Source organism: Aeromonas popoffii (assembly GCF_000820025.1).
Lineage (GTDB): Bacteria > Pseudomonadota > Gammaproteobacteria > Enterobacterales > Aeromonadaceae > Aeromonas > Aeromonas popoffii.
The window spans coordinates 1-55,877 of sequence record NZ_CDBI01000079.1; the positions used below are offsets into that span (position 1 = coordinate 1).

The 55,877-nt window shown below is 57.8% G+C and carries 58 protein-coding genes and 3 pseudogenes (1 of these 61 running past the window's edge); 36 read left to right on the top strand and 25 right to left on the bottom strand.

Translation table 11 applies throughout. From position 1 onward, the window contains the following. Positions 1-271: pseudogene (locus BN1129_RS16775) on the bottom strand (IS1-like element transposase); the annotation flags it as partial. 95 nt (positions 272-366) lie between these two features. Here BN1129_RS16775 and BN1129_RS23545 point away from each other — a divergent pair. Continuing rightward, on the top strand, positions 367-849 hold the full coding sequence (locus tag BN1129_RS23545; RefSeq protein WP_157013448.1) for a hypothetical protein: 483 nt from the start codon (positions 367-369) through the stop codon (positions 847-849). Between the two features lie 195 nt (positions 850-1,044). On the opposite strand, the gene BN1129_RS16785 is transcribed toward BN1129_RS23545, so the two are convergent. Next, complete coding sequence (locus BN1129_RS16785; protein ID WP_042038061.1) at positions 1,045-1,929, bottom strand: LysR family transcriptional regulator; 885 nt, start codon at positions 1,927-1,929, stop codon at positions 1,045-1,047. Positions 1,930-2,038: 109 nt separating this feature from the next. Between BN1129_RS16785 and budA the strand changes: the two genes are divergently transcribed. Next, entirely contained in the window at positions 2,039-2,818 is a 780-nt protein-coding gene (gene budA, locus BN1129_RS16790; protein ID WP_042038062.1) for an acetolactate decarboxylase, read from the top strand. A 28-nt stretch (positions 2,819-2,846) separates the two neighbouring features. Then, positions 2,847-4,517 (top strand): acetolactate synthase AlsS, encoded by a 1,671-nt coding sequence (gene alsS / locus BN1129_RS16795; RefSeq protein WP_042038064.1) that lies wholly within the window; start codon positions 2,847-2,849, stop codon positions 4,515-4,517. A 109-nt stretch (positions 4,518-4,626) separates the two neighbouring features. On the opposite strand, the gene BN1129_RS16800 is transcribed toward alsS, so the two are convergent. Both BN1129_RS16800 and BN1129_RS16805 read right to left on the bottom strand, forming a co-directional pair. Then, positions 4,627-5,202 (bottom strand): DJ-1 family glyoxalase III, encoded by a 576-nt coding sequence (locus BN1129_RS16800; protein WP_042038066.1) that lies wholly within the window; start codon positions 5,200-5,202, stop codon positions 4,627-4,629. A 35-nt stretch (positions 5,203-5,237) separates the two neighbouring features. Beyond that, positions 5,238-6,170, bottom strand: coding sequence for a ketopantoate reductase family protein (locus BN1129_RS16805; RefSeq protein ID WP_042038067.1), 933 nt, complete (start codon positions 6,168-6,170; stop codon positions 5,238-5,240). A gap of 200 nt (positions 6,171-6,370) precedes the next feature. On the opposite strand from BN1129_RS16805, the gene BN1129_RS16810 reads away from it, so the two are divergent. After that, positions 6,371-6,853 carry a YajQ family cyclic di-GMP-binding protein gene (locus BN1129_RS16810; protein WP_005311958.1) on the top strand — a complete coding sequence of 161 codons (483 nt, stop codon included), beginning with the start codon at positions 6,371-6,373 and terminating at the stop codon, positions 6,851-6,853. Between the two features lie 132 nt (positions 6,854-6,985). Here the strand turns inward: BN1129_RS16810 and BN1129_RS16815 are convergent, their stop codons facing one another. From BN1129_RS16815 to BN1129_RS16840, 6 genes are all read right to left on the bottom strand, one after another. After that, the gene (locus BN1129_RS16815; RefSeq protein WP_042038069.1) at positions 6,986-7,828 is read right to left on the bottom strand and encodes a nucleoside-specific channel-forming Tsx family protein; all 843 of its coding nucleotides are present in this window, start codon (positions 7,826-7,828) and stop codon (positions 6,986-6,988) included. Between the two features lie 156 nt (positions 7,829-7,984). Beyond that, on the bottom strand, positions 7,985-9,364 hold the full coding sequence (locus BN1129_RS16820) for an AmpG family muropeptide MFS transporter (RefSeq protein WP_042038070.1): 1,380 nt from the start codon (positions 9,362-9,364) through the stop codon (positions 7,985-7,987). A gap of 85 nt (positions 9,365-9,449) precedes the next feature. Then, positions 9,450-9,779 carry a hypothetical protein gene (locus BN1129_RS16825; protein ID WP_042038071.1) on the bottom strand — a complete coding sequence of 110 codons (330 nt, stop codon included), beginning with the start codon at positions 9,777-9,779 and terminating at the stop codon, positions 9,450-9,452. 116 nt (positions 9,780-9,895) lie between these two features. Further along, positions 9,896-10,447: a peptidylprolyl isomerase gene (locus BN1129_RS16830; RefSeq protein WP_042038074.1), complete on the bottom strand. Its 552-nt coding sequence runs from the start codon at positions 10,445-10,447 to the stop codon at positions 9,896-9,898. Positions 10,448-10,461: 14 nt separating this feature from the next. Beyond that, positions 10,462-11,034 (bottom strand): YajG family lipoprotein, encoded by a 573-nt coding sequence (locus tag BN1129_RS16835; RefSeq protein WP_042038075.1) that lies wholly within the window; start codon positions 11,032-11,034, stop codon positions 10,462-10,464. A 30-nt stretch (positions 11,035-11,064) separates the two neighbouring features. After that, positions 11,065-12,201: a methyltransferase gene (locus BN1129_RS16840; RefSeq protein WP_042038076.1), complete on the bottom strand. Its 1,137-nt coding sequence runs from the start codon at positions 12,199-12,201 to the stop codon at positions 11,065-11,067. 206 nt (positions 12,202-12,407) lie between these two features. Between BN1129_RS16840 and BN1129_RS16845 the strand changes: the two genes are divergently transcribed. The 9 genes from BN1129_RS16845 (at position 12,408) to nqrM (ending at position 20,268) form a co-directional block, all read left to right on the top strand. Further along, a complete protein-coding gene (locus BN1129_RS16845) occupies positions 12,408-12,716 on the top strand; it encodes a BolA family protein (RefSeq protein ID WP_042038359.1) in 309 nt (102 codons plus the stop codon). A 439-nt stretch (positions 12,717-13,155) separates the two neighbouring features. Continuing rightward, the gene (locus BN1129_RS16850) at positions 13,156-14,499 is read left to right on the top strand and encodes a Na(+)-translocating NADH-quinone reductase subunit A (RefSeq protein WP_042038078.1); all 1,344 of its coding nucleotides are present in this window, start codon (positions 13,156-13,158) and stop codon (positions 14,497-14,499) included. A 3-nt stretch (positions 14,500-14,502) separates the two neighbouring features. Further along, on the top strand, positions 14,503-15,732 hold the full coding sequence (locus BN1129_RS16855) for an NADH:ubiquinone reductase (Na(+)-transporting) subunit B (protein WP_042038080.1): 1,230 nt from the start codon (positions 14,503-14,505) through the stop codon (positions 15,730-15,732). Beyond that, complete coding sequence (locus BN1129_RS16860; protein ID WP_042038081.1) at positions 15,722-16,510, top strand: Na(+)-translocating NADH-quinone reductase subunit C; 789 nt, start codon at positions 15,722-15,724, stop codon at positions 16,508-16,510. The genes BN1129_RS16855 and BN1129_RS16860 overlap by 11 nt, the downstream gene beginning before the upstream one ends. Continuing rightward, positions 16,503-17,135 carry an NADH:ubiquinone reductase (Na(+)-transporting) subunit D gene (locus BN1129_RS16865; RefSeq protein ID WP_042038082.1) on the top strand — a complete coding sequence of 211 codons (633 nt, stop codon included), beginning with the start codon at positions 16,503-16,505 and terminating at the stop codon, positions 17,133-17,135. The genes BN1129_RS16860 and BN1129_RS16865 overlap by 8 nt, the downstream gene beginning before the upstream one ends. A gap of 3 nt (positions 17,136-17,138) precedes the next feature. Further along, on the top strand, positions 17,139-17,735 hold the full coding sequence (gene nqrE / locus BN1129_RS16870; RefSeq protein WP_042038084.1) for an NADH:ubiquinone reductase (Na(+)-transporting) subunit E: 597 nt from the start codon (positions 17,139-17,141) through the stop codon (positions 17,733-17,735). Positions 17,736-17,767: 32 nt separating this feature from the next. Then, a complete protein-coding gene (nqrF, locus tag BN1129_RS16875) occupies positions 17,768-18,991 on the top strand; it encodes an NADH:ubiquinone reductase (Na(+)-transporting) subunit F (RefSeq protein ID WP_042038085.1) in 1,224 nt (407 codons plus the stop codon). A 3-nt stretch (positions 18,992-18,994) separates the two neighbouring features. Next, positions 18,995-20,032 carry an FAD:protein FMN transferase gene (locus BN1129_RS16880; RefSeq protein WP_042038087.1) on the top strand — a complete coding sequence of 346 codons (1,038 nt, stop codon included), beginning with the start codon at positions 18,995-18,997 and terminating at the stop codon, positions 20,030-20,032. 11 nt (positions 20,033-20,043) lie between these two features. Beyond that, entirely contained in the window at positions 20,044-20,268 is a 225-nt protein-coding gene (gene nqrM, locus BN1129_RS16885) for a (Na+)-NQR maturation NqrM (RefSeq protein WP_042038090.1), read from the top strand. 90 nt (positions 20,269-20,358) lie between these two features. Here the strand turns inward: nqrM and BN1129_RS16890 are convergent, their stop codons facing one another. Beyond that, on the bottom strand, positions 20,359-20,577 hold the full coding sequence (locus BN1129_RS16890) for a hypothetical protein (protein ID WP_042038092.1): 219 nt from the start codon (positions 20,575-20,577) through the stop codon (positions 20,359-20,361). A 132-nt stretch (positions 20,578-20,709) separates the two neighbouring features. On the opposite strand from BN1129_RS16890, the gene dinB reads away from it, so the two are divergent. From dinB to rlmM, 6 genes are all read left to right on the top strand, one after another. Next, a complete protein-coding gene (gene dinB / locus BN1129_RS16895; RefSeq protein WP_042038094.1) occupies positions 20,710-21,762 on the top strand; it encodes a DNA polymerase IV in 1,053 nt (350 codons plus the stop codon). Between the two features lie 66 nt (positions 21,763-21,828). Continuing rightward, positions 21,829-23,970: a methyl-accepting chemotaxis protein gene (locus tag BN1129_RS16900; RefSeq protein ID WP_042038095.1), complete on the top strand. Its 2,142-nt coding sequence runs from the start codon at positions 21,829-21,831 to the stop codon at positions 23,968-23,970. A 283-nt stretch (positions 23,971-24,253) separates the two neighbouring features. Beyond that, positions 24,254-25,183 (top strand): transcriptional regulator GcvA, encoded by a 930-nt coding sequence (locus tag BN1129_RS16905; protein ID WP_042038096.1) that lies wholly within the window; start codon positions 24,254-24,256, stop codon positions 25,181-25,183. 50 nt (positions 25,184-25,233) lie between these two features. Continuing rightward, positions 25,234-25,872 carry an alpha/beta family hydrolase gene (locus BN1129_RS16910; protein WP_042038097.1) on the top strand — a complete coding sequence of 213 codons (639 nt, stop codon included), beginning with the start codon at positions 25,234-25,236 and terminating at the stop codon, positions 25,870-25,872. Positions 25,873-25,904: 32 nt separating this feature from the next. Further along, positions 25,905-26,291, top strand: coding sequence for a DUF423 domain-containing protein (locus BN1129_RS16915; RefSeq protein ID WP_042038099.1), 387 nt, complete (start codon positions 25,905-25,907; stop codon positions 26,289-26,291). Beyond that, positions 26,284-27,378: a 23S rRNA (cytidine(2498)-2'-O)-methyltransferase RlmM gene (rlmM, locus tag BN1129_RS16920; protein WP_042038100.1), complete on the top strand. Its 1,095-nt coding sequence runs from the start codon at positions 26,284-26,286 to the stop codon at positions 27,376-27,378. Before BN1129_RS16915 ends, rlmM begins: the two co-directional genes overlap by 8 nt. Positions 27,379-27,462: 84 nt before the next feature. Here rlmM and BN1129_RS16925 read toward each other — a convergent pair whose 3' ends face one another. The 7 genes from BN1129_RS16925 to queF form a co-directional block, all read right to left on the bottom strand. After that, entirely contained in the window at positions 27,463-27,906 is a 444-nt protein-coding gene (locus BN1129_RS16925; protein WP_042038102.1) for a hypothetical protein, read from the bottom strand. 121 nt (positions 27,907-28,027) lie between these two features. Beyond that, positions 28,028-29,035, bottom strand: a complete 1,008-nt coding sequence (locus BN1129_RS16930) for an isocitrate dehydrogenase (protein WP_042038103.1) — start codon at positions 29,033-29,035, stop codon at positions 28,028-28,030. A 163-nt stretch (positions 29,036-29,198) separates the two neighbouring features. Continuing rightward, a complete protein-coding gene (gene xni / locus BN1129_RS16935) occupies positions 29,199-30,008 on the bottom strand; it encodes a flap endonuclease Xni (RefSeq protein ID WP_042038104.1) in 810 nt (269 codons plus the stop codon). A gap of 138 nt (positions 30,009-30,146) precedes the next feature. Beyond that, entirely contained in the window at positions 30,147-31,502 is a 1,356-nt protein-coding gene (gene ppnN / locus BN1129_RS16940) for a nucleotide 5'-monophosphate nucleosidase PpnN (RefSeq protein WP_042038105.1), read from the bottom strand. Positions 31,503-31,652: 150 nt separating this feature from the next. Further along, complete coding sequence (locus tag BN1129_RS16945; protein WP_042038107.1) at positions 31,653-33,266, bottom strand: GGDEF domain-containing protein; 1,614 nt, start codon at positions 33,264-33,266, stop codon at positions 31,653-31,655. Between the two features lie 91 nt (positions 33,267-33,357). Further along, positions 33,358-35,628, bottom strand: coding sequence for a tetratricopeptide repeat protein (locus BN1129_RS16950; RefSeq protein WP_042038108.1), 2,271 nt, complete (start codon positions 35,626-35,628; stop codon positions 33,358-33,360). Positions 35,629-35,755: 127 nt separating this feature from the next. Beyond that, on the bottom strand, positions 35,756-36,604 hold the full coding sequence (queF, locus tag BN1129_RS16955; RefSeq protein WP_042038110.1) for an NADPH-dependent 7-cyano-7-deazaguanine reductase QueF: 849 nt from the start codon (positions 36,602-36,604) through the stop codon (positions 35,756-35,758). A gap of 167 nt (positions 36,605-36,771) precedes the next feature. Here queF and syd point away from each other — a divergent pair, with 167 nt between their 5' ends. Then, positions 36,772-37,320, top strand: coding sequence for a SecY-interacting protein (gene syd, locus BN1129_RS16960; RefSeq protein WP_042038111.1), 549 nt, complete (start codon positions 36,772-36,774; stop codon positions 37,318-37,320). 88 nt (positions 37,321-37,408) lie between these two features. Here syd and BN1129_RS16965 read toward each other — a convergent pair whose 3' ends face one another. From BN1129_RS16965 to BN1129_RS23555, 7 genes and pseudogenes are all read right to left on the bottom strand, one after another. Continuing rightward, a complete protein-coding gene (locus BN1129_RS16965) occupies positions 37,409-38,194 on the bottom strand; it encodes a Zn-ribbon-containing protein (RefSeq protein WP_042038113.1) in 786 nt (261 codons plus the stop codon). A 5-nt stretch (positions 38,195-38,199) separates the two neighbouring features. Continuing rightward, a complete protein-coding gene (locus BN1129_RS16970; RefSeq protein ID WP_042038114.1) occupies positions 38,200-38,505 on the bottom strand; it encodes a hypothetical protein in 306 nt (101 codons plus the stop codon). Between the two features lie 100 nt (positions 38,506-38,605). Then, the gene (locus BN1129_RS16975; RefSeq protein WP_042038116.1) at positions 38,606-38,842 is read right to left on the bottom strand and encodes a DUF2789 domain-containing protein; all 237 of its coding nucleotides are present in this window, start codon (positions 38,840-38,842) and stop codon (positions 38,606-38,608) included. A 136-nt stretch (positions 38,843-38,978) separates the two neighbouring features. Beyond that, complete coding sequence (locus tag BN1129_RS16980) at positions 38,979-39,278, bottom strand: DUF3301 domain-containing protein (RefSeq protein WP_042038118.1); 300 nt, start codon at positions 39,276-39,278, stop codon at positions 38,979-38,981. 74 nt (positions 39,279-39,352) lie between these two features. Next, positions 39,353-40,381 (bottom strand): DUF3549 family protein, encoded by a 1,029-nt coding sequence (locus BN1129_RS16985; protein ID WP_042038119.1) that lies wholly within the window; start codon positions 40,379-40,381, stop codon positions 39,353-39,355. Between the two features lie 84 nt (positions 40,382-40,465). After that, a pseudogene (locus tag BN1129_RS23550) lies at positions 40,466-40,585 on the bottom strand (IS5/IS1182 family transposase); the annotation flags it as partial. Between the two features lie 29 nt (positions 40,586-40,614). Continuing rightward, complete coding sequence (locus BN1129_RS23555) at positions 40,615-40,758, bottom strand: hypothetical protein (protein ID WP_157013450.1); 144 nt, start codon at positions 40,756-40,758, stop codon at positions 40,615-40,617. A 209-nt stretch (positions 40,759-40,967) separates the two neighbouring features. Here BN1129_RS23555 and BN1129_RS16990 point away from each other — a divergent pair, with 209 nt between their 5' ends. From BN1129_RS16990 to BN1129_RS17055, 16 genes and pseudogenes are all read left to right on the top strand, one after another. Further along, positions 40,968-41,768, top strand: coding sequence for a LuxR family transcriptional regulator (locus BN1129_RS16990; RefSeq protein WP_042038120.1), 801 nt, complete (start codon positions 40,968-40,970; stop codon positions 41,766-41,768). 229 nt (positions 41,769-41,997) lie between these two features. Continuing rightward, positions 41,998-42,516: a type VI secretion system effector Hcp1 gene (hcp1, locus tag BN1129_RS16995; protein WP_042019066.1), complete on the top strand. Its 519-nt coding sequence runs from the start codon at positions 41,998-42,000 to the stop codon at positions 42,514-42,516. 288 nt (positions 42,517-42,804) lie between these two features. Next, positions 42,805-44,715 (top strand): annotated as a pseudogene (locus BN1129_RS17000) (type VI secretion system Vgr family protein); the annotation flags it as partial. Between the two features lie 81 nt (positions 44,716-44,796). Next, a complete protein-coding gene (locus tag BN1129_RS24260) occupies positions 44,797-45,732 on the top strand; it encodes a cytotoxic necrotizing factor Rho-activating domain-containing protein (protein ID WP_280136039.1) in 936 nt (311 codons plus the stop codon). A 9-nt stretch (positions 45,733-45,741) separates the two neighbouring features. Further along, positions 45,742-46,551 (top strand): DUF4123 domain-containing protein, encoded by an 810-nt coding sequence (locus BN1129_RS17005; protein WP_042038122.1) that lies wholly within the window; start codon positions 45,742-45,744, stop codon positions 46,549-46,551. Beyond that, entirely contained in the window at positions 46,551-48,500 is a 1,950-nt protein-coding gene (locus tag BN1129_RS17010) for a T6SS phospholipase effector Tle1-like catalytic domain-containing protein (RefSeq protein ID WP_042038124.1), read from the top strand. Before BN1129_RS17005 ends, BN1129_RS17010 begins: the two co-directional genes overlap by 1 nt. Further along, the gene (locus BN1129_RS17015) at positions 48,500-49,201 is read left to right on the top strand and encodes a DUF2931 family protein (RefSeq protein ID WP_042038126.1); all 702 of its coding nucleotides are present in this window, start codon (positions 48,500-48,502) and stop codon (positions 49,199-49,201) included. The genes BN1129_RS17010 and BN1129_RS17015 overlap by 1 nt, the downstream gene beginning before the upstream one ends. An 8-nt stretch (positions 49,202-49,209) precedes the next feature. Then, the gene (locus BN1129_RS17020) at positions 49,210-49,908 is read left to right on the top strand and encodes a DUF2931 family protein (protein WP_042038127.1); all 699 of its coding nucleotides are present in this window, start codon (positions 49,210-49,212) and stop codon (positions 49,906-49,908) included. A gap of 71 nt (positions 49,909-49,979) precedes the next feature. After that, positions 49,980-50,594, top strand: a complete 615-nt coding sequence (locus tag BN1129_RS17025) for a DUF2931 family protein (RefSeq protein WP_244463073.1) — start codon at positions 49,980-49,982, stop codon at positions 50,592-50,594. Positions 50,595-50,602: 8 nt separating this feature from the next. Further along, complete coding sequence (locus BN1129_RS17030) at positions 50,603-51,301, top strand: DUF2931 family protein (protein WP_042038128.1); 699 nt, start codon at positions 50,603-50,605, stop codon at positions 51,299-51,301. A 26-nt stretch (positions 51,302-51,327) separates the two neighbouring features. After that, a complete protein-coding gene (locus BN1129_RS23895) occupies positions 51,328-51,477 on the top strand; it encodes a hypothetical protein (protein WP_167335291.1) in 150 nt (49 codons plus the stop codon). A gap of 160 nt (positions 51,478-51,637) precedes the next feature. Continuing rightward, complete coding sequence (locus tag BN1129_RS17035; RefSeq protein WP_042038129.1) at positions 51,638-53,005, top strand: tetratricopeptide repeat protein; 1,368 nt, start codon at positions 51,638-51,640, stop codon at positions 53,003-53,005. A 318-nt stretch (positions 53,006-53,323) separates the two neighbouring features. Further along, entirely contained in the window at positions 53,324-53,659 is a 336-nt protein-coding gene (locus tag BN1129_RS17040) for a YqcC family protein (protein ID WP_042038130.1), read from the top strand. A 70-nt stretch (positions 53,660-53,729) separates the two neighbouring features. Then, complete coding sequence (gene truC / locus BN1129_RS17045; protein WP_042038132.1) at positions 53,730-54,470, top strand: tRNA pseudouridine(65) synthase TruC; 741 nt, start codon at positions 53,730-53,732, stop codon at positions 54,468-54,470. Between the two features lie 90 nt (positions 54,471-54,560). Continuing rightward, positions 54,561-55,001 carry a flavodoxin gene (locus BN1129_RS17050; protein ID WP_042038134.1) on the top strand — a complete coding sequence of 147 codons (441 nt, stop codon included), beginning with the start codon at positions 54,561-54,563 and terminating at the stop codon, positions 54,999-55,001. Positions 55,002-55,728: 727 nt separating this feature from the next. Further along, positions 55,729-55,877, top strand: partial view of a maltoporin gene (locus BN1129_RS17055; RefSeq protein WP_042038136.1) — the start only. The gene runs 1,126 nt beyond the window's last position; only the first 149 of its 1,275 coding nucleotides appear in the window; the start codon lies at positions 55,729-55,731; the stop codon falls past the right edge of the window.

Consider the following 55,877-nt stretch of genomic DNA (forward strand, 5'->3'; position numbering starts at 1 on the left):
AGGGCGCGTATGACAGTGTTAATGCCAATTTTGAGGACGCGAGCAGTATCACGAACACCTGAGCCGTTGAACGCCATATCAACAATCTTGTCTTTGACACCAGGCTTGCGGGCTTCATAGGTATAGGTGATCTGAAACACGTGCGGACAGGCGGGGCAACGATAGCGAACATGGCCTGCAGGGGTCTTCCCATGGCGATATACGTGGTCAGAGTTGCAACGAGGGCAGTGAACGGTGATGGATGCCATGAAGCGATGAGTCTCAAAGGCACCCATCATACCAGCTCAACCGATCGGAGGCATTACCAACACTCTTAATGATGCGAGTAAATTTTATTCGTTAGAGTTGACTAACCAGAGGGAAAGGGTGAACGCAGGTGCTAGAAAATATGCAGAATATGCCTATTGGGCGCCCCAGGGTGGCTTTGTAGATATTCCTGTGCACCCTAGAAATGGTGAGCCTAACTATGTATTTACCCCGGATTTTTCAGGGTGTTGTTTAGTGGTAGACAAAATTAACGATACAACACTCAGAGTAAGGCATGTAGAGGGCGGGAAAGAAGAAGTGCAATATAACACTCTTCAGGCATCTGAGATTGGTAATGGAATGGTCGGACACATGCTATACGATGACTACGGAATAATTAATGGGAGTGAAAATAGGTGTGGGTTTGCGTTTATGGTCTATAGCGGAGGGCGCTGGGTCATAAAGTGGCAAGCGAACGTTGGAACCATGAAGTTGGTTAAAAAGAAAGCTACTGGCCTTTTTTCTAAAACAGAATGTGAGACTGCGTTAGTCACGATTCCACCTGAGATTTTTGCAACGGGTAGTCGAGCTATCGAGGTTTAAACAATACTTGGGTGTTATTGCCAAAATCGATGCAGCCCGAGAGTCATACGAGCTGGCTCCCTCTTTGACCTGTTATGCCGATATATATTGAGTACTCAGCCTATATTGGTCGCCGCTGTGTGCATGGACCCAATGTATATTCCAACGTATCCCCCTGTCTGCCCCATGGCGATGGGGGTTATTTTTATGGGCGATTCAATGGTGGCCAGGGATCAGCCCTATCAAGTGTTGCAGGCTCTTCTGACGGGGATGGCGGCGGGTGGCGAGGCTGATGCGGGTGGTGAGCGGTTCCTCGGCGATGGGGTGATAGCTGACGCCGTGAGGATGCAGTTCACTCACCGAACGGGGGATGATGGCGACCCCGAAACCGGCCTGCACCATGCCGACGGTGGAGAGCACCTGCGGGCTTTGGCTGCCGAGACGGGGGCTGAAACCGGCTCGTTGGCAGCGTTGGGTGATGGCATCGTGCAGGCCTGGCCCCAGTTCGCGGGGGAACAGGATGAAGGGGTCCGCTGCCAGGGCCTCGATGGCGATGGCGCCGCTGCCTGCCAGCGCATGGTGTGGGGGGAGGGCTATCAGCATATCTTCCTCATCGATGAGGTGGTGGGTCAGTGACGAGCTGCTGCTGCAGGGCAGACGCAGGATGGCGGCATCCAGCTCCTCACTCATCAGGTCGCGTACCAGGTTGGGCATGCTGTTCTCGATGGGATGCAGGCTCACCTCGGGCCAGGCCTGGCGAAAGTCGTGGATGAGCCGCAGCACACTTGGGTGCAGCACTGTGGAGCCGGCAAACCCCAGGCGCAGTGAGCCGAGCTGACCACGGGCGATGCGCCTGGCCTTCTGCATGGCCTGCTCGGTTTGCGACAATATCCCCTTGGCATCCTGATAGAGGCTCAGCCCCGCCTCGGTCAGCTCCACGCTGCGGGTCAGCCGGTGAAACAGCGGCGTGCCCACCTCCTGTTCTAATTTGCGGATCTGCTGGCTGAGGGGCGGCTGGGCCATGCCCAGCGCCTCGGCCGCCTTGGTAAAGCTCTGCTTCTCTGCCACGGCTACCAGGTAGCGCAGGTAACGAAATTCCATATCTGGTACGTCTCGAAGCTGATGGGTTTGGATATTGGTATCAAGTTGTGATCTTGGTCACTATTGAATCCTGATTTACCAACCTAACAGGATTGGAGGTAAAACCCAAATGGAAACCAATACACAGTGTGACTGTGCCATCGAGATCAGCCAGCAGTTTGCTCGCTGGCAAGCCCGTCAGGGGGGGGGCGAGGTCTATCAGAGCTCCTTGATGAGCGCCCTGCTGGCCGGCGTCTATGAGGGTGAGACCACCATGGCGGATCTGCTGCGCCACGGCGACTTCGGTCTTGGCACCTTCAACCGACTCGACGGCGAGCTGATTGCGTTCGAGCGCCAGATCCATCAACTCAAATCCGACGGTTCGGCCCGTCCGGCTCAGGCTGGCCAGAAAACCCCGTTTGCGGTGATGACCCATTTTCGCCCCTGTCTGGAGCGCCGCTTCGATCACCCCCTCAGCCGCGACGAGATCCATCAATGGATCGATCAACTGGTGGGCACTGACAACGTCTTCGTCGCCTTTCGGCTCGACGGCCTGTTTGAGCAGGCGCAGGTTCGCACCGTGCCCTGCCAGACCCCGCCCTACAAACCCATGCTGGAAGCCATAGAAGCCCAGCCGCTGTTCTCGTTCAGCCAGCAGCGTGGCACCCTGGTGGGCTTTCGCTGCCCACCCTTCGTGCAAGGGATCAACGTGGCCGGTTATCACGAGCACTTCATCACGCAAGATCGCCAGGGGGGCGGCCACATCCTCGATTACGCAATGGGCCACGGTCAGCTGCAGCTGTCTGTGGTTCAGCACCTCAATATAGAACTGCCACGCAATCCGGCCTTTCAGCAGGCCGATCTCAATCCCGCCGATCTGGACCGCGCCATTCGCGCCGCCGAAGGCTAACCCTTTCGCTCAACAAGGAGTCATTGTCATGGAAAATCAACACTGGGGCTGTGGGGCCGAACTGGTTGTGCGCCACCTGGAGGCGCAGGGCGTCAAGCAGGTATTCGGTATTCCGGGGGCCAAGATCGATCGGGTGTTCGATGCGCTGGAAGACTCCCCCATCGACACCATAGTGGTGCGCCATGAGGCGAACGCGGCCTTCATGGCTGCCGCCGTGGGCCGGCTGACCGGCAAGGCCGGGGTGGCATTGGTCACCTCGGGGCCAGGCTGTTCCAACCTAATTACCGGGCTGGCTACCGCCACTTCCGAAGGGGATCCCATGGTGGCACTGGGTGGCGCAGTACGACGGGCCGATGGCCTCAAACTCACTCACCAGAGTCTGGATACTGTCAGCCTGTGCCGCCCTGTCACCAAGTTCTGCGCCCAGGTGGGCACAGGATCTGCCCTCTCTGAGGTCATGGCCAACGCCTTTCGGTCCGCCGAGCTGGGTCGCCCCGGTGCGGCCTTCGTCAGCCTGCCCATGGACATCATCAACGAGCCGACCGATGGCGCCATCCTGGTGCCCAGAGCCATTCCTGAACCCGGTGCCGCCGATACGGCAGGCATAGACAGGGCGTTGAGCCTGCTGGCGCAAGCCCGCAAACCCGTGGTGCTGCTCGGCTTGCTGGCCAGCCGGCCGGAAAACTCTCTCGCGGTGCGCGCCTTTTTGGACAAGAGCGGGTTGCCGGTGACGGGCACCTATCAGGCGGCCGGTGTGGTGGACTCTCACCATTTCGATGACTTCGCCGGTCGGGTGGGGCTGTTCAACAACCAGCCGGGGGACAGGTTGCTGCAGGGGGCAGATCTGGTGATCTGTATCGGTTACAGCCCTATCGAATATGACCCTGTGCTGTGGAACGACACGGGTGAACGGCAACTGTTGCACATCGATGCCCTGCCAGCGGAGATCGACAGCAGCTACTGCCCGGCGGTGGAGCTGGTGGGGTCCATCAGTGCCAATCTGTATTGCTTGACCAAGATGCTGAACAAACCGCTGGCACGGGATCCCGCCATCGCCGCTCTGCTCGGGGAGATCCGCATCCAGCGCCATCAGCTGACCCAGCATGCCCAACATCTGGGTGGCATGCCGATCCATCCGCTACGCATCGTCAAGGAGCTGCAGGACATCATAGGGCAGGACATGACACTGTGTGTGGACATGGGCAGCTTCCACATCTGGATTGCCCGCTACCTCTACAGCTTCCGGGCGCGCCAGGTGCTCATCTCCAACGGTCAGCAGACCATGGGGGTGGCGTTGCCCTGGGCCATAGGCGCCGCCATGGTGCGACCGGGGGAGAAGATCATCTCTGTCTCCGGCGATGGCAGCTTCATGCAGTCGAGCATGGAGCTGGAGACGGCGGTGAGGCTCAAATCCAACATAGTGCACATCATCTGGGTCGATAACGGCTACAACATGGTGGCGATGCAGGAGGAGAAAAAGTACCGCCGTAGCTCGGGGGTGAGCTTCGGGCCCATCAACTTCAAGGCCTATGCCGAGTCCTTCGGGGCGGCCGGGTTTGCAGTCACCAGCGCCGAAGAGTTGCGACCGACCCTGCGCGCCGCTATGGCCGTGGTGGGGCCTGCCGTGGTGGCTATACCGGTGGATTACAGTGACAACCACCTGCTGATGGAGCAGCTCAGACCCGAGTTGCTGAGCTAGCGATCAAAAGGGGGGCAGAGTTGCCCCCCGGCCAATAGCAGAGCGCCCCTTGCCGGTTGGCAAGGGGCGCTCTGTCATGACGCAAGGGTATCCGCGATGGCGGCAGGGGTCATGGCGTGACAGCAGGGGGCATCACCATGGGGCCGGCCACCGCGAGGGCGGCTTCGTCCCCGCGCAGCACCCGCACCAGCGCGAGGGCAAATTCGATGGCGGTGCCTGGCCCCTGGCTGGTAACCAGGCGATATGTCTCATCCGTCACGACCCGCGCCGTGCTGAGCTGGCGAGTGGGCAGCTGGGCCTGAAAGCCCGGGTGGCAGGTCACGCTGGCATCTCCCAGCAAATCATGATGTTGCAGTACCACCACGGGGGCGGCACAAATGGCCGCCCGCCAGCGGCCGAGCGTCGCCTGCTCCCTGAGCAGGTCGATGGCGAGCGGCGTATCACGGATTGCTTCGCTGCCGGGCAAACCGCCCGGCACGACGATGGCCTCGAAGTCACGGCTGGTCAGCTCGTCGATATGATAGTCAGCGACCAGCTGCACCCCGCGGGAGGCGCGGATCTGGCGCAGACCCGCTGGACAACAGGAGGCGAGCAGCACCTCGATGCGGGCGCGCACCAGGGTGTCGACGATGGCGACCGTCTCTATCTCTTCCGAGCCCGGGGCTACCAATACCAATACGGTCATACTGCACTCCTTGATTGCCCGCGCTCTTGCCGGGCTCAGCGCTTCTCTTTGATGGCCTGATAGAGGCCCTGATTGACCGGCACCGCTATGCCGTGTTTGGCGGCGCAGGCCAGCAGGAAGCCGGTGATGGCCTCGATCTCGGTCTCCCTGCCCTGCTCCATGTCCTGGTACATGGAAGAGTAATTGTCGGCGGTGAGCTCCACCACCGTCATGGCGCGGCGCAACAGCTCATCGCTGCTGGTGGGCTGGCCTTCGGCCTGCATCACGTCCGCCACTTCCACGCAGATCTGTTGCAGGACATCGGCGAAGCGGGGGCCGGCCAGTTCACCATTTTTGAGTTTATAGAGCGCGGTCAGCGGATTGATGGCGCAGTTGATGGCGAGTTTTTGCCACTGGCGAGCCAGGATCTGCTCATCCCAACCGGCCTGACCGAGGGCGGCGCCGAGATCGTCCGCCAGGGCGGCATAGGCTTTGGCCGCCTCATTGACCGGGCCGAGCCAGGTTTCACCCTTGCCGGTATGGCGGAACACAAAGTGGCCGCCCTGCATGGCGCCGTGGCTGGTGACACCCGCAATGACAGGGTTATGGGGGAACAGCTGGACCACCTGCTCGGCTATGCCCATGCCATTGTGCAGCAGCACTATGGGTACTCCCGCAGCCAGCTTGCCCACCAGCGGCGTCAGGGCCGACACCACCTGACCGGCCTTGGTCACCACCAGCAGACGCGTGATCTGGCCTGGCTGGCTGATGAAACCGCGCTCGATGGCAATCAGCTGGGTATGGCCCTCCAGTGAGGTGAAGTCGATCCTGGGATGCAGGGTCGAACGGTGACGATCGCGCAGCAAAACGCGGGTAGGTTGACCGCTTTGAGTCAGCAGGGAGGCGAAGACGCCACCCAGGGCGCCGCAGCCCAGCAGTGACCATTGGGGGGAGGAGGGCAGTCGGGAACTGTGTAATCCGCTTGGCATGGAGAGACTCAATCAAGGTAGGGGTTGTATTCCGGTCAACCCCCGCCGGGGATAAGTGAAGATGTCGCGTGGCGGACACTAACAGGTCTCGCCATTCCTGCGCGCAGGGGATTCTAGCAGAGCAACCCCATCGAAATCAGCAAATTTGCCGGTTTTCTGGTAGATTTGCCCCCTTATAGCGCAACATGAGGAGCCCTGACATGCCGTCATTCGATATTGTCTCTGAAGTCAAAATGAACGAGGTGTTGAACGCCGTCGATAACGCCAATCGTGAACTGGCGACCCGTTTCGATTTTCGTGGTGTTGAAGCCAGCTTCGAGCTGAACAAAGAAGAAGTGAAGCTGGAGGCCGATGCCGATTTCCAGCTCAAGCAGATGGTCGAGATCCTGCGCGCAGCCCTGCTCAAGCGCAACATCGAGAACAGCTCAATGGACGTGGGTGATAGCGTTCACTCTGGCAAGCGTTTCCACCTGAACGTCAAGTTCAAGCAGGGGATCGAGAAAGAGATCGCCAAGAAACTGGTGAAGCTGATCAAGGATTCCAAGATCAAGGTGCAGGTCGCCATTCAGGGTGATGAAGTGCGGGTCACCGGCAAGAAGCGTGACGATCTGCAGGAAGCCATGGCGCTGGTACGTGGTGCCGAGCTGGGTCAGCCGATGCAGTTTCAGAATTTCCGCGATTGATAATGGGCGGGAGGGGTCGGCCCTCCCCCCTTGCGCGCTCGCCACGCAGTACGGCCGTAAAGGTTCGATGGCAGAGCCATAAAAAAACCGGAGCAGCTGCTCCGGTTTTTTGTATCTGCATTACCCGTTTGATTAGAACTTGTAGGTAACGGAGAAGTAGTGGCTGAAGCCGGAGCTCTTCCAGGGGGTACCGTCAAACGCGGCAGAGCCGTCTTTGGTGCCGTAGGCATCCATGAAGTACTTCAGGCCATAACCCACTGCGTAGCGATCAGAGTGCCAGTAGATGCCGTGGAAGGTCGCCAGGTTGTCGCTGGTACGGTCGGCACGGCTGTGGGTATCCAGATCGAAGGCATAATCCAGGTAACCTTGATAGGAGACGAAGCTGCCGTTGCTGAAGGTATAGAAAGGCTTGAACCAGTTCATGGCGAACCAGTAACCGTTCCAGTCACCTTCTTCTTCGGTGAAGAACTGGTTTTCAGTGGCGTGACGGGCATACAGGTTCATGCCAACTTTGCCAAACCAAGGCACCATGACATCGGCACCCAGACCGATCATGTTCTCCATCTGGTTGTCACCGATGTTGTTCAGGGAGGCGATGTACACCTCTTGCACCGGGCCGAAGGAGAGATCTTTGCCAGTCAGCGCATCCAGAGACAGACGCGGTGCAAACTTCATGAAGAGGTTCTGACCATCGTGCTTGTCGCTGTGACGGGAGTTGAAGACGTCGAATACGTCGACGTAACCGTACAGATCAAACAGACCTGAACGACCACCAAATTCCATTTCGAAATAGGTGTCGTTGTAGCCATCCTGACCGGCGGTGAAGGGACGCTGGTCGATGGTGTGCATGAGGTTGAACTGCATCCACTTGTAATCATTCTTGTGGATGTCACCACTGTAGTCAGCAGCAAAGGCCGGGGTGGCGGCAGCAGCCAGCAGACCGGCAGCGATAAGAGTCTTGGTAAATTTGGCCATTTTATTGGTCTCTTGTACGTTAGTTGAGGTTTTCCGTAGCCTACCCATAAGGAGCGGGGGGCATTCTAGCCAAATAAATTCATCGGAGAAACAAGAGCCGGGGAACTTTATTTGGAAGTGTGAATCTAATCACCCCCAAATTTACGCAAACGCTTGCTATTTATCCGATTCCGGTGGCAACGGCTTTCCTCGTTTGGCAACCATGATGATCAAGATCAACACAGGGATGCCAAGCAGGCTGGTACCGATAAAGAAGGTACTGTAGCCAAACTGTTCGACGAAATGTCCAGAAAACCCGGCCAGCAGCTTGGGCATCAGCAGCATGACAGAGCTGAACAGGGCGTACTGGGTGGCGGAAAACGCCACGTTGGTCAGGCTCGACAGATAGGTCACGAAGGCGGCTGTTGCTATGCCGGCGCTCAGGTTGTCGACTGAAATGATCAGGGTCAGCAGCTCGAGGTTGTGACCCACTTCATTGAGCAGGGCGAACAGCAGGTTGGTGCTGGCGGTGAGCAGGGCGCCGAGAAACAGGATTCGCAGGGTGCCAAAGCGCATCACCAGCACTCCCCCCAGGGCGGCCCCCACCAACGTCATGATGACGCCATACACCTTGGTGATGGTGGCCACTTCCGTCTTGCTGAACTGCATGTCCACGTAAAAGCTGTTGGACATCACCCCCATTACCACATCCGAGATGCGATAACAGGCGATGAGCCCCAGGATCAGCATGGCCGAGCCGCCGTAACGGCGGAAAAAATCGGCAAACGGACACCAGATGGCCTCGTAGATCCAGGCGCCGGCGCCGGCCAGCGAGGTGGGCCAACCACGGGAGAGCAGCAGCGCCTTACGCGCCGCTTGCTGCTCGTTCTGACCAGCGAGATCGATATCCGGTTCGTGGCAGATCAAGGTGGTGATGACACCGAGTGACATAAGAGCCGCCATCAGCAAATAGGTGAGTCGCCAGCCGTTGTAGTCATAGCCGCTGTTGCTGCCGAACCAGGCGGCCAGCGCCAGCGCCCCTGCGCCGGCCATGATCATTGCCAGCCGGTAACCCGTCATGTAGGAGGCCGCCATGGCCGCCTGCAACCGCTCCGGCGCAGACTCGATGCGATAGGCATCGATGACGATATCCTGCGTCGCGGAGGAAAACGCCACCAGCAGGGCAAACAGGGCGAGTTGGGTGAGCTGGGTCTTGGGATCGCAATAGGCCATGCCTACCAGAGAGAGGGCAATCACTACCTGGGAGAGCAGCATCCAGCTGCGGCGCCGTCCCAGCCAGCGGGCGAGCAGTGGCAGCTGCAGCCGGTCAACCAGCGGCGACCACAGCCACTTGAGGCCATAGGCCAGCGCTACCCAGCTCATGTAGCCGATGTCGGTCAGGCTGACATCGGCCTCGCGCAACCAGAACGAGAGGGTGCCAAAGACCAGCAGCAGAGGCAGGCCGGACGAGAAGCCCATGGCAAACAGTATGAGGACCCGAGTCTCGAGGTAGACGGCGAGCGAATCTCGCCAGCTCGGTGTACGGACAGTGTTCAAATACCTGACTCCTCTGGGAAAATTGCGCCATTTTGTCAGGTTCGGGGGGGATAGCCAAGGCAAGCCGAGCGTGGTGGGTCTCGATTCAGGGGCGTGAACCCATGCAGTGGTGCGGGCAGGGACCCTCGGTGGTCAGATAGTTGGCACACGCCATCAGCTGCAGGCGCAGCCAGACGTCGGCGATGATCTGTTGCTCATCCCACTGATGCAGGCTGTGCAGCAGGTACCAGAACACCCCTTCCTGGTCGGTGGCCGGTTGTTTGTCTGCCGGGATATGGGGCAAGTCTTGCCAGTGAGAGAGGAGCTGCCAGCTCAGATCTTCCAACTGCTGATAGGGGATTTCTCGTGCCAGAAAATGACGAACCGCCTGGGCCAGCGAGACTGTGTGTTGGGCTAGGTAGTCGTTGCAGGTCACCGGAACCTCCTTCTCCTCATGCGGGCCATACCCCGGGGAAATGGGGTAAGGTCAGAGTATAGAAAGGGACGCCGGTGACCCGGGCAAAGACGCGGCGGAATGTGATCCGGCCCGCGTTATTTCTCCGCCAGCAACACCACCTTCTTCAGGATAATGGGGCTGGTGGGCACGTCGTTGGCGCGCAGAATGGAGCTGTAACCCGTCTGCACCTGGGCCAGTTTGTCCAGCACCTCCATGCCCTGCACCACTTGGCCGAATACGGTATAACCGGCGCCAGCACTGGCGTTGAGGTTGTTGTTGTCGGTCAGGTTGAAGTAGAACTGGCGGGTGGCGCTGTCCACGGCCTGGGTGCGGGCCATGGCGATGCTACCACGCTTGTTGGGCAGGCCGCCCTTGGACTCGTTGACCACGGGGTCAAAGGTCGGCAGTTGCTGGAACTGCTGGTTATAGCCGCCCCCTTGCACCACGAAGTCCTGGATCACCCGGTGGAACAGGCTGCCGTCATAGCTGCCGTCCGCCACGTAGCGCAGGAAGTTTTTCACCGTCTGCGGCGCCTGCTTGGAGGCCAGCTCCACCACTATGTTGCCGTGATTGGTCTCCATCCTGACCTTGGGGCCAGCGCAGGCCAGCGGGGTGATCAGCATGACCAGTAACCAGAGTTTTTTCATTTAACTATCCTCGCTCAGTTCGGTTGACCCTTGAGATAACCACGCAGGGCATTGTCCGCCATGATCTGTTGCAGCAAGCTGCCCAGCTGCTGGTTCAGGATGGATTCCAGCTCGGCCATGGTCGGTTCACCCGGACCTTCCTTGCTGGAGGACATGTTGAACTGCTTGGTCAGCTTGCTGCCCTGGAAGTCCGCAATCACCTGCAGGCTGACGCGGGACTTGGTGACATAAGTGAAGGTCTTCTCTTCCACCGTGACAACGGAGCTGGAGATGGCCAGGGTCAGATTGGTGGTACCGCTATTGCCAACGATCAGTCCCTGGCTGCGCAGACCTTCCGCCAGTTTCTCGGCCAGCAGGTTGTTGAGCGGCTGTTCGCTGTTGACCAGCACGACGGCCTTATCTTTCTTCTTGATGGAGAAGACGTAGGCAGCTTCACGCTTGTCGACTCCTTCCAGGGTGATGCGGTTGCCTGAGTAGTACTGCTGATTGGAAGGGACCACCTGCGGGTTGAGCAGCGCGGTTTCCGGCCAGTGAGTCGCGCAACCACCCAGCATCAGGGCGGCCAGCAGCAAGAGTGACTTTTTCATCATGGTTTCCTTTAAAGCGTTTGATGGCAGTTAACGTTTGATGGCTTTCAAAATAACGAATTTGCTGTTCGACGCAACGACCTGTGCGTTGGCAAACAGGCGCTTGAGTTTGTTGTGATAATCCAGATGACGGTTGCCTACTATCCAGAGTTCCCCCCCCTGGGGCAATACCCGGTGGGCATCGCTGAACATCTGCCAGGCGATATGATCGGTGATCGCCTGCAACTGATGGAAGGGCGGGTTGCAGAGGATCCGATCCGCCGAGCCCACCTCCACACCATCGAGACAGTTATTGACCATGAAGCGGGCGCGGGGCAGGGCATCCGGCAGATTGTGTTCGACGTTGAGCCGCGCCGAAGCGACCGCCATATGGGATTCGTCGATAAAGGTCACCTCCACTTCGGCATCCCGCGCCAGCAGCGCCAGCCCCAGCACGCCGTTGCCGCAACCCAGATCGATCACCTTGCGTGCACTGTGCACAGGCAAATTGTCCAGCATGAAACGGGCACCAATATCCAGGCTGGTACGCGAAAACACATTGGCGTGGTTGTGGATGAGCATGTCGGTGCCCTCCAGTGGCCAGACGGTCGGGAAGGGATTGTTCAGGGTGGTGGCCGATGTGCCATCGACGGTGCAATGAATGAGGCGTGCCTTCTTCCAGGCCAGCGACGTGCGGGTTTGTCCCAGGTATTTTTCAAACAGCGCCAGGGTCGAACTGTGAATGTCCTTGGCCTTGCCGGCGGCGAGGATGCGGGTGGCCGGGGTCGCCACCTGACGCAGGGCCAGCAGTTGCTGCTCCAGCAGCGCCTGATATTTGGAGACCTTGATCACCACCAGTGCCGGGGCTGGCGGCAGAGGGGCCAGCGTATCCTGCAGCGTGATGGCATTGGGATCCAGCTGGTTTTCCGCGAGGTTGGCCAGGGTGGCCCGCTCGCTGATGTAGGAGTCGCTCACACAGACAGGAGTATGGTCGTGCAGGTAGGCTGTCAGGGCACCGAAGCCGTCATTCATAATGATGACGGGGCCCGCTTGCGCGAGCGGTGCTTCTGCCAGGGTATTGATCAGATACTCGTCTGCCGCATCCCAGGCCTGCAACGGATCCTGGCTCTGGCGTGGATAGCGATACAGGGTCAGACGACAATGAGCCGTTTCGAGAAGGGTTTGCATAAGCGAAGCGTCCAGATGATTCATAAAACAGGCGCCAGCGGGGCGCAAAGTGGCGCTATTCTAGCGGGGGCGGAGAATTTCACCAGTCCGGCGGCACAGGGCGAGAGGCAAAACCGAGCCCATTTTCCCGTGGCGGACGATTTCGTCATACCACCAACCCTGGCTACAATGGCCGGACATCCATTTTGGGAGTTTTGCTCGTGACCATGCAACAACAGATCGAGGCCAAGTTGGCCGCTGCTTTGTCCCCCAGCCACCTGCAGGTGATCAACGAAAGCTACATGCACAGGGTCGCGCCGGGATCAGAGAGCCATTTCAAGGTAGTGGTGGTGAGCCAGGCTTTTGAGGGTCAACGATTGTTGGCACGCCATCGCCAGGTCAATGGCGTGCTGGCCGACGAGCTGGCGGGTGCCATTCATGCACTGGCGTTGCATACCTATACGGAGCAGGAGTGGCGGCAACGGGAACAGGCACCGACGACCCCGAGTTGCGTCAGCAAGAGTGGTCTGGCCTAAGGCTATTGACGAATTGATTACCCAATCCTCGATTAATTAACAATTGCTAAACGTTTTTTGCGGCGTCGCTAGCCCCTGCTTGTGACGTCGCTCTCCTGCCCAGACATTCAAATTTCTAGTCGATTTTTGAACATAAACGCTATTACCTACTTTGGGGTAATAATGGCCAGTGCGAGGCAAACCCTGAGGTTTAGTGAATAAATCGGCATGATTAAATTTCGATGATTTTGTGATAGAGCGGGGATTTTCCCCATTTTGCATGGCAGTAAACTGGCCATAAGTGCTAAACTCAACTGCTTTTGAATGACCCTGTATGTTGCTGATTTGTTTGTTTCTTCGACATTATTTTGCAACATAAACGGGCTCATTCAACAACTCGTCGTGATGTATTTCTCGGCGCTAATCAACCTGTCTTCCCTTAACGGTAGTGCAAGTGAGTATGATTACAATTAAAAGAGGACTGGACATCCCCGTGCTGGGTGCTCCGGAGCAAGTAATCTACGATGGCCCGGCCATCACCCGTGTTGCTACACTCGGCGAAGAGTTCGTGGGGATGCGACCTACTATGTTCATCAAAGTAGGTGATCGCGTCATTAAAGGTCAGGAGCTCTTCGAAGATAAGAAGAATCCCGGCGTTAAATTCACGGCCCCTGCCACCGGTGTGGTTTCAGAGATCAACCGGGGTGCCAAGCGCATTCTGCAATCCGTTGTCATCGAACTCGATGGGTCCGACGAGCAGGTGACCTTTGAGCATTTTGCGTCCGCCGAGCTGGCACAGCTCGCGCGCAGCAAGGTGCAAGAGATCCTGGTCGCATCAGGCCAATGGACTGCGTTGCGTACCCGCCCGTTCAGCAAGGTGCCGGCCGTGGAGTCTTCTCCCCGCGCCATCTTCGTCACCGCGATGGACACCAACCCGCTGGCCGCCAGTAGCGACCTCATCATCAAGGAACAGTCTCAGGCTTTCCTCGATGGTTTGGCGGTATTGACTCGCCTGACTGATGGCGCTGTCTACGTCTGCAAGGGCGAGGCCAGTCTGCCGCACGCTTCCCTGGCGCAAGTCAAAGAGGAAGTGTTCGTCGGCCCACACCCTGCCGGTCTGCCTGGTACCCATATCCACTTCCTGGATCCGGTCAGCGCCAAGAAGGTGCAGTGGTACATCAACTATCAGGATGTCATCGCTTACGGCAAGCTGTTCACCACAGGCCAGATCTTTACCGACAAGGTGATCTCTTTGGCCGGTCCGAACGTGGTCAAGCCACGCCTGCTGCGCACTCGCATGGGCGCCTGCATCAGCCAGCTGACCAACAACGAGCTGCGTGCGGATGAAAACCGCGTCATCTCCGGTTCCCTGCTCAGTGGTGCCAAGGCCGAAGGTGTGCATGACTACCTGGGTCGCTACCACAACCAGGTGAGCGTGCTGGGCGAAGGGCGTGAGAAAGAGTTCCTGGGTTGGGTCAATCCCAGCGCCAGCAAGTTCTCCATCACCCGCACCACCCTCTCTCATCTGATGAAGGGCAAACTCATCAACTTCACTACCACCACTAACGGTAGTGATCGCTCCATGGTGCCTATCGGCAACTATGAGCGTGTGATGCCGCTCGACATCCTGCCGACCCTGCTGCTGCGGGATCTGATCTCCGGTGACATCGATGGCGCTCAAGCGCTCGGTTGTCTGGAGCTGGATGAGGAAGATTTGGCGCTCTGTACCTTTGTCTGCCCCGGCAAGACAGAGTACGGCCCAGTCTTGCGTGAGTGCCTGACCAAGATAGAACTGGAAGGTTAAGCGATGAGTTTCAAGCAACTTCTTGAAAATATGGAACATCACTTCGAGCCGGGTGGAAAGTACGCCAAGTACTACGCCCTGTTCGAGGCGGCGTACACCCTGTTTTATACCCCCGGGTCCGTGACCCGCAATGCTGCCCACGTTCGTGATGCGATCGATCTGAAACGCATGATGATCATGGTGTGGCTGGCCGTGTTCCCGGCCATGTTCTGGGGCATGTTCAACGTCGGCAATCAGGCGATTGCTGCCATTGCCCATATGGGTACGGCAACCGGTGCCGACACCTGGCAATATGCACTGGCACAACTGCTGGGAGCCTCGCTGGATCCTGCGGTCGCCGGTATCGGCAGCAAGATGCTGATCGGCGCCACTCACTTCCTGCCCATCTACCTGACCGTGTTCCTGGTTGGCGGTTTCTGGGAAGTGCTGTTCGCCATGGTGCGCAAGCACGAGATCAACGAAGGCTTCTTCGTGACCTCGATCCTGTTTGCTCTGATAGTGCCTCCCCAGCTGCCCCTGTGGCAAGCCGCGCTGGGCATCACCTTCGGTGTGGTGCTGGCCAAGGAAGTGTTCGGTGGTACCGGCAAAAACTTCCTGAACCCGGCCCTGGCAGGTCGTGCGTTCCTGTTCTTCGCCTACCCGGGCCAGATCTCCGGTGATGCTGTCTGGGTTGCCGTTGATGGCTACTCGGGCGCAACCGCGCTGAGCCAGTGGGCCCAGGGCGGCCAGATGGCGCTGATCAACGGTGCCACCGGTCAGGCCATCAGCTGGATGGATGCCTTCCTCGGTAATATGCCTGGTTCCATAGGTGAAGTCTCCACCCTGATGATCCTCATCGGTGCTGCCATGATCGTCTACATGCGGATCGCCTCCTGGCGCATCATCGCAGGTGTGATGATCGGCATGGTCGCTACTTCCCTGCTGTTCAACGTCATTGATTCCGATACCAACCCCATGTTCAACATGCCCTGGCATTGGCATCTGGTGCTGGGTGGCTTCGCTTTTGGTATGGCCTTCATGGCGACCGATCCGGTTTCCGCCGCCTTTACCAACAAGGGCAAGTGGTGGTACGGCGCGTTGATTGGCGTCATGGTTGTGCTGATCCGTGTCGTGAACCCTGCGTTCCCGGAAGGCATGATGTTGGCCATTCTGTTTGCCAACCTGTTTGCCCCCCTGTTTGACCATTTCGTGGCTCAGGCGAACATCAAGCGGAGGATCGCTCGTGGCGTTTAAGAAAGACTCTACTGTCGGCACCCTGACGGTTGTAACTGGTCTGTGTCTGGTCTGTTCCATCGTGGTCTCTGTGGCTGCGGTGGGTCTGCGTCCAGCTCAGCAGGTAAACAGGGCGTTGGACAGACAAAGCAACATCTTGTCCGTTGCCGGCATCGATATCAGCAATGTAGCCAGGCGTGACCTGGCCCAATTGTACGGTGAGAAGATTGAAGCGCGTCTGGTTGACCTGACCACGGGTGAATTTGTTGACGGCGATGCCGACAACTTCGACATCAGGCGGGCAGCGAAAGACCCGGCTACGAGTATTCGTCTGGCGCCAGCCGACGACAGGGCTGGCTTGCGTCAGATCTCCAGAGTGATGCCGGTGTTCTTTGCCAAGGATGCAGAAGGCCAAGTCGACAGCATCATACTGCCCATCTCCGGCCAGGGTCTGTGGTCTACCATGCATGCTTTCGTCGCCGTGGCTGCTGATGGCGAGACCATCCAAGGCATCACCTACTATGACCACGGGGAAACCCCGGGGTTGGGTGGCGAGATTGGAAATCCGGTCTGGCAAGCGCTGTTCAAGGGCAAGAGGTTGTTCGATCAGGATGGCATGCCAGCCTTGCGAATCATCAAGGGCCAAGCCCCTGCAGGTTCAATGCATGAGATCGATGGCCTGTCAGGCGCGACTCTGACCGGCAACGGTGTACAGAACACGTTCGACTTCTGGATGGGACCCAAGGGCTTTGGTCCTTTCCTGGCCAAGGTTCGTGCAGGAGAAATCAACAATGGCTGACAAGAGCGAAATGAAGAAGTTGCTGTTGACGCCTGTGCTCGGCAACAACCCCATTGCACTGCAGGTGCTGGGTGTCTGTTCCGCGCTGGCCGTTACCAGCCAGATGCAGACTGCGTTTGTGATGACGCTGGCGGTGACCGCGGTAACCGCCTTCTCCAACCTGTTCATCTCCCTGATCCGCAACCAGATCCCGAACAGCGTGCGGATCATCGCCCAGATGGCGGTGATTGCCTCACTGGTTATCGTGGTTGACCAGGTGCTCAAGGCGTATGCCTACGACATCTCCAAGCAACTGTCGGTATTCGTGGGTCTCATCATCACCAACTGTATCGTCATGGGCCGCGCTGAAGCGTACGCCATGAAGAGTGCCCCGCTGCCCTCCTTCCTGGATGGTATCGGCAACGGTATGGGCTATGGCGCCATTCTGTTGAGCGTCGCTACCGTGCGTGAACTGCTGGGCTCCGGCACCTGGTTCGGCATCGAGCTGCTGCCGCTGGTGAACAACGGTGGCTGGTACGTGCCCAACGGCCTGCTGCTGCTGCCGCCGAGTGCATTTTTCATCATCGGTCTGATCATCTGGGGCGTACGCACCAAGGATCCCAAGCAGGTGGAGGCGAAGGATTAAGGTATGGAACATTATCTGAGTCTGTTGATTCGTTCGATTTTCATCGAAAACCTGGCCCTCTCTTTCTTCCTGGGGATGTGTACCTTCCTGGCAGTCTCCAAGAAGGTCAAGACATCTATGGGTCTTGGTGTTGCTGTCATCGTGGTGCAAACCATCGCGGTGCCGGTCAACAACCTGATCTATAACTACGTCCTGAAGCCGGGGGCTATCTCCCCCGAGCTGGATCTGAGCTTCCTGAGCTTTATCACCTTTATCGGTGTTATTGCGGCATTGGTGCAGATCCTGGAGATGGTGCTGGACAAGTACTTCCCGGCCCTCTACAACGCGCTTGGCATCTTTTTGCCGCTCATCACTGTGAACTGTGCCATCTTCGGTGGCGTCTCTTTCATGGTGCAGCGTGACTACAACTTCATCGAGTCTGTGGTCTACGGTGTGGGTTCAGGGGCAGGCTGGATGCTGGCGATCGTTGCGCTGGCAGGTATCCGCGAGAAGATGAAGTACTCCGATGTTCCACACGGCCTGCGTGGTCTGGGCATTACCTTCATCACCACAGGCCTGATGGCGCTGGGCTTCATGTCCTTCTCTGGTATCTCCCTGTAATCGGCTTTCCTGCAATCAGAAAGGAACGATAGATGGAAATTATTTTGGGTGTGGTCATGTTTACCGTGATCCTGCTGGCACTGGTGGCAGTCATTCTGTTCGCCAAGTCCAAGCTGGTGACTGCGGGCGACGTGACAATCAGCATCAACGGTGATCCGACCAAAGCCGTGGTTGGCCCTGCTGGCGGCAAACTGTTGGGTGCACTCTCCGGTAGTGGTATTTTTGTCTCCTCTGCCTGTGGTGGCGGTGGCTCTTGCGGTCAGTGCAAGGTACGGGTGAAATCCGGTGGCGGCGACATTCTGCCGACCGAGCTGGATCACATCAGCAAGGGTGAAGCCCGTCATGGGGAGCGTCTGGCCTGTCAGGTCACTGTGCGTTCCGACATGGATATCGAGCTGCCGGAAGAGATCTTCGGGGTGAAGAAGTGGGACTGTACCGTTATCTCCAACGATAACAAGGCCACCTTCATCAAGGAGCTTAAGCTGCAGATCCCCGATGGTGAGAGCGTCCCGTTCCGCGCCGGTGGTTATATCCAGATCGAAGCCCCGGCTCACCACGTGCAGTACAAGCACTTCGATATTCCCGAGGAGTATCGTGGCGACTGGGATCGCTTCAAGATCTTCGAACTGGAGTCCAAGGTCGATGAGCCAATCATCCGTGCCTACTCCATGGCCAACTATCCGGAAGAGTTCGGCATCATCATGCTGAACGTGCGGATCGCGACCCCGCCCCCGAGCAACTGGACTGCTCCTCCGGGACAGATGTCTTCCTACATCTTCAACCTGAAGGCTGGCGACAAGGTGACCATCTCCGGTCCGTTCGGTGAGTTCTTCGCCAAGGACAGCGACGCCGAAATGGTGTTCATCGGTGGTGGTGCAGGTATGGCGCCGATGCGTTCCCATATCTTCGACCAGCTGCGTCGTCTGAAGTCCAAGCGCAAGATGAGCTTCTGGTACGGTGCCCGTTCCAAGCGCGAGATGTTCTATGTCGAAGATTTCGACATGCTGGCGGCCGAGAATGACAACTTCCAGTGGAACGTTGCCCTGTCTGATCCGCAGCCGGAAGACAACTGGGATGGCTACACAGGCTTCATCCACAACGTCTTGTTTGAGAATTACCTCAAGAACCACGAGGCGCCGGAAGATTGCGAGTTCTACATGTGTGGACCTCCGGTAATGAACGCTGCCGTCATCAACATGCTGAAAAACCTTGGCGTTGAAGACGAGAACATCCTGCTGGATGACTTTGGTGGTTAATCAATGCACAGTGTTGTAAAGACCTGGCTAGCCTTCGGGCTAGCCTTTTTCTTGACTGGGTGTGGTCAGGAAACGGTCCAATCCAAGCCGGAGATCCACATTACCGGCAGCACCATGGGTACCTACTACTCCATCAAGGTGGCGGACAACGTCATCAGTGATCCGGCCAAGTTCCAGGCCGAGGTCGATCTCCTGCTGGAGCGGGTCAACGACCAGATGTCGACCTATCGTCCCGATTCCGAGTTGTCTCGTTTCAACCAGCATAGGAGCTCGACCCCTGTGGTGGTCTCTCGCGACACCGCACGGGTGGTGACGGAAGCCATTCACCTTGGTCGTGAGAGCCGTGGGGCGTTGGACGTTACCGTCGGTCCACTGGTCAATCTGTGGGGTTTCGGGCCAGATGCCCGTCCGACCAAGATCCCGTCCGAGGAGTTGCTTACCCAGACCCGCCAGAAGACCGGTTTGGGCAATTTGCATGTGATCACCTCCGTCGATGCTGATACCCTGCGAAAGGATATTCCGGATCTCTATGTGGATCTCTCCGCCATTGCCAAGGGCTTTGGCGTGGACAAGGTGGCCGAGTACCTCGAGTCCATGGGGTCTCGCAACTATCTGGTGGAGATCGGTGGTGAACTGCGTATCAATGGCGTCAACGGCAAGGGTCACCCCTGGCGCGTGGCCATCGAGAAGCCGACTGCCAATGCCAGCTCCGTGCAGGAAGTGATAGTGGCCGGTGACAACGGGATTGCCACCTCGGGTGAATACCGCAACTATTACGAGATGGACGGTAAGCGCTTCTCCCACACCATAGATCCCATGACGGGCAAGCCCATCCAGCATCGCATGGTGTCGGTGACAGTGGTCCACCCCTCCTGCATGACGGCAGACGGGTTGGCGACTGTGTTCATGGTGCTCGGGCCCGAGAAGAGCCTGGCCTATGCGAAGGAGCGCGGGCTGGCTATCTTCGTGATCACCAAGACGGCCGATGGCTTTGAAGAGGCTTATTCAGATGCCTTCAAACAGTATCTGGTTAGAAAGTAAGAGGCGGTAGCATGCAGATTTTCTTGATCACCTTCGGGGTGTTTCTGGCGGTAGTGGTGGCCATGGCCATAGGTTACATCTTCCAGAAGAAGACCATCTCAGGTTCCTGCGGTGGGCTGGGCACGGTCGGCATCGAAAAAGAGTGCGATTGTCCGGAACCCTGTGAGAGCCGCAAGAAGAAGATGGCCAAGGAAGAGGCCCGTCGCAAGATGCTGACCGATAACCGGATCATCTGAGCGAGTCTGGGGCTGGAGTCTCACTCGACCCCATGCTGGATAGCGGGCGGGCTGACCTGATGGTCAGCCCGCTTTTTTGTAGAGGTGTGCTCAGTAGTCGTATTGATGACAGGCTTTCTTCTTGAACTCGGCCTTCCAGCGCGCCAGCTCTTCCCGTGTGCCCAGCTCGTCTCCCTGCCTGATGGCCTGCTCCAGTGTCGCTATGCGGTCATAGAGCCAGCTGCATTCGGCAGTCGGGTTATCCTTGCTGCTGCCTGGTTGCGGCAGCAGGCAGAACCCCAGCGCTAATCCCAGCCAGAGTGCTTTCATCTCGTCCTCCTCGACCCATGGGGTGGTGAATGGTGCCTTAAGAGTCTATGCCTGTTCGTCGTTTCATGCCGATGGCAGAAACGCCAGCGCTGGGTTAGCATAGGCAGGTTGCCTGTTTATTCGTACAGTGGTATGCGCAAAATCATTCACATTGACATGGACTGCTTCTACGCGGCGGTAGAGATGCGGGACAACCCGGCCCTGCGCGAGGTGCCGCTGGCCATCGGCGGCTCGGCAGACAGGCGCGGCGTCATCTCGACCTGCAATTATGTGGCGCGCCGTTTCGGGGTGCGCTCCGCCATGCCGAGCGGCTTGGCCAAAAAGCTCTGCCCGCCGTTGGTGCTCATTCCTGGCCGGATGGCGGTCTACAAAGAGACCTCCCGTCAGCTGCGCACCATCTTCCTGCGCTATACCGAACTGGTGGAGCCGCTTTCCCTCGACGAAGCCTATCTCGACGTCACCGACAGCCCCTGTTGTGGCGGCAGCGCCACCCTGATGGCGGCCGAGATCCGCGCCGCCATTGCGCGCGAGCTGGGGTTGACCGCCTCGGCCGGGGTTGCGCCAAACAAGTTTCTGGCCAAGCTGGCTTCGGAGCAACGCAAGCCAGACGGCCTGTTCGTGATAACGCCGAATGAGGTGGATGAGTTCGTGCGCCAGCTGCCTTTGGCCAAGTTGCCGGGGATTGGGCACAAGACGGCCGATCGGCTGGAGTCACAGGGGCTTTACTCCTGCGAGGATGCACGAGTGCTTAGCCGCGAGGAGCTGATTGCCCGATTTGGCAAGTTGGGAGAGATGCTGACGGGGCGGATCTGGGGCCATGACGATCAGCCCGTGCAGGCCCAGCGAGTGCGCAAGACCATAGGTGTGGAGACCACCCTGGCTAGCGACGTGCTGGATGAGGCCGCCTGCTGGCAGGTGCTGAGCCGGCTCATTCCCGAGCTGGAGCAGCGCTTTTCGGTCGGCTATGCGCAGGCGCAGCTGATGGGGCAAGGGATCAAGCTCAAGTTTGCCGATTTTCAGCAGACCACTGTCTATCGCCGTGGCGGCTATCAGCCCGAGCTGTTTCACGACCTGCTCCATGAGGGGCTGCTGCGGGCACAGGGCAAGCCGATCCGGTTGCTCGGCCTGGTGGTCGGTTTGCCCCGTGACGGAGAAGTTAACCAGCTCAGCCTGGATTTTGCCTGATAAGGTTAAGTTTTTGTTTCTAAACCCGATAAACTGATCACATCTGTATGAGCTAGGAATGGTTGCATGAGTTCTCTTTCTGTTCAGGGGCGCATTACTCTGATCGCCGGTTGTTGTTTGTTGGCCAGTACCGGTGCACTGGTCGCCTCTTCTCTTTATAGTGCCGCCCGGATGCAGGATAAGGTACTGGCCTCCACCACGGAGGAGGCGCAGCGTTCGGCCGAAAACTGGATGAAGGCGATGGGATCCGAACAGGCGGCCAAGGTCACCAGTTATCTGGATGAGGCCTATTTCCGCACCACCTTGTTGGCGCAGGGGGTCCTGTTCCAGCGCAAGAATGCGGCGGATAATTTCGGCTCATCCGAGACGCTGCGTGGCGCCGTCAATCAGCAACTGCACGATGCGGCGGCCTCCTCGGACAATCTGCTCGGTGTCTATGCGGTGTTCGAGCCGGATCAGCTCGACGGGGAGGACAGCAACTACCATGGCTCCAGTGCGCTCGGCGCCAACGACAAGGGGCGTTTCTCCACCTATTGGGCCCGGGTCGACGGCAAGATAGAAGCTGAGGTGCAAAACGAATCCGTGCTGGCGGACGAGAGCCCGACGGCGGCTGGCGGTGTGGAGAACGAATGGTATCGCTGCAGCATCCGCAGCAAGGCGCTCTGTCTGCTCGAACCTTATCTTGACGATGTGGGGTCGCAGAGGGTGCTGATGACCTCGGTGACAGTTCCCCTGCTGCAGCAGGAGACTCTGCTTGGCATGGTCGGGGTCGATATCTCACTGGCCACCTTGCAAAACCTGGTCAAGGAGATGGGTCAGGTGCTCTACGACGGTCAGGGCAAGGTGCTGCTGGTCAGTCACGAAGGGCGCGCCGCAGGGGTGGATGGCTTCGACGTGACCCTGGGCAGCCCGCTTGGCCAGCAATATCAGGCGCTGGCCGGCGATCTGACTGGCTGGCTAGACCAGGGGCAGACCATGACCCGCTGGAGCCCGGACGGTGCTTTGCTGCAAACCTTCGTACCGGTCAGGATGCGCGGCACCGCGCAGACATGGGGCATCTATATCGAGTTGCCCCGTAGTGTGGTGCTGGCCTCGGCTCGTCAGCTGCAAGAGGAGCTCTCCAGTCAGGCCCATCGCAGCGTGGTCACCCAGCTGGTGATAGGCGGTGTGATCTCGGCGATCGGGCTGCTCTGTATCTGGCTGATGGCCCATCAGATAGTGGCGCCCATCCGCGCCGTGGTGGCCCGCCTCAAGGACATCGCCACCGGGGAGGGGGACTTGACCCAGCGCATCGACTTGCATCGCGATGACGAGATAGGTGAGCTGGCCAAATGGTTCAACAGCTTCCTCAACAAGTTGCAATCCACTATCAGCCAGGTAATAGACACGGTCGCGGGTACCCGTGCCAGCGCGGAGCAGGCGGCCCTGGTTGCCGAGCGCACCAGTGCCGGCATGCAGGCCCAGTATCAGGAGGTGGATCTGGTGGCGACTGCCTTCGAGGAGCTCAGCGCTACCGCGCTGCAGGTGGCGGGCAACGCCAACTCGGCGGTGGCGGCAGCCAATCAGGCCGATACCTCGGCGCAGGAGGGCAAGTATGTGGTGGCCGATACCCAGGAGGCGATGCGCAAGCTGATGGCGGTGATCAGCGACGCCAAGCCGGTGGTGGAGCGGCTCTCCGCCAACAGCGAGAACATCAACGACATTCTGGTGGTGATCCAGGGCATCGCCGAGCAGACCAACCTGCTGGCGCTGAACGCGGCCATCGAGGCGGCGCGGGCTGGTGAACAGGGCCGTGGCTTCGCCGTGGTGGCCGACGAGGTACGCAATCTGGCGGGGCGTACCCAGAACGCCATCGTCGAGATCCAGACCCTCATAGGGCAGCTTCAGTCCGGTACCCAGGCCGTGGTCAAGGCGATCATGACGGGCCACAGCCAGGCGGATGTGACGCTGACAAAGGTGGATCTGTCGGTCAGCGTGCTGGAGAAGATCATCCATGCGGTAGCGACCATACATCAGATGAACGAGCAGATTGCCCGGGCGGCGCAGGAGCAGAGCGGGGTGGCGGACGAGATCAATCGCAACGTCAGCAACATTCGCGATGTGGGCCACACCATACGGGCCGAGGCGGCGACCTCCGCCGAAAACGGGCGCGAATTGTCGGCGCTGGCGGACAAGCAGCAACAGCTGGTGGGGCAGTTCAAGGTATAGGGATAATAAAAAAGGCGCCATCCAACCGGAGGCGCCAAACACATTCAGATGACAGACTGGGTTAAATCGGTCCGATTTAAGCCCCTCTTCCCGCAGAGGAAGAAACACAACACCACAATCGCAAACCACTGACTCACAAAAATCACATGTAAACCAACATGGAAGAGAAAAAGTGAGCCATATGACAACGGATTGCGAAGCGAATTATGTTTATTCACTGGTCGGCCCGCAACCGACAAATTATAATGCCGCCCATTAGAAAAACTCATCATCGGCTGGTCTCATGTCTCGTCGTTTACCCCCGCTCAATGCACTGAAAGCATTCGAAGCTGCGGCTCGTCACTTAAGCTTCACCCGGGCTGCGGAAGAACTGTTCGTGACCCAGGCTGCTATCAGTCACCAGATCAAGGCGCTGGAGGAGTATCTCGGCATCAAGCTGTTTCGTCGCAAGAACCGCTCCCTGCTGCTGACCGAGGAGGGGCAGGGCTACTTCCTCGACATCAAGGACATCTTCACCTCCATCTCGGAGGCGACCGACAAGCTACTGGCCCGCAGTGCCAAGGGGGCGCTCACCGTCAGCTTGCAGCCGAGTTTTGCCATCCAGTGGCTGGTGCCCAGGCTGGTGAAGTTCAGCGAACGCCATCCGGACATAGACGTGCGGATCAAGGCGGTGGACATGGACGAGGGGTCGCTGACCGACGATGTGGACGTGGCTATCTACTACGGCCGTGGCAACTGGCCAGGGCTGAGATCCGACAAGCTGCACACCGAATATCTGATCCCCGTCTGTTCGCCGCTGCTGCTGACCGGCCCCAAACCGCTGCGCACCCCGGATGATCTGACCCGTCATACCCTGCTGCACGATACCTCTCGCCGTGACTGGAAGGCCTGGTTTCGCCAGCTCGACATAGATGCCCCCAATGTCAATCAGGGGCCCATCTTCAGCCACTCGACCATGGTGATCCAGGCGGCGATCCACGGTCAGGGTGTGGCGCTTGGCCACAGCGTGCTGGCCCAGCCAGAGATCGAAGCGGGCCGACTCATCTGCCCGTTCGAGCAGGTGCTGGTGAGCAAGAACGCCTTCTACCTGGTGTGCCAGGAGCAGCAGTCCGATCAGGGCAAGATAGTGGCCTTTCGCGACTGGATGCTGGAGTTGGTGGAGCAGGAGGAGGCCCGTCGCCGGGCACGGCTCGCCGATGCAGCCGATGCCTAGGTCACCACAGACGGGTGCATGTTGTCGAACGAGACCTGCCAGGTGGCGTGATGAGTGACGTGATGAGGGAGGGGGCAAGCGATGCCCCCGTTCGTATTTTACTGGCCCATGGCGCCGGTGCCGGCATGGAACACGCTTTTCTTTCCGAGTTGTCACGCCTGTTGGCGGGGCCTGATATCGAGGTGGTGCGTTTCAACTTCCCCTACATGACCAAGCGGGCCCTGGATGGCAAGCGCAGGCCGCCGGACAGGCAGCCGGTGTTGCTTGACCATTGGCGCCAGATGGCGCGGCAATTCGCCCATCCCCGGCTGTTTCTGGCGGGCAAGTCCATGGGGGGACGCATGGCGGCAGAGCTGTATCGCGAAGGAGGGGGCGAGATGAATGCTGCAGGATTGCTCATTCTCGGGTATCCTTTCCACCCCCCGGCCAAGCCCGACAGCTGGCGGGGCGAGGTGCTCAAGCAAATCAAGACGTCGACCCTGCTGTTGCAAGGGGAGCGCGATACCTTCGGCACGCGTGCCGAACTGGCAGATTTTCCTTTCTCACCCCACGTATCGGTCCACTGGCTGACCGATGGTGACCATGGCTTCAAACCGCGAAAAGCCAGTGGTGTGAGCGAGCAGGAAAACCTGCAACAGGCGGCCGATCGGATAAAGGGCTTTATCGCCGCCACCCGGGTTGAGGCCTGACGGTGGTGAACGAGACAACGAGGGAGCTAAGGATGCAGATCCATCGACATTGGCTGGTGCTGGCGGGTTTTTTTGGCCTGACGGCGACCCTGCTGGGGGCTTATGGCGCCCACGGTCTGGCGGCGAGCGGCGTCACGCCTTCGCAGCTGGCGGCGTTCAACACCGCCGTGCAGTATCAGTTTTTTCACGCATTGGCCCTGCTGGTGCTGGGTTGGTGCGGTGTGCGCAGCAAGGTGATCACCTTTGCTGGCTTCGCATTTGTGCTGGGGATCCTCGGATTTTCCGGCAGTATTTACGCCATGGTGCTGCTCGGCAGCAAGGGGCTGGGGCTCATTACCCCGGCCGGTGGCCTCTGTTTTATGTTGGGATGGGCGGCTCTGATATGGGCTGGCTGTCGTCTTGGAGGAAAGAATGAATAATCTGCTGCTTTATTGCCGCCCCGGTTTTGAGAAAGAGGCGGCGGCAGAGATCACCGAGCGTGCCAGTAACATGCAGTGCTACGGTTTCGCCCGGGTCAAGGACGACAGCGGTTATGTGATATTCGAGTTGTATGACGAGGAGCAGGCCGATCTGCTGGCGCGCAAACTGCCATTCAGGGAGCTGATCTTTATCCGTCAGATGCTGGTGGTGACCCACGAGCTGAAGGATCTGGATGTTGCAGACCGGATCTCGCCCATCATAGAAGCGACCCGCGAATACACGATCTGCGGCGATCTGCGGGTTGAAACCGCTGATACCAACGAAGCAAAAGAGCTGTCAGCTTTTTGCCGCAAGTTCACCGTGCCGCTTCGTCAGGCGCTGCGCAGCAACGAGATCCTGACCAAGAAAGAGACGCCGCACCGCCCGGTGTTCCATGCTTTCTTCATGGCCAATGATCACCTGTTGCTGGGCTACTCCTATTCGTTCAACAACTCTGAATTTCACATGGGCATTCCTCGCCTGCGTTGTTCGCCAGATGCACCGAGCCGCTCCAGCCTCAAGCTGGAAGAGGCCTTCTATGTGTTCGTGCCACGGGAAGAGTGGGACCTGCGTCTCACCTCCGGCATGAAGGCGGTGGATCTGGGCGCCTGCCCGGGTGGCTGGACGCATCAGCTGGTGCGTCGCGGCATGATGGTGACCGCAGTGGATAATGGCACCATGGCACAGTCCCTGATGGACACAGGTCAGGTCAAGCACCTGCGTGATGACGGTTTCGTCTGGCGGCCCAGCAAGAAGAACATCTACTGGCTGGTGTGCGACATGGTCGAGAAGCCAGCACGGGTGACCCACATGATCGCCGACTGGTTCCGCGAGAACGACTGCCAGGAGGCCATGTTCAACCTCAAGCTGCCGATGAAGAAGCGTTACGCCGAAGCGGTGCACAACATAGAGGTGTTGCGCGGCCTGCTCAAGGAGATAGACAACGCCTTCGTCATTCAGGCCAAGCAGCTCTATCACGATCGCGAAGAGATCACAGTGCACGTCTACAACAAGTACTGGGTTTCCAAGCTGGAAGCAAAGGAGTGATATCCGGCCCCTTGCCGTGAGCAGAAAAAAGACCGACGGCAGTGATGCCGTCGGTCTTTTGCTATCTGCGCCATGCAGCCAATGTCAGAAGCGGTAATCGAGACGCAGTGATGACTCGTCATCCGTGACTTTGAGCTCAATCTGCAAGGGGATACTCTTGTCGACCGGGTTGAACTGCAGTTTTACCCCATCCCCTCTGAGTTTGATGGCGGTGTCCATGCCCGCTGCCTTGAATTTGATCCTGGGTTTGTGCTGTTCAAAGGAGAGGCTTACGCTTTTTTCTGCCGTCAGATTCAGGGTTGGATAGGCGGTAACCTGCTTGTTGCCATCGCTGTCCGTCATGATTTCTACCCCGAAGGAGAGCGGTTTGGGGGCCTTGAGCAGCTCGTTGGTATCCAGGGTGGAGCGCCAGACCTGGCTGGCTTGCTGGGTGGCGGCAGCCGGTAGCTCTCTCCAGGCATTGTCGACCGGCCTATCTACTGCCATGACGCTGCTGTTGATGAGCAGCAGGCTGAAAATAGCGAGCATAATGGATCTCCTAATCCCTTATCTATTGAACATAGTAGCCAATTGATGAGGGGGAGAGCGCGCCGCGAGATAAAACAAAGGGAGCCGAGGCTCCCTTTTAAAATCAGTCTATTAGGCTAGTTCACAGCCGATCTATGATGGACTGGGTGAACTCGCTGGTGGAGGCTGTGCCCCCCAGATCCCGGGTTACCCGATCGCCGGATTCTATGGTGGCGCGCACAGCTTCCCGGATGCGTTCAGCCTTGTCCTGCATGCCCAGATATTCCAGCATCTGGATGGAGGCGAGGATCACCGAGGTCGGGTTGGCGATGTTCTTGCCCGCGATATCCGGTGCCGAACCGTGCACGGCTTCGAAGATGGCGGCACCATCACCTATGTTGGCGCCCGGCGCCATGCCAAGGCCACCCACCAGACCCGCGCACAGATCCGAAAGGATGTCGCCGAACAGGTTGGTGGTAACCATGACATCGAATCGCTCCGGGTACATCACCAGGTTCATGCAGGCGGCATCGACGATCATCTCCTCGCTCTGGATATCCGGATAGCGAGCTGCCACTTCACGGGCCACTTCCAGGAACAGGCCCGAGGTGGACTTGAGGATGTTGGCCTTGTGGATGATGGTGACCTTCTTGCGCCCTTCCTGACGGGCCAGCTCGAAGGCAAACTTGACGATGCGCTCAGCCCCGTCGCGGGTGATGATGCTCATCGCCTCGGCGCTCTTGTTGTCATCGCTGCGCTTCTGGCCGGCGCCCGAGTACATACCTTCGGTGTTCTCACGTACCGTGATGATGTCGATGTTGTCGTAACGGCTTCGTGTGCCCTTGAAGGAGATAACGGGGCGGACGTTGGCGTAGAGGTTGAATTTCTTGCGCAAGGAGACGTTGATGGAGGTGAAGCCGCCGCCGACCGGGGTGGTGAGCGGACCTTTCAGGCTGACCTTGTTCTTCTCGATCAGATCCTGGGTGGCTTGGGGCAGCAGCTCGCCGTGCTTCTCGAGGGCAACCAGACCGGCGTCCGCATATTCATATTCGAAGTCGCAACCGGCGTGGGTCAGGATCTGGATGGCAGATTCAATGATGCTGGGGCCGATGCCGTCGCCGGGGATCACGGTAATTTTTCTTTTTGACATGAGACGTATCCACTTCTAGGGAACAGAGGGGGAGGATTCGGCCGTTTTATACCATTTCTACACCTAACCCTCCATGTTTCTTTACATTCTATCTGCTTTTGTCAACAGCAAAGGTGAGTCCCGTCATGATTGGCAGGATAGCGGGAGCATGGCGGGAAGCCTGTCAGGTCTCGCTGTCGGGCACGGGCGGATAACGTATCTCCCGCAGGTTGAACCCCAGCGGAATGTCCCGCTGCAGCTGCACCAGCCGCTGGGCCAGCAGGGCCTCATCCTGATGTTGGCGCAGCTTGAGCAAGGGCTTGCTGGCGCCCTCCTGCTGACAGGCTGCGAGCAGCGCCGGGAGATCGCCATGTTGTTGCAGCAGTTGGGTCGCGGTCTTGGGGCCAATGCCGGGCACCCCCTTGATGTTGGAGCCACCGATGCCGGTCAGGGCCCAGAAATCCACCAGTTGCACCGGTGCCACCCCATATTGTTGCTCGACGAAGGCGGCATCCAGCCAGCGCTTGTTGAAGTAGTCACGGATCTGGATCTGCGGACAGATGAGCTGACAAAACCCTTTGTCGGTGGAGATGATGGTGGCCCTTGCCCCGTGCAGTGCAATGCCGCTGGACAGGGTGGCGATGAGATCGTCTGCCTCGTCGGTCTGGGAGAGCAGGGCATCCACGCCGCACTCCCAGAACGCATCCTGCAAGGTGTTCAAGCCTTCGCGCAGCTCGACCGGCATGGGGGTTCGCCCCTCCTTGTAGGCCGGATAGACCTCTTTGCGCCAGCTGTGCACCTCGCCGTCAAATACGGCGATGGCGTGGGTCGGCTCGCTGCCCGCCAGCAGCTTGCGGCAGGTGTTGATGAGGTTGGCGCGGGTGGCGATCAGCGCCTGGGCCGGGGTCAGCGCCTGCTGGACTTGCACCGCATGCAGACGACGGATGAGGTTGAGGGCATCAATGATGAGCAGGTGTGGCCTGATAGTTGACATGGGACACTCTTGGCGGTCGAGACGCGCCATTGTAACAAACAGTCCGCCCTGATGGGGGATTGATGGCATCCGTGTGCCAGACGCCAGTCAGTAAAGAGGGGCGCCAATGCGCCCCTCTCTTCGTATTGCGTGCCTGCCTTAGCGCACTATCTCGTAGCAGGGCACATACTGGCTGCCCGGCAGCTTCATCCGTTGCTGCTTGACGAAGCTCTCCAGCAGCTTGTCCATCAGGTGCATCAGCTCCTTGTCGCCGTGCAGCTTGAAGGGGCCCTTCTTCTCGATGGCGCGAATGCCCCCTTCCTTGACGTTGCCAGCGACGATACCGGAGAAGGCACGGCGCAGGTTCGCCGCCAGCAGCTGGGGCGGCTGATTGCGATGCAGATCCAGGCTGGCCATGTTGGCGTGATCCGGCTCGAATGGCAGCTGGAATTCGGGCTCGATCTTGAGGGACCAGTTGAAGGAGTAAGCGTCGCCGACGGATTTGCGATATTCGCGAATTTTCGGCATTGCCTCCTTCATCACCCGGGCTACTTCCGGCGCATCGCCGACTATGATGCGGTAGAGGCTGGTGGCGGGTTCACCCAGGGTTGCCTTGACGAAGTCATCAATGGCGCGGAAGTAATCGGCGCTCTCCTTGGGACCGGTCAAGATAATCGGTATGGGCTGCCGCTCGTTGGCGGGGTGCATCATGATGCCGAGCAGGTAGAGCAGCTCTTCGGCTGTGCCGACACCGCCCGGGAAGATGATGATGCCGTGGCCCAGACGCACAAAGGCCTCCAGCCGTTTCTCGATATCCGGCAGTATCACCAGCTCGTTGACGATGGGGTTGGGCGGCTCGGCGGCTATGATGGACGGCTCGGTCAGCCCTATGTAACGGCCATTGCGCACTCGCTGTTTGGCGTGGCCGACGGCGGCGCCCTTCATGGGCCCTTCCATGGCCCCCGGGCCGCAGCCGGTACAGATATTGAGCTCGCGCAGCCCCAGTTCGTTACCCACCGCGCGGGTGTACTGGTACTCGATTTCGTTGATGGAGTGGCCGCCCCAGCAGACCACCAGATTGGGATCCGCACCCGGCAGGATAGCCTTGGCGTTACGCAATATGGCGAACACCACGTTGGAGATGTGGGTGGAGCTGGTCAGGTTGACCAGCCGGTTCGACTCCAGCTGGGTCGAGACATAGAGGATGTCGCGCAGCACGGAGAAGAGGTGCTCCTGAATGCCACGAATGATTTCGCCATCCACAAAGGCGTGTTCGGGGGCATTGAACAGTTCGAGTTTGACCCCACGCTCGCGCCGGATCACATGTATATCAAAGGATTTGAAACGCTCCAGTATCTCTTTGGAGCTGTCGGTATGGCTACCTGAGTTGAGCACTGCCAGCGAGCAGTTGCGAAACAGTTGATAGATATCGCTGGAGGCTGTTTGTTTGAGGCGATCGACCTCGAGTTGTGACAGCAAGTCCATGCTGCCGACAGGATTGATGTGCGTAATCATAGATTCCCCTTTCACTCGCTTGTTATCGTTGTGCTTTTCCCTGGGGAGAAAACGGGATGCCATGTGGAATCCCTTGAATTTGATAGTAGAGGTAAGCGGTGGGGCAGGGGAATAGGGAAGAAGTGCGTTTGCTGCTTTTTTAGACTGCCATTAGCCCAGGTTGACCTGATCCCGGCCCGAATGCTTGGAGCTGTAGAGCGCCTTGTCGGCCCGTTCGAACGCATCCGAGGTGTTATCCCCTTCCCGGAACAGGGTGGCACCGATGGAGATAGTGATCTCGACCCTGGCATCGCGAAAGCGGAACGGGATACTTTTGATGGTCTGGCGCAGGGTCTCCAGCGGTTTCTGGTACTTCTCGGGGTTGATGTTCGGCAGCAGCACTACAAACTCCTCGCCGCCGAAGCGGGCGATGAAGTCGGTGTCACGCAGGGCACCCAGCAGCGCCTTGGCAACCACCTTCAACGCCTTGTCACCGGCCATGTGGCCGTAGTTGTCGTTGATGTTCTTGAAGTGATCGATGTCGATGATGGCCAGACAGAGTGGTGTGCCGTAGCGCAGCCAGCGCTTGTATTCGAGTTCGAGCCGCTCGTCCAGCGCTGCCCGGTTATGCACCTGGGTCAGGCTGTCGAGGAACAGCTTGTGTTTCTGGATGGTGAGCCGTTTCTTGTACTCGGCGGTCTCCTCCTTCATCAGTCGCAGCTTGGCCTCCATGTTGGAGAGGCGGGTGAGCAGGTGACGCTCGCGGGCGGCCATGGCTTCCCTGTCCTGTAACAGCAGATTGATGGCACCCATGTGGCCCGAGATAGCGCCCTTGAGCTCATCGAATGAGTCGTTGCTGGCCAGGGTATGGTCGATGGCGCGCAGCTCCTTGTCGATGGCCTGACGGGTATCCTGGGTGGCGCTTTGCAGGGCGCGCCCTTCGTCGAGGGATTCGGTGAAGCTGAAATGCACCGCCGAGAGGCTTTCGTTGAGGGTGCTCAGAAAGGCCTGGGAGGATTTTCGCTCCTCGCGGGTGCCCTCTATGATGAGCTCGATCACCTGCAGGCAGATCTCGGCCAGCTGCGGCGGCGTGATGCCATGGAGCAGCTGGCGACGGATATCCGCCAGCCTCTCGCCGATGGCACCGGCAAAGTCGAGCTCTGTGATGAGCCGCTGCAACTCGTCGGCTATGTGGGCATGGGTCTTGGCATCAAACGGGATGGTTGGCTCGGGGCAAGAGAGTTCGGCTATAGCGATGACAGGCGTGCTGGCGACGGGATCCTGCAGGGGCTGGGTCGGTAGCAGCTGGATTTTGATGGCCTGCTGGTAGAACTCCAGCAGCCGGATCACCTTCTTCTGATGATCGCCAATGCCATAGCCATCCGGACTTGCCAGAAACGCCTTGAGGGACTTGCGGGTATCCTCCGGGAAGCCCTTGATGGACTTGAGCTGCTTGGAGCCAAGGTCGATGGCGGACTTGGTCAGGGTAATGGACTCTTCCAGCGCATTGCTGTGTTGCTGCAGCAGTTTTTCAATGGCCAGCAGATCGGCGTCCAGCGAGGTGAATGCGGGATTGTTATCCAGTTTCTGCTTGAGCTTGGCGAAGCGATTGTCCAGCTCACGGTCGAAGCCACGACAGGAGAGCATCAACTTGTTGATAAACTGGATGCCGCGAGCACGCTCTGCATCGGAAAACGAGAGCACGCCGTCGAGCTCCAGCTGCTTTTGCTGAAGGGATTCCCTGAGTCTGGCCAATTGTCCTGCTACGGCAGCGATATCATTCATTATTCAGGTCGCCCTGTTGTCATTATCGTTTTTGTGTTGGATAGCAACGGCGGTCGAACCCGGTTCCAGACCCAATTGATTATCTATGTTGTCATTGGCCATCCGGCGCTTTCGTCCGTGAAAGTCGAAGCCAATTAACCCATTGCTTTTCATGAGAAGAATTTACTTTTACCAGTCCCTTGTCAATTGCCATCAAGCAGCATTGCCACACATCCCCATTAAAAAAAGCGGCCTGTTGGCAATCGATGGCGGCCAGCTCCAGCCAGACACTTTGCTGATGTTTTTCACTGAGCTGAATCGCTCCTGCCAGTGCCAGATAACAGAGGTCGAACAGGCCGTGGTGATCGAGGGCGGTCGCTGCCTTGGGCAGGAAGGGGTGGCTGACGATGCCGAGGCTGATGTGGCGTTCCAGCGGGTGCTGGCAGGGGAAGGCGGCAAAGGTTGCGAGCAGATCCTGGGCCAGCCGGTGCAGATCTTCCACATGGCGCTGGGGCACCACGTAGAGCAAATGACCTTCACGCAGGTCATAGATGCGCCCATCCTGCGGTGTCAGCCCGTTGACATAGCTGCCGAAGGCCTGCTCTATCTCGCGGCTCACCTGATAGCCGTGATGTTCCATGCTGTTGACCAGGAAGGGCACTCTAAACAACAGATAGTGCAGCTTGTCGTCAAATTCGCTGGTGGGCAGGTCGCTCAGATACCAGCGTTCTGATGTTTGCTGGCGCCTGGCCATCTCGCGCGGCCAACGGTTCATCAGCCGCTGCCAGTTGGCCAAGCCGGTGCGCGGCTCGATCAAGATGGCCTCACCCCGCTGCTTGCCTTGCAGGCGGGCGACGCGGAGCTTGAGCCAGAGGGTGAAGAACAAATAGATGAACAGGGTCAGCAGCAGGCCTGTGATGACGCTCGACCAGAGGTAGCGATCCTGCTGATGCCGGCTGGTTTTGAGCTGCTGTTCCAGCTCCTTGATCTGCTGCTCCCGCTCCACCTGGACATAGTTGTCGCGGATCGCCTCCTGCTCCAGATCGACCTGCTGCTGGCGTACCTGCTCGCTGCGCTGGTGGAAATGCTTGTAGCTGTCCAGCGCCTGCTGGAGGTGGCCCTTCTGCTCGTAGGCCACCGAGAGCAGGCGGAAGATCTCGAACTGGCGCTGGGCATCGCCGATCTGGTTGGCCAGCGCCAGCGCGTTTTCCAGCTGCAGGATGGCGATGCCGTCCTCCTTCTGCTTGAGGTGCAGCTCACCCAGTAGCAGCAGGGTGTCGATGAGCGGCTCCTTGTCGTCCCCCAGTTCGTGGGATTGACGGGCCGCCGTGAGGTAGTTGCGGGCCAGAGTCAGGTTGCCGGTTTGCAGATAGGTCTTGCCTATCTCGTACTTGAGATGGGCGATGCGGGTGCGATTGTTGCCTTCGTCCAGCAGATCCAGCGCATTGAAGAAGTAGACCAGCGCCATGTTCATTTCGCCCTGCTCCCGGTTGAGGCGGGCGAGCACGATCAGCGAATCGCTGAGCAGGGAGGGGTTGCCGAGGGCATGAAAGTAGTTGGCGGCCTCATTGGCATACTGCAGCGCCTTCTGCGGTTCATGCTCCGCCTGATAGAGGTTCACTATCTGGTTCGACAGCAGCCCGAGGAAGAGGGGATCCTGCAGCCCCCTGGCCTGTTGCTGGGCGTCGATGTAGTCACCGAGGGAGAGCTGGGGCTGCCTGAGGGCATGGTAGAGATCGCCGCTCACCGCGCTGACCCAGGCACTGGCCAGCGGCTCCCTGGTCTTGTCTGCCCAGCGCCGTGCCTCGGCCAGCTGGCGTTTAGCCTCGTCGAACTGGTGTGCCTCTATGCTGGCGTTGGTGCGCAGCAAGCGGCTGTAGACCTGCAGCTGGCTCTCTTTGAGGCTGGGGTTGCTGAGCAGGGTCTCCAGCTGGCCGAGCAGGCTTGCGCTGGCACCATGGGAGTGATCCTGCAGATTCTGGCTGCGGACCTTGAGATAGAGGCCGTGGGCCTGCAACTCCAGTTGCTGCTCTTTGGCAGCCATGGCGATGCCCTGATCGAGCGACTTCTGGGCTGCCTGGAACTGGCCCAGTTGCAGCAGACACTCCCCCTTGAGAAGATGGGCGCTGGTGGCCTGGGCGGCCGTGCCATAGCTCAGCAATGGCTCGCGATAGCCGTACTCCTGGCGATTGCTGATGATTTGCTTGGGGTTATTGGCTGTGCGCGTCAGGAAGGCCGAGGTGATCTGGACGCATCTGGCAGGATCGGTGAGCACCAGGGTCTGGGCCTGCTGCAGATCGATAGACAACTGCTCCTTGGCCAGATCCAAATTAGGAGCCGACAGGGAGGACATCATCATTGCCAGAAAAAACAGTTGATTCATTGGATTAAGGACAGCACAGGGGTGTGGGCATGTTATCCAAGCCCCCCCCTGCACGTCCAGCGTTTACTGGCGGGGGGGAGGAAGGGGCCTGGGATCCAGGCCCCTCTTTGTCAACTGCGCCCGGCGTTTACTGGCGGATAAGGCGCAGGTTGGCTGGGGGAACTTCCCAATCGCTGCGAAACGGGTTGATGTCCAGTCCACCACGGCGGGTATAGCGGGCATAGACAGTCAGCTGGCTAGGGCGACATAGGTGCTTGAGATCGGTGAAAATCCGCTCGATGCACTGCTCGTGGAACTCGTTGTGCTGGCGAAACGAGATGAGGTAGCGCAACAGTTTTTCCCGATCCAGTCGCGGGCCATGATAGTGGATCACCACGGATCCCCAGTCCGGCTGGCTGGTCACCAGGCAGTTGGACTTGAGCAGGTGGCTGTGCAGTGTCTCTTCCACCTCCTCATTGCTCGCCGCCCCTTGCAGCAGCTCGGCATCGAACTCGTAACAGTCCACGTCTATGTCTTGCTCATCGATGCACTCCCCCGGCAGGGTCGCAATGTGATGAGGTGCCTGAGTCAGCGGGAACAGGGTGACGCTCACATCGCTGCCGGCGCAGGCACTGAGATCCTTGACCAGCAGCGCCTGTACCGCTTCCAGCGAGTCGCACCGGGTCTGGTTGAAGGAGTTGAGGTAGAGCTTGAACGACTTGGATTCGATGAGGTTGACGCTGGTGGCCGGGACTGAGATCTCGCCGACGGCGACCATGGGCTTGCCTTTGGCATTGAGCCAGGAGAGCTCGTACAGGGTCCAGACGTCACAACCCTGGAATGGCAGTGTGCCGGTCAGGCCGAGGTCGTCGCGGTTCAGGCTGCGCGGTACCGGTTGCAGCAGGGCCGGGCAGTACTGGCTGATGTAGGCAGACTGCTGGCCCAGGCTCAGCCCCTGCAAGGCGTGGGCACCTGCGTATCTCTCTTGTTTGCTCATGTGTTTGATGATCCGGACGTTGAATGAGCCATTGCACTGGCAGCCTGGCCCCAGGTCGGTGCCGCGGGAGGATAGCCGCCAAGTAGCGGTGTCTCGCGCTTCACCTTGTCTGCTCACGGCTTTGATGGTGCAATAGCGGACTTTGGCAGCAATTGTGGGGAATTTCGATGTCGGATCAAGTCTTGTCTGCCCTGGAACACTTTTTTTTACGCTGGCAGCGTGATGGCGAGGCAAGGCGAGGACTGCCCCTGTGTGAATGGGAGGCAGACTGGCGCTCCCCTTGCGAGCTGGATGAGCCCAGAGAAGGGCGGGTCGCCTGGCGTCCGTATCAGCGCAGCGAACCCGCGGATTTCACGGCCATGGCCGATGCGCTGGAGCTGGTGCTGCATCCCGCAGCCCTTGCCCTGTTTGGCCACTGGTTCAGCCGCCCCATTCCCTGTTCCTACAAGGGGTTGCGCCTTGAGTTGATCCTGCCGTGGAACGAGGCGGATCTGGACCTGCTCAGGGAAAACCTCATCGGCCACCTGCTGATGCTGCGCAAGTTGAAGCGTGCGCCATCGATCTTCATCGCCACCACCCGCCACGAGATGACGCTGATCTCCCTTGATAATGAGAGTGGCCAGGTGTGGCTGGAGTGGCTCGACTCCGGTCGCCGTCTGGTGCTGGCGCCCTCCTTGTCCGCTTTTCTCGCGCGGCTGGAGACCTTGCCGCAATAAGGGGCCTTGCACCAATTCGAACGAAAAGAGCCTTGCCGCTTGGCAAGGCTCTTTTTCATTGCCCCTTTATCACAGGTTGGCGTGGCGCCTAATCCTTGAAGTCCCAGGAGAGGTTGGAGATCAGCCGGCAGGGATCGCACTTGAAATCGAAGATCTCGTGCAGCGGTTCGGCTAGCGCCCACTCGCCACCGCAGCCAGGGCAGGGGCGGGCCTTCTCTTCGGCGGCGCTCAGCCCGCCGACCCGGTAGAGATAGTAATAGGTAGGAATGCCGCTCAGGGCCTCCAGCCGCTTGCCGAGATCGCTGCCACGGCGTTGCAGCCGGCTGCCTACCTCGCCTATTTCGTGCAATGCCGCGTGTTCGGCGATGGAGCCGTTCATCTGCAGCTGATCACACGCCTCCCAATCCTCCTGCCACTTGATGATCTGCTTGTGGTCACCGTTGGCAATGGCGGGCAGCCGATAGAGCGGTATGGGGGCGAAGTGGTCGCCACAGCGCAGTGGCGAGCAGGTGTGCAGGAAGCTGGTGTAGAGCAGCATCCAGCTCGGCCGCTCGTCGGTGTGGCCGCAAGGATCCGTGCTATCGGAGAGCAGATCCACGCCTTGCAGCTGGAGTTTTGGCGCGAGCAGTCCCGCCTGATTGAGCTGCTGTTCGGCCAGTTTGACCTGCTCGCTCTGGTTGTCCGGGTGCAGGCTGTCCTGCTCGGGGCAGACTACCCGGCTGATGAACTGACCCTGCTGCATGCTGGTGGGAAACTCCCGGCCAAGGATCTGGCCCTGATAGCGCAGCATGTCCAGGTAGTTGACGATGGCCCGCTCGGCCTCACCGAGGGAGGTATCGCGATAGCATTCAAAGCTGAGTTCGAGAATGTACATGGGGCTCAGTCCGGCTGGCGTTGAAGCAGCAGGGTGGTCAGGCGATCGACCTTCTGCTCGAGCCGGTTGAGCTGCTCGCTCAGCTGCTGCAGGTTGACGGCATCGGCCGCCATCTCGGGCTTGGCAACCGTAGGCGTGGTGGCCGCGGATGATTCTGTGGGCTGGGGTTGCTGTTTCCACTGGCTCAGCACCTTGAGCAGCTCGGCCATGGGCACGGGCTGGCTGAGGCGAGCCTTGACCATGGCGGTGGAGGGGGTGATCCCCTTCGCGGCCAGTTCGTTGGCAATGCGGATGATCTCTTGGGCGGACATGAGGGCTCCTGCGCAGGATGGCGGTAATACGGGCTGGACGGGGCACAGAGCTTAACCAAACCGCCTTCGTCTGGAAAGCGGGCTGGCGAGAGGAGGAGGCTCAATCGCTCTGGCGCAGCCGCACATCCAGTTGATCGATGGCTTCTGACCAGTCCGCATCATCCCAGAGCGCATCGCGCAGGAAGTTGGCCTGGGATTGGGTCCAGAAAGCGGCCTCGGGCAGCAGGGTCTGATTGTCCAGCCTGTGTTCGTGGATGAAGCGGTGTTGGCTCAACTCGTCGTTGGCCAGGCCAAGCTGGGCAAACAGGGCGGACAGGTCGTGGGTCAGGAATTCCATCTCATCTCTCCCGGGAGGCATTCCTGAAAAATTATAGGTCCGGATCCGTGCCGGCTTGCTATTGCGATGGCACACGTTAGAGGCAAAGTGGCTGGCCCGACTTGGTCTCTGGCCAGCGGGAGCCGCACTGGCTGGCTTACTGGGATGGCATGCGATGGGGGGGCAGGTCGACGCCGACGATGTGCAGTCCCTGCATGCGCAATTGTCCCTGATAGTGGCTCTCACCATCGCTGGAAAATTCAAACTCGTAGTAGGTCAAGAGCCGCAGCGGTTGGTGCGCCAGCGCACGGTGGCTGCGTGCCAGCGACAGCAGCTGCAAATCGTGATGCTGGCAGTAACGGCGCATGTATTGCCAGGCGAGCTCGGCCTGGCGGCGCTGATGCCAGAAGGCTGCGCCGATGAAGATAAGCAGCAAGATACCGAGCATTTCACCCATCGAGGGCTCCTTCTGTGTGATGTGGCCTTGTGTGGACCGGGTGGCGAGCCACCCGGCCGCTATTCCATCGACCGTTACGCTGCGGCAAACAGGCGACCTATGGCCTGACCTAGCGCATCGCTTCGCGCCGGATCCCGCAATCTGGCCAGCATATCATCGCGCAGGGCTGGCAGGGTCACCAGCTCGGCAAACACCTGATTGAAGAACTGGGTCGGTTGCAGCGCCAACTGCTCCAGGAACAGACCGAGCAGGTTCGGCACCTTCAGGTCGGGCCAGAGGCGACCGGCGATGGCGAGCAGCAGGGCCGGGCTCGGCTGGGTTTGCAGCAGGGTCAGCAGCTTGTTGGTACGCATGGTATTGCCGTTGCACGAGGCCAGCGCCCGGCACAGGTAGGCCAGTGTTTCGGGGTCGGGCTCGGCGCCCTCCTGCTCCTTGCCGATGCGCTCGAACAGGGCACCCTGCACGGCCGGTGGCAGCGGGACATTTTCCAGGCTCTGGCACAGGGCGTAGAGCGGCGCCTGGGGCAGCTTTGGCAGCGCCTTGCACACCAGTGACAGATTGCGCTCGTCCTGCAGCCGCTCGGCCATGTCGGCGAAGCCTTGCAGGCCCAGCGCCTGCCAGCCTTCGTCACCGGGGGCTGCCAGATAGTGACACAGGGCGTCGTAGTAGGCGGAAGGGGCCTGTTCCAGCTGGCGGGCCAGCTTGGCATGCAGGCTGGCCATCTTGGCCTCGGCCGGGCGGAAGGTGTAGGGGTTGTCGGCCAGTCGCTGGGCCTTCTCTTCATCCAGATCACCGGTCAGCTTGTAGCCCAGGGTCTCGACCACCTGATCCATGAAGAGTTTGGGGCCGCTGCCGATGAGCAGGCCGCGCTCATCGAGCGCAAACTTGAGGAACCAGAGGTAGTGCCTGGACTCCGCTGGCTGGAAGAAGTGGACGCCGAGCCAGGCGTGCTGTTGCAGGGGCCAGGGATAGGGTTCCTGCTGCTGCTCGATGCGCACGAAGGTATCGCTCGGTAGCGGCCGCACCTGACGACCCATGTCGAACAGTTGAAACTGGGTATCGGCCTGGGTCAGAAACTCGGTCAGCGTGTTGATGGTAGACATGATGTGATCCGGCTAAGGGTGATGCGGGCCGATTATAAAGCGGTTATATCAGATAGCCAGTGAGGAGCAGACTTCGGCCCACCGCCCGTGATGGAACCCGTTGTTCATGGCGTCGGCATCAACCCGGAAGGTGAGAGCGCCACGGTTAATCAGAGACTTGTTGTATTAAGACCTGTGGGTGATGGGGTGAAGCGCCTTGCCCATGGATGCAGACTTGAAAGGAATGGTGGTGATCAGATCACCGCCTTCTCAGTTAATGCCATTCCAACCGCATCGATTTGGGCAACAATGCCGGTTGGCACTGCTCCTGCCGCCGTTACCAGCCCCGAAGCGAAACGGGCATCTGCACGACGTACCGTTATGTCGAGAATGGGCAAGCGCGCACCTGAACCGGTCAGGGCCGCACGCCCAAATACCTGGCTGCGCAGCTCGCGCAAGACCGTCAGATTGACGAGTTCCTAATCCAGGCCTGTGGGCTCATGCCGATTGATTGCGTAGCCATTTTCTTATTTCCTGGTGAGGGCGTGTGCTATCTGTTTGATTGTTGGTACTATTTAGTACGTTTTATCGCATGTAAGCTGAATGCTTGACCACTACCCCGTTTCATTTTCTCAATACTGCCGACGCACTGACGCTCATCACCCAGTTCGACACGGCCACTGACGAGCACACCATAGTCGCGCTGTTGCGCGCCCTCAGCCTGCAGATGGGCTTTGACCACTTTCGGCTGGGGTTCATCTCGCCAAGCTCTATCCAGCGTCCCGAGGTGCGCATTTTCAATGGCTGTCCTGCCCCGTGGGTGCAGACTTATGACGAGAAGGGATTTTTTACTGTAGACCCTGTGGTGCGCAAAGGGATGACGCAGAGCACGCCGATCCTGTGGGCTAATCTCATCACCGAGTGTTGCGACCAACAAGATATCGATGGGCTTGAGGTGATGCTGCAGGCACATGATGCTGGTCTGCGTGATGGCATCACGATCCCCTGGCATGGGCCTAACGGTCATGTAGGGCTGCTCTCTCTTATCACGCGGACACCACGCACTGAACATCAATGGCTTGGCGCGGTTCCTTTTCTTAGCTGGCTATCAAGCCATGTCTTCGAAGCCGTCGCACGAGTGTGTTCGTCAGCAATGCCACCGCGTGACCCTTTAAGCTTGCGGGAGCTGGAGGTATGCCAATGGGCGGCAGAGGGGAAACAGGTGAGCGATATTGCCCAGATATTGGGCATCACCCCTAGAACGGTGACCTTTCACCTGGAGCGTATTGCCGAGAAGCTGGGAGCTAGCAATAAAAGCCAGGCGATATCCTGGGCGCTCAAGCAGGGGCTGGTGCGGCTCAATATCGATGCTGCGTTAGTGAGGAACGTTGATGAGGATGGTCAATGATTCTGTTTTGTGCAATAAATTGCTCACATTACAGATTAAATTGCTGCATGCGCAACATTTGACGATGTATCTTGGTTGTTTGAGCGAGAAATTGCTCGTGGCTGAGTGTTCGGTGTGTGGTCTGGAAGGTAAGTGACTGATAAATAAGAGATCTAAAAAGTGGCATGGTCACTGCTAAGGGTTTGGTCGAGTGCTAGTTCATTTAACCAACCTATTTAGGAGCATACACATGCCAACTCCATGTTATATCAGCATCGAAGGTAAAACTCAGGGCAACATCACTGCCGGTGCCTTCACCTCCGACTCCGTCGGTAACATCTTCGTACAAGGTCACGAAGACGAGATGCTGGTGCAAGAGTTCAATCACCAGGTAACTGTACCGACTGACCCGCAATCCGGTCAGCCTGCTGGTCAGCGTGTCCACAAGCCGTTCAAATTCACCGTTGCGCTGAACAAAGCTGTGCCGCTGATGTACAACTCCCTGGCCTCTGGCGAGATGCTGCCGAAAGTGACCCTGAAGTGGTACCGCACCTCTGTGGAAGGCAAGCAGGAGCACTTCTTCTCTACCGTGCTGACCGATGCCACCATCGTTGACATCGACTGCCAGATGCCGCACTGCCAAGACCCGGCGAAATCCGACTTCACCCAGCTTATCCAGGTCTCTCTTGCTTACCGCAAGATTGACTGGGAGCACACCGTTGCCGGTACCTCTGGTGCTGATGACTGGCGCGCCCCGATCGAAGCGTAACGGGGTACACAAGGGCACTGCTTGCGGTGCCCTTTTTGCCATCTGCGTGTTTGACGGGGATCTCCTGCCGCTTGCTATTCACTTTTCCATCCCGGCGATTTTTTCTTATGCCTGTTTGCTCTGCGCAAGTGGGCACAAGAAAAAAGACGAGTTCACGTCTTGCTGCACGCCGTCAAGGGCGTGCGGCAGCCATGGTGTCAGAAACGCCGGGGCGATGACGGATCTCTCACACAGTTTGAATGGCTCCCGATTGTGCGGGGCCGCATGACATCTCAGGGGCGCTCACCGATGGCAGACAGCACAGGATTACAATTTACCGTTAAGGTAGGGGCCTTGCCCGAGACCACCTTCGTGGTGGCCGAGTTTGCGCTGGAAGAGGCACTGAACGGGCCGTTCCAGTTGCGATTGGAATTGGCGAGCCCGGAGCCTGACGTCGACGTTGGCGCCGTGCTTGACCAGCCCTGCGAGCTGATGGTGTGGTACCACGGCGAGCTGCAGCGCCGGGTATGCGGGGTAGTGAGCGATTTTGCGCAAGGGGACAGCGGCTTTCGCCGTACCCGCTATCAGCTGCGGGTGCAGCCGGAGCTGTGGCGACTCTCGCTTCGCCAAAACTCCCGCATATTTCAGGCACAAAAGCCTGACGAAATCCTCTCCATTTTGCTGCAAGAGCACGGCATCACCGATTACGCCTTTGCGCTGAAAAACGAACACGCCCAGCGTGAATACTGCGTCCAGTATCGAGAAACCGACCTCGATTTCGTTAACCGCCTTGCTGCCGAAGAGGGGCTGTTCTACTTCCACGAGTTTGAAGCAGGCAAGCATCGTATCGTCTTTGCCGACGATGCGGCGGCATTAACAGCTGGCCCCGAGCTCTTTTTCAACCTCGGCAATCGCTCGCTGGAACAGGGCGCCTATGTGCGCCAGTTCCACTACCGAGAATCAGTGCGCCCCTCAGACGTGGAGCTCAAGGACTACAGCTTCAAGACCCCGGCTTACGGTCTCTCCCAGAAGAAAATGGGGGCTGAGCTGGAGCACCAGCGCGACACTTACCAGCACTTTGACTATCCGGGCCGCTACAAGCAGGACGGCAGTGGCAAGGCCTTTGCCCAGCACCGGCTCGATGCCCTGCGCAATGACGCGGTCAGCGGCAGTGGCAAGTCCAACAGCGCGGCCCTGCTGCCGGGCCAGACATTTTCACTCACCGAGCATCCGAACGGTAACCTCAACACCGACTGGCAAATCGTCCGTATCCGCCACACCGGCGAACAGCCACAGGCGCTGGAGGAAGAGGGCGGCAGCGGCCCGACCGTTTACCACAACGAATTTGGCGTAGTGAAAGCGAGTACCACCTGGCGCGCCCGCATCGGCAGCCCCGAGGCGCCCCACAAGCCAATGGTCGACGGCCCGCAAATCGCCAGCGTGGTTGGGCCTGAAGGGGAGGAGATTCACTGCGACGAGCATGGCCGGGTAAAACTGCAATTCCCGTGGGACCGCTACGGCAGTTCCAACGACCAGAGCTCCTGCTGGGTGCGGGTGAGTCAGGGCTGGGCCGGTGGCCAGTACGGCATGATGGCCATCCCGCGCATCGGCCACGAAGTCATCGTGAGTTTCCTGGAAGGGGACCCCGACCAGCCCATCGTTACCGGTCGCACCTTCCATGCCACCAACCGCCCCCCTTACGAGCTGCCCGCCAACAAGACGCGCACCGTGCTGCGCACCGAAACTCATCAGGGCGAGGGCTTCAACGAGCTGCGTTTTGAAGACCAGGCGGGGCAGGAAGAGATTTACATCCACGGTCAGAAAGACCTGAACGTGCTAATCGAGAACGACGCGGCCTGGCATATCAAGCATGACGAGCATCGTGATATCGACAACGAGCGGGTGACCCGCATCAAGGCCAACGACCACCTGACAGTCGAGGGCGAGAAGCGCGACCACATCAAGGCTGACTATTCGCTGACGGTGGATGCCTCCATGCACCAGAAGCTGGCTCAGTCACTGCTGGTTGATGCTGGCAGCGAAGTGCACCACAAGGCGGGCATGAAAATCGTGATGGAGGCCGGGGCCGAACTGACCCTGAAAGTCGGCGGCAGCTTTGTGAAGATTGATGCCGGTGGTGTCACCCTCTCTGGCGGCTCCATCAAGATGAACTCTGGCGGCAGCCCCGGTTCTGGCTCGGGCTGGGCAGGGCAAATGCCCGGTTTGCCCGGGGCGGTCAAGGTGCCGCCAGTACCACCAGCGACTATCCCTGCGAGTGCTATTCAAAAAAGCATGGAGTCCATGGCCCCGCTAGTGAAGCCATGTGCTTTTTCAAATGATTCAGTCAAGTCCCTAGGTGCTCCTTTGTCTGCCTCTAGGGGGAGCTCGACTCAAACGTCGTTTAAGCCAAACAAAAATACAGAAAGGTTAATGAGGGGGTATATATCGCCTTTGCAAACACGCGGCCTATTAGTTGGGGATGCATCCCATTCTATTGAACTCAAGTTTGACGTTTGCCGTGTTGATGCACTAGTACAGCTAGATATGCCGAGGCCTTATAGCAGCGAGGATGCGTTATTTAGTGATAAAATTATAACATCTACAGGTGAACAGGCGACTTCATGTGAAGGTGGATTGCAAATCGGATCCTATTGGGGGAAAGAAACGCTAGGAAAAAATGTTTCCTTGATCAATGTAGTCAATGGTACAGCAGGGACAATAGGCATTCGTCTTGAGCTTAATTCCTTAGTTGATGGATATCCTGTTATCGTTACTTCTGGTGCATTGAGTGGTTGCACCATGATGTATGCTTATGACCATGAATTTTTCTATGCCTACCATACAGGTCAACCTGGTGGTATGGATTGGAAAACTGGAGTTGATGGTATTACGACGACAGCAGCATGTCACACAGTGTTGACTGGGCGTAACACCGATGTATTGATCAAGCACAATAACTCGTTACTTGATATCTTTAATTCCTACGAAGGGGCAATCATTACTTATATGGGTAAAGAGGGAACTGTAATTAATAAGACTAGCCCCAGAGTTGTAATATTCGATTATAACCAAGCCAAGACTACCAGTAGGGCTCCTCGAGCTGGTTATGCCTATGCTCTGCTCGCCCGCTCAGGAAACAAACTCAAGATAAAGGGATTGTCTGAAGACGTCTTGATCAGTTTAAAAGATAACAAGATCACCCAATTAGCCAGCAAGAAAATTAAATTTATCTCCTAGAGGAAGTGTATGTCACCTTTTCCACTTAACGATGAGAGGTTTATTGCATCAGATGCATGTCAGCGTTTTGCAATTGTTGATGCAGTTGCAGATCATCAAGCAATCTTGTCGTTTTGCGAACAAGGTGGTAGAGATGCTTGTCCCCTGTTTGCTGGCACTGCCTTTGCCGATCAAGCTGAACAAGGTCCTTGGTTACTGCCCTTTCCCTCAGGTGAGTTTATTGTTGCTCACCCACAACTTCGCGGCTTTTATTTCCTTAGTAGCGAACCTGTGAATGTTGTTCAGAAGCATTGGCAAAGCCTGATAGAGGTGGCGTTTGAAGGGGAAGTGATGTGGCTGCGTTATGCCGATAATCGGGTCTTTCCCAAGATGCTGGCCACCATGAGTCAGCAGGAGCTCGATGATGTGCTCGGCCCCTGCTCCAGCCTGTGGGCTAACGACAGCGCTTGGCTACGCACGCCTGATGCCGAATTTACTCCCCGCCAAGCACCCTGGTTTCGCGTCCAGCCTCACCACCTGGCACCGCTGTATGACGAAAGCCGTCACGCCTACATCCTCTCGCGCCACTTCTGGCAGCGCATGGAGGATATGATGGCGCGTCATCCCAATCCGGAAGCCGCAATTGCCACAGTCCTCAAGCAGGCCAATCAAGGTGGGTTAGAAGGTGACGTCCTTGATGGCATTGTGGCTGGCGCTCTCACGTTGCAGGCTAATATGGCGCTCGATGCCATCAGAGCACCATTGATGCTGACTAACGACGAACTGGCTCAGGTGAAGAACTGGCTGAACAAACACCCTGAATTGATAGGAGCCGTGTAATGGCTATCAGCGCCCACTGCATCCCCTGTGAGCAAAGTAACTGCTGGATTGAGATAGACGTTCGGGATGAACAGAACCGCTCGTTCAAGGGGCAAAAAGCCACCTTGACCGACGCTGCAGGCAAAACCCAAACCGTGACCCTGAAAGACGGTCCAACCCTGGTACAAGGCTTTGCGGTCGGTCCGGTGACGGTCAAGCTGGAAACCCAGCCTTGGTTGAAAGCCGCCCAGTCCCGTGAAGCCCTAAAAGAAGGCGAGACCAGCAAGGTCCCCCCCTATACCGACAAGCTCTTCGGACACTGCGATATGAAGCGTGAGCTCGTCAAGGTGACCACTGGCGACCTTTGCCTCACCGACCCCGAGCAGCCGCTACCGGAAGGGCATCAAGCAGGAAAAGCCCAGCCCCCGCGCTTTATCACCAAGCACTCCTATGTGATTGAGGTGAAGGGCTATCAGCTGAATATCCTGCGTATCGGGGTGTTCTTTGATGGCACCGCCAACAACACCTTCAAGCACAAGGGGGGGAAAAGCGCATTGGAGGAGGCCTTGGCGCAATGCAGCCCGGAAGAACAGCAGATATTGCTGGAGCAGTGTTTTGAAGGGGCGTTGCCTGATGGTCTGAATAACAGTGAGAAGAACGACATCACCAATATCGGCAAGGCTCATGACTTGTATCTCCCCCCAAGTAAGCGGTCTCTTATCGTGAAGGTTTATGTTGAGGGGATAGGCACAACCCAAGGTGAGGATGACACCGGTGTGGGTCTGGGGGCTGATAAAGGTAAGACCTCCAGCGCCTCCCGTGTCGAACAGGCTTGTCGTACCCAGATTGTTGCAGAAATAAAAGAACAACTTGAGAGCATACTGCCCACCATCGAGTGCATTCATAAGGTCGAGTTCGATGTCTTTGGCTTTAGCCGAGGCGCATCTGCCGCTCGCCAGTTTGTAAACCGTATTGACAAGAAGGGCGATCACCCTCTGGTGGAGGCCATGGCCGCTGACCCCGATATTCCCTTGAAAGCGGGCTTTGACTGGGCCAGTCGTGATGATGTGCGTATCCAATTTGTCGGGCTGCTTGATACCGTGGTCAGCTCCTATCTGTGGGGCAAACGTAGCGTGGTTTTGGATCCTGACTGTGCCGAACGAGTGGTGCATATCGTGGCGGCTGACGAGTGGCGTTATCACTTTGACTTGACCCGTATCACCGACGATGCCGCAGGCACCGCAATCGCGGAGAGTTTTACCGAGGTCATTATTCCCGGCGCCCACTCTGATATCGGAGGGGGCTATTACAGCCGCTGGAGTTTGCGTGATCCCAACTATGCGTCACCGCTGATCACTGAAAATAGCGTGATCGGGACCTTCAGTTCCGATGAGTTGCCGCACATCCATCCAGCCGATGCCCAGGCGTATCGGGATGCCAGTGCCTATGCCAAAATGCGCGCCGGACAAGGCTGGGCTAAAGGCGTTGTGTCTCTGGCTAGCGATAGTGATGCCACTCAGCTTGGCTATCTGAATGTGCGCCCCAGGTCACTGGGCCCGATCACTGGCAGCCAAACTGGAGGCCATAGAAACATCTGCGTCGATGTGGTGCTGTACCGGGTGGTGGAAGGGGAGTATTCACGTATACCGCTGCACATGATGGTGGAAGCGGCGAGGGATGCCGGAGTACCGTTCGATAAATGGGATCCTACCGATAAGGGATTGCGGATGGACAGCGCTCTTTCATACCCCACTGTGAACCTGGCCAAACTCGATGAGCTATGGGTTGATGTGGCCAAACGGCGCGGAGAGGTGATCAACTTGGCTCGTCGCTTACCTGACGAGGTGTACCAAAAGTTGCGACAGGATTATGTGCACTACAGCGCAGATACCGGGCTAGTTAACAAGCCCAATAGGGTTAGTGACAAAGAGATCCGCAAGCTGACGGGTAATAAAAAGGGAGGTTATTAATGCGCTGGATTCTCTTATTGCTGCTGTTGCCATTAGTCGCAGCCTGCCAAGCTGCCCCCACAGGCCCCAAACAACTGGACTGGCGCCATATGGTGGGGTCCAACGCTGATCAGATATGGGTGAATGAAGTCCTTTTTTATCGTCAGGGCAAATTGGTAGATGCCTCAACCAACGGAGCGTCTAGCCGAGTTGATACAGAATCGCTTCGTGAAAGGGACTATCGCTGGTTGATCACTGCCGGTCGCCGAGATATTCACCCGGCTCCAGATACAGTTGAAGTAGAGTGGGTTTCATTTCATGACAAGAAACGCTATCGGATTAGCTTGGCGTTGCCAGCAGAGCTGGAAAGCATGATTGCACAACCTTATCGCATCAAGGTGAGGGATGAGTGGCGTGAAGTACGCCGAGATAACATTGGCTTAGGTATGGCCACCGGTGGCTATGTGGAAGCGTTTTTAACCAATGCCAAAGTGAAGCCTGATATCCTGCTGGCTAGGGGGATTGCCAAAGAGGTCACAGATGACCCCTATGATCAACGTTTCCCGCTCGCCAGTCAGTTTGAAAATCGTTGGGCTGATTTTGACGAAAACTACAGCAAAGCTTATCAACTCTATCCAGTTCCCAGTGGTATGGCCTGGGCCCCGGTCATGGACGCTTACCGAGCGGCGCAGCCCAAGACAGATACAGACCCAGTGCAATGATGGCTTCCATGCGCTGGATTCTATTATTGCTGCTGTTGCCGTTAGTCGCAGCCTGCCAAGCAGCCCCCACAGGCCCCAAACAGCTGGATTGGCGCCATATGGTGGGCACCAATGCTGATGAATTATGGGTGACGGAGGTGCTCTTTTATCGTCAAGGCAAGTTGGTGGATGCCTCAACCAATGGGGCTCTACGCTCAGTTAGCGCCAACTCGTTAAAAGAGAAAGATTACCGCTGGAGCATAGGAAAGGGGCGCCGTGATATTCACCCCGCCCCCGATCGGGTAGAAGTGGAGTGGATTTCATTCCACGACAAAAAGCGCTATCGCATTAGCCTGGCGTTGCCAGCAGAACTGGAAAGCATGATTGCGCAACCTTATCGCATCAAGGTGAGGGATGAGTGGCGTGAAGTACGCCGCGATAATATTGGCTTAGGTATGGCCACCGGTGGCTATGTGGAAGTGTTTTTAACCAACGCCAAAGTGAAGCCTGATATCTTGCTGGCCAGGGGGATTGCTAAGGAAATTCAAACCTCGCAAGACAAGGAAAATCCCGTTACCAAAGTATACAAAGAGTGGTTCGACGATTTTGATAAATCATACGGTGACGCCTATCAACAGTACCCCACCCCCAGTGGCATGGCCTGGGCCCCGATAATGGACGCTTACCGAGCGGCACAGCTTAAGACTGATATAAACCCAGTGCAATGATGATGCGCTGGTTATTACTGCCATTACTGTTACTGGGGTTGGTGGGATGCAATGACAACGGTCCGACCAAGATGGATTGGAGCTACAGCGTTGGGTCCAATGCAGATGAAATCTGGCATACCCGCGCCCTGTTTTCTCGAGAAGGTGTGAGAACGCATGAGTCGAGTAATGGAACCGTGTCTGCTGTGAGCGAGCTGCTGTTAAATGAAAAGAGCTATCGCTGGTTTGTAGGAAAAGGCCGGAGTTTTTACGGTCAGCCAGTGCCTGACAAGGTTGAGATCGAATGGGTGTCGTATCACGACAAGAAGCGGTATGGCATCACGCTGGATCTGCCCAAGGATCTGGGCAAGCAGATGGCGCAGCGTTACCGCCTCAAAGGGGAGCGAATAGCACAGCGTAACTACGTTGTGTTGGGGCTTGCCCCTGGAGGATATGTAGAGGTGTTCTTGAGAAGCCTCGATCCACTGCCTGACGCTCTGATTGCTAGTGGTATGGCCCATGAAGTGACTGACGATTGGTATGACAAGAAAGTCCCACTCAATCGGCAGTATGGGATTGATGAGTTCACAGAGCGATTTGGTGCTCTCTACCAGAAAAACCCTATCCCTACCGGTGAAGCATGGGCTCCTATCATGGAAGCCTACCGTGCAGTGCAGCCCAAGACAGATACAGACCCAGTGCAATGATGGCTTCCATGCGCTGGATTCTCTTATTGCTGCTGTTGCCGTTAGTCGCAGCCTGCCAGGCTGCCACTACCGGCCCCAAACAACTGGACTGGCGCCATATGGTGGGTTCGAACGCTGATGAGTTGTGGGTGACGGAGGTACTCTTTTATCGTCAAGGCAAATTGGTAGATGCCTCAACCAACGGAGCGTCTAGCCGAGTTGATACAGAATCGCTTCGTGAAAGGGACTATCGCTGGTTGATCACTGCCGGTCGCCGAGATATTCACACGGCTCCAGATACAGTTGAAGTAGAGTGGGTTTCATTTCATGACAAAAAGCGCTATCGCATTAGCCTGGCGTTGCCAGCAGAACTGGAAAGCATGATTGCGCAACCCTATCGCATCAAGGTAAGGGATGAGTGGCGTGAAGTACGCCGAGATAATATTGGCTTAGGTATGGCTAGCGGCGGCTATGTGGAAGCATTTTTAACCAGTGTCAGAGTGACACCTGATATCCTGCTGGCCAGGGGGATTGCTAAGGAAATTCAAACCTCGCAAGACAAGGAAAATCCTGTCACCAAAGTCTACAAAGAGTGGTTCGACGATTTTGATAAAGCATACGGTGATGACTACAAGCAATACCCCACCCCCAGTGGTATGGCCTGGGCTCCGATCATGGATGCCTACCGCGCCGCACAACCCAAGACGGATACCGATCCGGTCAATTGATTTAGATAGCCGTTTAAGAGGTATCAATGAAGCAGTACCAAAACTGGTTAGCCCAGTATCTGAACTGTCGTCGTGATAACGATCATGCCATGGCTGCAGAGTTGGCAGAGAGCATCTGTGCCTTCCTGCTGGCCAGAGGCGATAAAGCTGAGTATGCCAAGTGGCAGAAGGCCTAGCAGGATCACCTGCAGCAAACCACCTGATAGGCAAGGCTAATGGCCAGGGAAGGCGCCGCATCAGTTTTGTGCCCATCAGGTGGCTGCGTAGCATAACGGATCAGCCAGAAAGACAGCAGTGCCTCATCCATCACTTTTTCACTATGCGAAGAATTTTCTCATGACATATCGAGCCTTATGGCTGGCGCTAGCAGCCAGCATGATAACCGCCTGTTCTTCCACTGCGTCACGCACTGACGCCGAGTTATCCCAAGCCGCCACTCAGGGCAATGGCAAGGCTCAATACGAGCTGGCCAAACGTCTGGCGGCCCAACCTGATTACCCCAATGCCATGCACTGGATGCAGCAAGCGGCTGAGCAGTCGGGCCCCTTGGCCGCTGATCAGCAGATCCGCGCTAACGCCGCGTGGCAAGTGGGTGACTGGTATCAGGCTGGGCTCGGTGAGCCCAAAAATCCGGCGCTTGCTACCCAGTGGTGGCAACGTTCTGCGCGGCTTGGCAACACCCATGCCAGCTATCGGTTGGGATTGATGTGCCAGGAGCAGCATCAAGGCAAACTGGTGAGTGAATGCCTCGACTGGTTCGAGCAGGCCGCCAAGCGGGATCATGCCGAAGCGCAGTTAGTCCTGGCACTGTGGTACAGCAAACAACCGGGTGCTGATGTTGATGCCGTCAAATGGTTAGAAAAAGCGGCAGAACTGGGCAACCGTGATGCCCAGTACCTGCTGGGTCAGCGCTATGAAATGGGCAAAGGGGTTGCCAAACGGCCGGATATTGCCCAGCGCTGGAATGATAAAGCCGCTGCCCAACAGCAACCGGACGCCTTGTTGCTGCAAGCTAAACAGGCGCTTCCTTCTAATGCTTTCGCTGCCTATCAGCGCGCCGCCACTGCGGGCTCTGCCGAGGCTGAACTCTGGCTAGGGATGGCATATCTGGCAGGGGAGCAAGTCCCCGCAGATCCCGCTTTGGGGCGCTATTGGCTGGAGCTGGCAGCCGGACACGGCTCCCACGAAGCCGAGTACCAACTGAGCTTGCTGCAGGTAGACCGGGAGCAGCAGGCCCACTGGTTAACGCTGGCCGCTGACGGTGGCGTAACCAAGGCGTGGTTTGAGCTGGCGGAGTTACAGCAGGACCAAGGGGCTTTGGAGCAAGCCAGAGCCAGTTATGCCAAGGCCGCTCAACAGGGACACACGGCAGCGCAATACGCCTACGGTGAAATGCTGCGTTTGGGCCAAGGTGGCAAAGAGGATTACACGCTGGCTCTCAAGCAGTATCGCCTGGCCGCTCAGCAAGGTGACCGCATGGCCCAATACCGGATGGGGACGCTGCGTGAGAAAGGTCTGGGGGCACCGCGCAACCGGATACATGCCTACGCCTGGCTCTCCTTGGCCGCCACCGAAGGGATGCATGAAGCCATGCAGGCCCGTGACGAGCTGGAGGCCGCAATGACCAAACCGGAAGTCAAACAGGCTCAGAAGTTGTCGGAGCATTGGTTTGGCAAGATGTCATCAACGGCTAAGAAAAGCTAAAAAAAGAACATAGCAGGACGTGGCCCGATGAGCGCTTCCTGCTTGTTCGAGCCCATGAATCCATCATGGACCGACGTGGTTCTGGCAGATCCGTTCGATGGTCCGCTGCTTTCACCTTGTTCTGCACTGTATGCGCCAAGGCGCGTTCAGCATGATCACCTGCATAGCTTGGCTCTGCGTCCAGCTTGTCAATGGAACATGGCAGAGGGGGAGGGGGACGGTGTATAGTAGCGCCCTTTTTTGATGAGCTCGGCCAGCCAGTGTCTGTTTTACAGGGGAGGCTGACCGGTATGTGGTCATGAGCAAGAGGACGACGAGATGAATCAATATTTGCTGGTAGCCGGCCTGTTGGGTGAACTCACCGCCGAGTTGCAGCGGCTGGAGCGCTGGCAAGATGAGCATCCGGGTGAAGAGGCCCTGGCGAGCGAGCTGCCATTTTGTGTCGATACCCTGAGCTTCGATCAGTGGCTGCAATTTGTGCTGATCCCGCGCATGGAGCAGCTGGTCATGCTGCAAGCGCCGCTGCCCACCAGCGTTTCCCTCTATCCCATGGCGAGCGAAGTCTACAAGAACGAGCTGGCCGAAATGGCGAGCCTGCTGCGCCTTATCGCTCGCTTCGATCTGCTGCTGACCGGTAAGGTGGTGGAAAAATGAGCCTGACTCTGCGCGATCAAACGCAGATGTTGGCTGGCGCGGCCCTGTCGGGTGGCGGGGTGATGGCACCATGAAACTGACCCTGCTCTATCAGGATGACTGGCTGGTGGCGGTCAACAAGCCGTCGGGCCTGCTGGTGCACCGCAGCTGGCTCGACAAGGCCGAGACCCGCTTCGCCATGCAGATGACCCGGGATCTTATCGGTGGTCGCCACGTCTATCCCGTGCACCGCCTCGACCGCCCTACCTCCGGCGTACTGTTGTTTGCACTGGATCCTGCGGTGGCCCGCACCCTGACCGAGGCGTTTGCCGCCCGTCGGGTGCACAAGGAGTATTTGGCGCTGGTGCGGGGCTGGGCCCCGGAGCAGGGGGTGATCGATTACCCCCTCAAGGAGCAGCTGGACAAGATAGCCGACGCCATGAGCTCCCCGGATCGCCCGGCCCAGGAGGCGGTCACCGCGTTTCGTCGCCTGCACCAGGTCGAGTTGCCCCATGCGGTTTCCAAGAAGCACCCCACCAGTCGTTACAGCCTAGTCAAGCTGTTCCCAAAAACCGGTCGCAAGCATCAGCTGCGCCGCCATCTGGCTCATCTGTTCCACCCCATCGTCGGGGATACCAGCCATGGCGATGGCCGCCACAACCGCTTCTTTCGCGAGCAGCTGGGGTGTGAACGCCTGCTGCTGGTGGCCCGCAGACTCAGTTTCGAGCACCCGATCCTCAAAGTCCCGATGCGGATCCAGGCGCCGCTGGGGCCAGACGTATTGCAACTGTTTGCCGAGCTGGGCTGGCCCGCCAGCGAGAGTGACTACTGATCTTCCCCTGGCTTGCTCACTTGAGGCAGGGTGTTGCCTTCGACCGGGTTGTGGCATGCTGTAACGCCACGTCAGTCAAAGGAATCTGTTATGGCTCAGATAGATATAGTGGTTGGAACCGTTTATGGCGCGGCCATGCTGGTTGCCGAGACGTTGGCTGCGCAGTTGCAGCAGGCGGGACATGAGTGCCAAATCTTCGATGAGGCAGTGCTGGAAGACCTGGATCCCTCCCGCTTTCTGCTGGTGATCACTGCCACCACAGGGCAGGGCGATATTCCGCCCAATCTGCAACCCTTCGCCGCCGCCTTGGCCGACCGGGCTCCCTATATGAAAGGGTGGCGCTATGCGCTCATCGCCCTGGGCGATAGCAGCTATGAGCACTTTTGTGGGGCTGGCCGTCAGTTGGACGGCCTGTTGCAGGAGCTGGGAGCAAGGGTGTTGTTACCCCGTCTGGAGATAGATGCCACCGTCGACGATGAACCGGAAAAAGTGGCGCTGGCCTGGCTAACCGGTTGGGAAAATACGCTCTAGTTTCCCCAGGGCGAGAGCATGAGCCGTTTTTTCGTTCAATCAGATGATAAAGCAGGTAGGAAAGCCAGTATTAGGCAGATTTTTCATACATGAACATAGCGAGCTTGTACAAAAATAACACACCTGATGTGCTTAAAGCTGAACAGGGTGTTGGTTTAATATAATTAAATTAACATTTAAATAACTCATGCTCTCACTCTGAGCTTTCCCCTCCTTGTGTTCTTTATATGTCCCCTGTTGGTTTGACCACGGGGGATGTTTATTTCCGGGACAGACAAGCCTCAACTGACCATATTTTTCGCCTTTTATCCGGCTATTTTTCTGGCATCCCTTCGCTTGGCCGAGCATGTATTTCTGTCATGACAGACATGCAAGAAAATTAAAAGTTCCGCATTGAAAGCGATTTCAGTCATGTTTTTGTCATTGATTTGGGTGTTTTCATCTTAATAATTGAGGCGAATTAATGGTTGGCATCGTTTTCAAAGCTTTATTGTTTTCATTTTTTTATCATTAATGGTGAGTTGTTGCTTGTTTTTTGCTTTTGGCATCCCATGAAACCCTCTCTGGTATGAACCGGGTAGTTTGTCGCCATTCTGTGAATCAGCTCATGTTTGTCACGAAATTGGCTACCTATAATCGACCCCGGTTATCACCTAAGCGTTTTTATGGTGATAAGAACTTGAATATCAGGATCACACTCCTCTCAGCGGGAATAAGGAAAATGAAAATGAAAGCAAAGTGGCTTCCGATCGCTGCAGCAGTAACCGCAGCCCTGGCTTCCCAAGCCGCCTTCGCGGTTGATTTCCACGGCTATATGCGCTCTGGTGTCGGTACTTCCGACAACGGCAGCCTGCAAACTTACGCCAAACAGAAAGT

Coding starts and splice junctions, on each gene's coding strand:
- BN1129_RS16835 (WP_042038075.1), bottom strand. CDS start 11,034: ATGAAAAAGTCACTCTTGCTGCTGGCCGCCCTGATGCTGGGTGGTTGC.
- BN1129_RS17040 (WP_042038130.1), top strand. CDS start 53,324: ATGAATCAATATTTGCTGGTAGCCGGCCTGTTGGGTGAACTCACCGCC.
- BN1129_RS17025 (WP_244463073.1), top strand. CDS start 49,980: ATGGATTGGAGCTACAGCGTTGGGTCCAATGCAGATGAAATCTGGCAT.
- BN1129_RS17020 (WP_042038127.1), top strand. CDS start 49,210: ATGCGCTGGATTCTATTATTGCTGCTGTTGCCGTTAGTCGCAGCCTGC.
- xni (WP_042038104.1), bottom strand. CDS start 30,008: ATGTCAACTATCAGGCCACACCTGCTCATCATTGATGCCCTCAACCTC.
- BN1129_RS17015 (WP_042038126.1), top strand. CDS start 48,500: ATGCGCTGGATTCTCTTATTGCTGCTGTTGCCATTAGTCGCAGCCTGC.
- ppnN (WP_042038105.1), bottom strand. CDS start 31,502: ATGATTACGCACATCAATCCTGTCGGCAGCATGGACTTGCTGTCACAA.
- BN1129_RS16830 (WP_042038074.1), bottom strand. CDS start 10,447: ATGAAAAAACTCTGGTTACTGGTCATGCTGATCACCCCGCTGGCCTGC.
- BN1129_RS16970 (WP_042038114.1), bottom strand. CDS start 38,505: ATGTCCGCCCAAGAGATCATCCGCATTGCCAACGAACTGGCCGCGAAG.
- BN1129_RS16925 (WP_042038102.1), bottom strand. CDS start 27,906: ATGCTCGCTATTTTCAGCCTGCTGCTCATCAACAGCAGCGTCATGGCA.
- BN1129_RS16915 (WP_042038099.1), top strand. CDS start 25,905: ATGCAGATCCATCGACATTGGCTGGTGCTGGCGGGTTTTTTTGGCCTG.
- BN1129_RS16865 (WP_042038082.1), top strand. CDS start 16,503: ATGGCTGACAAGAGCGAAATGAAGAAGTTGCTGTTGACGCCTGTGCTC.
- alsS (WP_042038064.1), top strand. CDS start 2,847: ATGGAAAATCAACACTGGGGCTGTGGGGCCGAACTGGTTGTGCGCCAC.
- BN1129_RS16810 (WP_005311958.1), top strand. CDS start 6,371: ATGCCGTCATTCGATATTGTCTCTGAAGTCAAAATGAACGAGGTGTTG.
- BN1129_RS16890 (WP_042038092.1), bottom strand. CDS start 20,577: ATGAAAGCACTCTGGCTGGGATTAGCGCTGGGGTTCTGCCTGCTGCCG.
- BN1129_RS24260 (WP_280136039.1), top strand. CDS start 44,797: ATGGCCCCGCTAGTGAAGCCATGTGCTTTTTCAAATGATTCAGTCAAG.
- BN1129_RS16785 (WP_042038061.1), bottom strand. CDS start 1,929: ATGGAATTTCGTTACCTGCGCTACCTGGTAGCCGTGGCAGAGAAGCAG.
- BN1129_RS17005 (WP_042038122.1), top strand. CDS start 45,742: ATGTCACCTTTTCCACTTAACGATGAGAGGTTTATTGCATCAGATGCA.
- BN1129_RS16910 (WP_042038097.1), top strand. CDS start 25,234: ATGAGTGACGTGATGAGGGAGGGGGCAAGCGATGCCCCCGTTCGTATT.
- BN1129_RS16900 (WP_042038095.1), top strand. CDS start 21,829: ATGAGTTCTCTTTCTGTTCAGGGGCGCATTACTCTGATCGCCGGTTGT.
- BN1129_RS16980 (WP_042038118.1), bottom strand. CDS start 39,278: ATGGGTGAAATGCTCGGTATCTTGCTGCTTATCTTCATCGGCGCAGCC.
- BN1129_RS16905 (WP_042038096.1), top strand. CDS start 24,254: ATGTCTCGTCGTTTACCCCCGCTCAATGCACTGAAAGCATTCGAAGCT.
- BN1129_RS17010 (WP_042038124.1), top strand. CDS start 46,551: ATGGCTATCAGCGCCCACTGCATCCCCTGTGAGCAAAGTAACTGCTGG.
- BN1129_RS17035 (WP_042038129.1), top strand. CDS start 51,638: ATGACATATCGAGCCTTATGGCTGGCGCTAGCAGCCAGCATGATAACC.
- BN1129_RS16880 (WP_042038087.1), top strand. CDS start 18,995: ATGCACAGTGTTGTAAAGACCTGGCTAGCCTTCGGGCTAGCCTTTTTC.
- BN1129_RS16965 (WP_042038113.1), bottom strand. CDS start 38,194: ATGTACATTCTCGAACTCAGCTTTGAATGCTATCGCGATACCTCCCTC.
- BN1129_RS16985 (WP_042038119.1), bottom strand. CDS start 40,381: ATGTCTACCATCAACACGCTGACCGAGTTTCTGACCCAGGCCGATACC.
- BN1129_RS16950 (WP_042038108.1), bottom strand. CDS start 35,628: ATGAATCAACTGTTTTTTCTGGCAATGATGATGTCCTCCCTGTCGGCT.
- queF (WP_042038110.1), bottom strand. CDS start 36,604: ATGAGCAAACAAGAGAGATACGCAGGTGCCCACGCCTTGCAGGGGCTG.
- syd (WP_042038111.1), top strand. CDS start 36,772: ATGTCGGATCAAGTCTTGTCTGCCCTGGAACACTTTTTTTTACGCTGG.
- BN1129_RS16930 (WP_042038103.1), bottom strand. CDS start 29,035: ATGTCAAAAAGAAAAATTACCGTGATCCCCGGCGACGGCATCGGCCCC.
- nqrM (WP_042038090.1), top strand. CDS start 20,044: ATGCAGATTTTCTTGATCACCTTCGGGGTGTTTCTGGCGGTAGTGGTG.
- BN1129_RS16845 (WP_042038359.1), top strand. CDS start 12,408: ATGCAACAACAGATCGAGGCCAAGTTGGCCGCTGCTTTGTCCCCCAGC.
- rlmM (WP_042038100.1), top strand. CDS start 26,284: ATGAATAATCTGCTGCTTTATTGCCGCCCCGGTTTTGAGAAAGAGGCG.
- nqrF (WP_042038085.1), top strand. CDS start 17,768: ATGGAAATTATTTTGGGTGTGGTCATGTTTACCGTGATCCTGCTGGCA.
- truC (WP_042038132.1), top strand. CDS start 53,730: ATGAAACTGACCCTGCTCTATCAGGATGACTGGCTGGTGGCGGTCAAC.
- BN1129_RS16945 (WP_042038107.1), bottom strand. CDS start 33,266: ATGAATGATATCGCTGCCGTAGCAGGACAATTGGCCAGACTCAGGGAA.
- BN1129_RS17050 (WP_042038134.1), top strand. CDS start 54,561: ATGGCTCAGATAGATATAGTGGTTGGAACCGTTTATGGCGCGGCCATG.
- BN1129_RS17030 (WP_042038128.1), top strand. CDS start 50,603: ATGCGCTGGATTCTCTTATTGCTGCTGTTGCCGTTAGTCGCAGCCTGC.
- nqrE (WP_042038084.1), top strand. CDS start 17,139: ATGGAACATTATCTGAGTCTGTTGATTCGTTCGATTTTCATCGAAAAC.
- BN1129_RS23895 (WP_167335291.1), top strand. CDS start 51,328: ATGAAGCAGTACCAAAACTGGTTAGCCCAGTATCTGAACTGTCGTCGT.
- budA (WP_042038062.1), top strand. CDS start 2,039: ATGGAAACCAATACACAGTGTGACTGTGCCATCGAGATCAGCCAGCAG.
- BN1129_RS16840 (WP_042038076.1), bottom strand. CDS start 12,201: ATGCAAACCCTTCTCGAAACGGCTCATTGTCGTCTGACCCTGTATCGC.
- BN1129_RS16975 (WP_042038116.1), bottom strand. CDS start 38,842: ATGGAATTCCTGACCCACGACCTGTCCGCCCTGTTTGCCCAGCTTGGC.
- BN1129_RS16850 (WP_042038078.1), top strand. CDS start 13,156: ATGATTACAATTAAAAGAGGACTGGACATCCCCGTGCTGGGTGCTCCG.
- BN1129_RS16815 (WP_042038069.1), bottom strand. CDS start 7,828: ATGGCCAAATTTACCAAGACTCTTATCGCTGCCGGTCTGCTGGCTGCT.
- BN1129_RS16855 (WP_042038080.1), top strand. CDS start 14,503: ATGAGTTTCAAGCAACTTCTTGAAAATATGGAACATCACTTCGAGCCG.
- hcp1 (WP_042019066.1), top strand. CDS start 41,998: ATGCCAACTCCATGTTATATCAGCATCGAAGGTAAAACTCAGGGCAAC.
- BN1129_RS16800 (WP_042038066.1), bottom strand. CDS start 5,202: ATGACCGTATTGGTATTGGTAGCCCCGGGCTCGGAAGAGATAGAGACG.
- BN1129_RS16805 (WP_042038067.1), bottom strand. CDS start 6,170: ATGCCAAGCGGATTACACAGTTCCCGACTGCCCTCCTCCCCCCAATGG.
- dinB (WP_042038094.1), top strand. CDS start 20,710: ATGCGCAAAATCATTCACATTGACATGGACTGCTTCTACGCGGCGGTA.